Below are 52,940 nucleotides of genomic sequence, written 5' to 3'. Positions count from 1 at the left end.
TATCGTTTTTGCTATTTTTTTTGGCGGATTTTCATTGTCCGAATCATCCCGCTTGCGCTTGTGATTTGCTGGTTCTTTGCATTGTTCAGATTCAAGCGCTGCTCTATGGTTTATTACTTTGGCTTTTGCCCTTTGCCTTAACGCCAACATGTCGTCATAATCAAAACCTAAATACCTGGTAATTTTTGCCCTAATCTCACTTGGCATACCATCCCAATTAGGTGTAATTTGCTCAGATTGTTTTGTTGCAAGCGCTAAAGTATAATCAATTATTATTCTTATATAATTTGGTAGGTGGTTTTCAGATAGAATCCAATCATTAGAATATGCTATTTTTAATGTATTTGAAAAATTAGAGATAAATTTAATTATATCTTCCTTAAAGTATATACCATTAACAGTAACAATTGGTGGCAAAAGATTTGAATTTACACTAGATATTACATTATATTTTTCATATAAAAATACTTTAGACAATATTAATTTAGTATCATGATTCAAATTTGCATATATAATATTAGCTCTATTCAATATGATGGAACCTTGAATAGTTTCTAAAATTATATTAATTTTATCAAGATCATATTGACCGCTTTCCTTTAATTTTAAAATTTCATCTTTTAATAATGTAATAATAAAATATGCGCTCCCATTATTATATATATGGTAAATATGTTTTTGAAGCTTATTAACCTTTAAATTTATATTATAATCCAAATTAGTTGTTTCTAAAAAAAGATCTAAGATAAGATTTTTATCTTGTATTTGGCTAACTAATATGTGGAATGATTTTTTTAAATTATCATTAGTGTGTGGATAATCTAAAATTTCTTTAAGCAATGTTTGCAAAGCTTTTTGTCTATCTTCATCGTTTAAACGACTTAATATAGAATCATTAAAATCTTGATAATTTAAATAATTATTTAAACGTGACTTATAAATAAATACACAATTAAAGAAGTCAGCGCATTTCTCACTATTTACAAATTCTTCAATTATATTGGTTGGTAAATGTTTAAGTACTAATAGTTTCTGTGGATCTGAAAATGATAAAAAAATCCTTTCATTAAGACTCTTATTAATTGGGTTTTCAATATTTAAATAGTTTTTTATATGAATATCAAAAAAATTAAAAATATTTCTATTAGTTAAAATCACAAATTTTAAATTAGAACTTAATTTTTTTGTATCTTTTATAACTGAGCAAAAATTTTCTAGAAATACAACTTTTTGTTTATCATCGAACATATTAAATACATATTCTAGAATCTCCAGATTATTTAATAAAATTAAAGATAGTGCTAATTCATTTTGTATATAACACTCTTTTACAAAATTTTGGGGATTATATGCAATAAAATTCTTTACTTGAGAACAATTTAAACCCTTTAGTTCCTTAGCATTTTTTAAAAGCAACTCAAGATATGCATATGGACGATGATTAGGATAATATATTTTAAATGTTAATTCATTATCAAAATATAGTTTACTTAAAATATTATCAAAAGCAATTTTGTTGCGTAAATTTAGATCTGGATTTGAAAATATTTGAAAATATACTAAGCAATTATCATCACTAATTTCTTTCATTAAAATATTCATCAAAGAATAATAAAAACCATTATAATACTCTTTTGATTTTATCATAAGAGTATTTCTTTTCTCATAAAGGTCTAGTACATATTCGGCTGCAACCCAATCACCACATTTCAAATAATGTCGGTAATTTATTTTAAATATTTCTTCGCTAAAATTATAATTAATCTCATTAGCCGGAAGGTTTAAATATAGTAATTTGATCATTGAAGCATAACTATTAAATCTTGGTTGAGCACTTTGCACACCATTCATTAACGCATCCCAAAGAGAGGTATCATTAGTCAGTTTTGGAATTAAATAATTAGCAGTATTATCTGAACCATAAAAATCTATTAACAACTCCATTAATTGAACATCATTTTGCTTAACTAAATATTTTAATTTTTCCAAATTTTTAGTAACAAAGAAATTATATATGTTATTTTTATAGCCATATTCTAAATATAATCTTGTTACATAAGTTTTTATGTTACTAAATTTATTAAATCGAATAATTATATCATAGCTCTTTATTGCTTTATCTTTCGATTTTTCATCATTTAAATTGGCATTGGATTTAATATATAATAAATATTTATCTTGAAACGCTTCACATAATTCTGAGGAAATATTTAGATTTCCAACCCATGAAATATTATTAAATCTTTGTGTATATATTTCTATAGCCTTATTAATATCAAATATCTCAAACAACTTATTAAAATTCTTTACATCAGATTTAATTATGAACCTTTTTAGTATTGTATCTATAATGGAATTTTTCTCTAAATTGATACTGTTTGAATTTATACGATTTAATTTATCTGTAGCATTGATTTTAGAAGGAAGTAATGCATATAAAGCTTGGCATGTTTCTAAATCCTGATCTTTAAAAATGCGATAAAACGCAAACATTATATCCGAAAACTCTTTGCCATCAACCAAGTTAAATAATTGCTTTTGAAAAGCACGGACACCTTTGTTTTTGCCATTTTCACTTCTTTTGATTGCAAATTCTTTAACTAACTTTAAAATTTCACTGTACATTTTAAGCCTTTATATTTTGTAAATGATTCTATTAAACTAAATAATTGAAAATTAACAAATAATCTACTTTATGCGCATTATTAATTTATATTAAATACTTTTAGCGCTATATTAACTATTTTTTAATAATTGTCAATTTAATTTACATTTAAAAGTTCAATACAAGTAGTTTCTCTTCAAATTTATTCATTTATGTGCTATAATTAATATAAAATTAACCATGAGTGGCATTATGAGTAAAACTGGAATATTTAAGCATTTATCACAAGATCATACTGTTCAATACGATTTTAAAACTGCTAAAACATTACAAAGAGCTATAGTAGATTTTTTAAAACACTCTGGTGCGGGTAGTAAAAAGCAGGGAATTTTATCGCTGCAGAAAAAAAGACCTCCATTAGGTCCTCAGGCTCCTAATCAGGTAAATCCTGACAATGTAACCAATGTCGGCTTTATAATAGATGCCATTAAGTATATAGAAGAAGGACAGGAATATTATAAATCAAGCTTTACTAATTTAAACAATGGGCAGGACTTAGGGAATGAAACCCAACAAATTGATCAGTTTGCAAATGGCGTCAAACAGCATTATTTTGATAAAATTCTTAACCCTGCTCAGAATCCTAATTTTGATATTAATCATACAATATTTAGCGTAAGCCCTGAGCTTGTGGGCGTAATTTGCGATTATTTGATAAATAAAAATCAGCTCACTGCCGACCAAAAAACTACAATTACAAATGCATATAACGCTATTCCGCCTTTAAGACAACATCGTTTAAATTTAGCAAGATTTTATCTTGATAATATTAATAGACCTGAAGGTATGCCTGCAAATCAGAGAGACCCACAGGCTGATGATTATCTTTATAATCAGCAACTTGATGTTATTGCAAACGCGTTTGATCATGTTGTAAATAATCGCCCACTTAACGATACTAACTTACCAATACTAGATTATCCTTACTTTTTCTGCCTGGATCGCTATACAGTTGAATATTTGTTTGATGCGATTCATCCAAATCATCCTGACAGAGATAAAGCAATAAAGACCATGATGGATAAAGTTAATGAAATTAATCCACACATGAGAGATAACCGCAGGACACAAAAAACAGCAGACATAGCAAATAATTCTCATTATGATTATACTTTTACAGACAAACATAATAAAAAACGTACGGTAAATGTAGATATTTCACCAGAATATAATCTTTATAAGAAAAATTTGGCACAAATGCCCGCCCATAAAAAGGAGTGGTCAAAATTAAGCAGAACAGACAAAGCCAACGCCATTAAAGCATTAAAGGAAGTTGTTTTAGTATTTCTGCAAAGTAGAGATGACAGCCTACAAAATAATAAAGTTTTACTTAAAAGATTTGCCGAATACTCTCATCTTTTTGGCGCAAAAAACCTTAACAAAATATTACCTGAAGCACTCCTTGCTATAAAGAAAGATGAGGATAAAAAAGATCCTAAACCTAATGAAGATATTACAAAGCTTTCTGAGCGCCAAATGCTGGTTTTACAGGAAAAAATCCTTACATTAAAGTATGCTGTATCAAAATATAACCATGATATAAACAAGGTGACTGAAAAAGGGGCTTTAAAATCAGCAATAAAAGATGTTAGAAAGTTCTTTAAAGGGTCATTCTTTACTAAAAAATCAAATCCTTACGAGTTTTATGTTAGGAAAAACCCTTATTTTGATAATGGTACTGGCTATGAAAAACAAGATTTCACAACCATTGAAAACAATAGATTCAATCCTAAATATCAGAGAAATATGGAGTATGTTAAAAATCATGCTTATGGACCTCTTTTTTATGTTCGCAATCTATTATACTACTTAATAAAAGCTCCTGATTTTGCAGTAAGCGCCGTTACAGGACTTCTTGGTAAAATTTGCAGATATTTTAAGTTTGATCATTTGGCTGATACTATTGAAAAAGTTGGAAGTATTGTAGGCATGCCTTTCGATGTTATCGCAACAATGTGCCATAATACAGTTGCTATGATTGAATATATGGCTGTAATTGATGGAGCAGTTCACGTGGATAATCCGATCTCGGGGATGATCGATATTGCTACAGTTTATTGGGAATTTATTCAACTTTCATCCAGCGAAGAGTATAAAAATGTTAAAAACTCTACGCATGATGATAGTCTTGATAAAAAGACCACTACAATTGAATTTGACTCAAAATCTTCACCACCTAAAAAAACGAAAGCCGAAAGCTCAAGTTGGCGTGATGACCTTCGCAGAAGGAAGGCAAACCCGATCCCCGAGCAAAATATACCGAAACCTTAATAGTATTATAAAAAAGGAAATGGTTATGTGATAATAGCCATTTCCTTATTATTTACTTAGATATTCCTCTGAAACACCTTGTGCCGCAGGCAAAATCTACAAATTTCTTTTTAAAATTATAATCTTCAATGTCACGGCTTCCGTAACCACCAACTATATAGTTCAAAGAATCCAAAGATTTATCTTTAAACCTAATATTATGGCTCTCCAGAAAATACCCCCCCATCATGCCGATAACAGCAGCAGAGCCATAGCGAGCCATATTACCTGAGAAAACGTTACCAACAAATGGTGATAGCAGGTTTAAACCTAAATTGGCAAGAACTGTAAAACCGCCTCTTCTAACAATACTTATACCGAATTCTGCAAATCTATCAAGCATCAAAAATTCTATAATCTTTTTCTTAATATCACCCTTAACCTGATCTTTTACTTTATTAGCCTCGGCTATAGCCTCATTTAACAATTGCTTACCAATTTTTTCAGCTTCATCTTTTAGAGTTTGAGATATGTTACCTAAAATATCGGTATTAACTTTGTCTACTTCTGTTTTAATTTTACCAAAAACGTCATTTACAATTTTATTTCCAGTTGCTTCGGTAGCGTGCAAAATTTCATCAAAGGTTTGAGCAATATTACTTATAGATTTAGTAAAATCACCTGTTACCTTCTCGACAACATTTTCGATATCTTTTGTTACAGCGCCAAAGACATTTGATATATTCCCAACATTAGATTCTATTTGGTTTTCTATACCTTTTGTAGCTTCTGGATTTACATGACTCATTAGAGTTTCAACGCCCTTGCCTAACCCACTTACCAATCTGAAAGTACTTGTGAATGGATCATTTTTAAAGTTTTTCTCAGCATTTTTAAATAGATCTATGAGGTCGCTATTACCAATTGATTCCGCAAGTTGTATCGGCGTTTGATTCCTATCATTAGCAATATTAAAATCTGCACCTTGCTTTAAAAGCTTTTTAGCACCACTAGTGTTTCCTGATTTAACAGCAGCATGTAGCGGCGTTTCTCCATTATTGCCACGAATATTAACATTTGCCCCTTTAGAAACCAAAGGCTTTATAAGATGATTAGCATTACCAGAAACAGCTTCATGTAATATACTACTACCATCATGAATTTTATTTAAGTCAGCAGGTTGTATTTCCGAAATATCCTTATTTATCTTTTTTTGGGCTTCGATAGCTTTCGGTACATGCTTCAATAATCCATCCAGTGGGTTTTTACTTCTCATCTTTTCCTCCATTAGTTAATATTTTAATTATTACACAAAATTTAACATATTAGCAAGAACCATGAATTGATTTGACTCGTTATTACACAACCATGACTATAAAGTTAAAACAATATTTAAGGTTGAAATTATTTTATATTTTTAGTAAAAATAATAAAAAATGGTAATTTATGTTCTATGAACCATCTAAGCAGAACCACAATCTTAAATACTCTCCGCTAAAAGCTTGTATTGCACCACGCCCTATAGCATGGATTACAACCATATCTGATAATCATGAGATAAATTTAGCGCCTTTTAGCTTTTTTAACTTAATTAGCGAAGATCCAGCAATGATAATGGTCTCTATTTCCCGTAAAAATGGAACTCATGAAAAAGATACCCTGCACAATATTATGGTTAATAAAGAGTTTACGGTTAATTTAGTACCTGTTCATCTCAAGGAACAAATGTTGGAAACCTCAGCTGTTTTAGACTATGGCTTAAGTGAGGTAACAGCTGCGAATCTAATGATTGATGCAAGTAATATTGTAGAGCCGCCACGTATAACTGGATCACCTGTTAGCCTTGAATGTGTTTTATATAGTACAAGCGAATTACCGCCAAATAAAGACGGTGATTTTTGCACAATGATAATTGGATCTATTGTTGGAGTTCATATTGACGATAAGTTTATTAAAGATGGAAAAGTAATAACAAAAGATATGCAACTTGTTGCACGCCTTGGCTATAACGAATATTTAACAGCGGATAATTTGTATAATTTGGCAAGACCAAAGTAATGTTTGATAAATTTTGTTGATGGATTTCCCACGAGACTTTGCATATCTATAAGAACTGAAGAAGTACAAAGTTACTGTTATGAATTTGCCGTATGTCATTGCGAGAGGGCTAACTCGAAGCAATCCACATGATTCTTAAATTTAAAATGGATTCCCACGAGGCTATGAAAGCCTCTCGGAATGACAACAACAATTTGCTATGAAAACCTTCAATTAATTACTGCGAGATGTTTAGCATCTCGTCAAAACTATTATATATTCTTACCTTTATTTTTAGCTGCATCATTATTGATTACAGCTTCTCTCCATAATTCAGGTAATAAGTTATGCTTATAGAAGGCAGCTTGCTTAAATCTTGATTTATTAGCAGCGTATTTAACATCACTTTTAATAATTGTGTTATTCGCAAACAAGTTAAATATCGCACCACCTAACGCAGAAAGAGCAGCTTTAGCAGCTTTTGAATAAGTTGTATTACCAAATACAGCAGCTGTAATTACTACATATGCTACAGTATATAAAATAACTCTACCAAATGACAGCTTGTGGCTTTTTGGAGCTTTATGAGGCTGCTGTGGCGAGTTTGGTTTTTCAGGCTCGGCAGGTTTATCCTTGTTAGTTTTTGAAGGATCAGCTTTTTCCTTTGCCTTTTGGGATGTATTGTTATCTATAGCCCCTTGCCATGGATTTTTTGCTGCCTTAACAGTAGGTGATGTTGGAGCTGAAGCAGGAACTGTAGAAACAGTAGTACTTTCCTGAGACTTTTTAGATAAATCCCCCAAATCAATACTCATTGTTTCTTTAACTTTCATTGTCTTAGTATCAAGGCTACTAGCTGTGCTTGGAGCAGCAGAAGCATTCAGACTTGCTGTAGCAGAAGGAACCGGAGATGGCTTAGGTACAAATGTATTAAATTCTGAAGGAGCTTGAGATGGATTTATTACAACTGAACCAGTATCAACTTCATCATTTGTTTCATTATTCACAAAAGTATTGTTGCTGGTACTAGAATTACCACTGTTTTTTGAAGAGTCAGATTCTTGAGAAAGAACTCCCTTCTTAGCTTTTCTACCTGCTTTAATTGCACTTTGCCTTGGGGAAAGTGGCGTTTCTTTTCTTGATTCTTTTTCTTCTATAATTTTTTTAGCTTGCTCTAATCTTTCTTTCTCTAATTTTTCTAAATTTTCTCTTATTTGCTTAGAAGATTTGTATTTTTTAGGATCTACTTTTAACTCTTCAATTTTAGCATCTAATTTACCAAGGAAATCTAAATCAGCTGTATTTCTATAATCAACAGGTCTAATCTTTTTAACAAAACCAAACTCACTTAATTTCTTAGTGATTTCCGCTAAATTTTGTATTTTTTCTTCATTCCCTACTGAATTATCAGTCATATAAGAATTAAAATATAAATTAACAGTAAATTTTGTGAACTTGTCAGCTTGATTTTTGATTTCATTTAAATCATTTATAAAATTGTTTGCTGCATCAATACTATCAAGTTGTATAATTTTTGGTTTTTTATTTAATTCACTATTATCCCATTTTCCAATGATATTCTTACACCTACCTGAAGTAATTAAATTTATATTTTTCTTAGATTTAGACACAGAATATATAAACATTAATGATCTTAAATTTAAATTTTGAGTCATTACTAATGTTAACTTGCTTTTATTAGCACATTGTGTAGAAGTTTGATGCAAATAATGACAAAAATTGATTAGTAACTGGGAATTATTATTCAATTCCCTCACAAAATTATCATATACTTCTTTATAAGGTTCTATTTTTCCTTCTGAAGTTCTATCACAAAAATTAACGAGTACATTATTTTCATATACTAGACTAATATCTTGATCATTTATTATATTACCATTTTCATCTCGCTCAAGATCAGGCTCTAAATTAAGTCCTACAATGTGGTATAAAAGGGCAAGTTTAGAATTATTTTTAATAACATCAAGCAAGTTAATTTTATTAACTTTTGTAACAAATCTCGAAAACATTTCATAGTTATTTCTAATATTAGCTGCATGATCTAATAGATCTTTATTAGAAACATCATCTTTAATTATAATATCTGGCATATACTTTCTAACTTCTAAATATGACTCAAGCAATTCCACAAATGCATCTCGCAATACATTTGGCTTAGAGGCTTTTTTCAGAAGCGATGCTAAACTGATAGAATAATGGTCATTTTCCTTAGTAATAAGTTCTACTAATTTTGCCATGTAATTAATTTTATTATGTATACCTATGGGAACCATTCTGGTAACACCTTTAACCAAAGGCTTTTCAATCATAATAGAATCGTATAAAGGAACAATTGTATTACCATTTCTGATCAATATATCATCTGCCCATGACGCATTTGCCATTATTTTTTTTGGCTCAGCAAAACCTTTTAATATATTTTCAATTTCAGAAATACTGCTATAAGCTGCCAAAAGATCATCTAACTTTATAACAAGATTCTTTTTATTATCAAATTCTATAATATCAAAATATTTAACATGCTCTTCCTTTAAATTACGGAATGATCTGTATATTGTATCAAGAACTTGTTGTGCCGTCATTTCCTGAACATCAGCAATCTTAATCGTTAAGTTATTATGTTCTTTATGCCACTTGCTAATTTCATATAGCTCAACTAATGTTGGCTGCATAAATTTAATATTAGAAATATTTGGATTATTACTAACTATATTTTCAATATCTTTTTTATTTAAAGCAGTTCCGCCTAATACTAATGTCTTGATATTCTTATGCTTACTTAATAAATCCTCAAGCCCAACTATATTACCTTTATCATCACGAGCGACTTTAACATGGATTTCTTCAATATTTGCAGCATTAGCAATAATATCTTTTAAAGCTTCAATCTCAATCCCTGAATCAATCACTTTTAAAATTTTTAATTCTTTATATTTAGCAAATTTTTCTTTTAATAGATCAATATCGGATTTTTCAGCTGCTGAGTCCTTGCTCCTTAAAGAAATCTCTAAAGATGTAGTATTTTTACCTACTTTAACCCTATCCAAGCGTAAATTTCTTAATTTAGGCTTTTCTTGCTGATTAGTATTGTTGACTGTAGTATCTTGACTTAACATATTTAAACCATTGTTATCATTTTGCTGGATATTAACTATTTTTTTACTTTTAGTCAACATTTCCTTTTCTTCTCTGGGTTCAAAAGTTGTAATATCATAAATATCAGCTAGTTCTTTCTGTTGCTCAGATGTTGAATTTCTAATTTCGTTAATATTAATTTTTATGCCTTTTTTCTTATACATTTCAAGACGTTGCTGCATAACTTTATGATCATAATCACCAACAAAACTTATATTAAAAACAGGCTGCGGCAAATGTGTTTTAATATTTTCAATAATTTCAATCTCTTGCTCAATAGCCTTAGCGTAATTTTTTGTATTATTTTTAGCATTTAAAACTCTATTACGTACTAACCTTGGATCTTGATCTTTATCAGATTTTACTACATTTTCCTTCGACTTTTCTTCAATAAAATTTATTGATTGCAATGTTAAATTAGCAATGCTACTGGATGGAAGTTCGTATTCGTTTTCTTTAATAAATCTAAAGCTATCAATGATTTCCTTCAATCTATTATCAGATATTACTGAATTAATACTAATCTGTTCATTTTCAAACTTAATATCCAACTCTTGTAATTTTTTGAAAAAATCAGGAATTTTATCTCTATGTTTCCATAATTTTAGGTTAAAGGATGCACCAGTTATTAGCTCTTTAATATTTTCATTATTATCAAGAAATGTAATTAGCTCCTTAATTGTATTATCGTCATTTTTATTTAAAGGGTCAAATTCTAAAAAGAACCGCGCATGACTGTTTTTCAGTGAAATATCTTTATAAGTTTCATCAAAATTCAAATCAGTTAAAGACAAAATGACTGGCGACAAACTTGTACGAGATTTAGTAATAATCAACAACAATGAAGCAATAATTTTTCCAACTACATGGTCTGAATAGTCAGGATAAACATGTATTGCATCAAGCCGATCAAGTTCAAAAGCAATATTTACAAGCTTTAAAACATGAGCAAAATTAACTACTTCAACATTTGGATTTTTGGAATTGCTGTATGTAGGCCAGTTGAAAATGATTTTTTTAACGCCTTTTATTTCAAATAGTTGTTTTATAAAACGTTCATTACCATTTTCAAATAGTTTTGTGCAATTTAAACCTGAAAGATTTAGAAGCCCATTATTATCATCTGGCAATTCATTTTGCTTTAATATATTGAAAAGCTCTTGTGATTCATTATAATGCAAAGTAACTGTATCATATTTTTCAGATAGCATAATTACTTCACTGACCGTTTTTGTAGGATTAATGTTTTTAAAATCTATAACATTCTCACCATAATGACTTGTAAAATATCCACAAAAATCTACTTTATTAATTTCATGTAAAGTGGTATGAATTTGAGCTATTTTAATACCTTTTTCTTTATATATTTTGGCTCTTAGCTCTTGATGCTCATAAGCAAATTGATATAAAAATTTTATAGATAATTTTAAATGTGGAACTAGTTCCTGAATTTTCAGAATTTTATCAGCTTCAATGTTTAAAACATCTTCTGCTGTTACTATCTCTGCATCTTTTTCAATTTTCTTTTTAGGCTGGTTTTTAAGATAAGTTTTTGGTGAACCTGTTTTTATGCCTTCAATTTTATATGGAATTTGAATTACAAAATTTTCTGCAAAATCAATAGGTATATTATGCTCATTCATATAACTTAAAAGCCTTATGAATCTATCGTAACTTCTATCTAATACTACATGTCCTCCAAATTTATTATCCTCATATTTAAAGCTAAAACTATTAACAGTATCAGCAGATATTTTTTCTGCAAATTCCTCAAGTATAATTTGCGCTTCTATTGGTACAGCATAAAATTTAACACTTTTTATCCAGGTAGCCTGGCTTAAATATTGGCGCAGTAATATTGAACTTTTAATAGCATTTAAATTAAAAATATCATAGCTACTAAAAAGACCCAACTCTTTATTTGAAGGATTTTCAACCACATTAAAGCCAATAAAACTAAGGCTTTTTTTTTGAGTACAAAGTCTATTAACTAGCTTAGCGTTTGTAGAAACATTATCACCCTTGAATATAGCTTTATCAACTATATTCAGCTCTAGCGCAAGGTTTACGAAAGTTAAAACATTAAAAATGTCAATATTTTCACCCCATTTAACATCAATTTCTTTAATGTCTTTATCTGCTAATAAACTTTTAAGGTCTTCTAAGTATTGTTGCGATGCTTCATAAAATTTAGGATTTTGTATTACAAGCTTATTTTTCTTCTGACTATAACCTAATAGCTCCTTCATAATTCCCTACCATAATATGAATTTTAATTAGGTTACTAAAGGAAAGTTTACCATTAGTCAATCTATTTGTAGTATACCTTGACGCAGAATAACCTTCTGATTTTTCGACATATCCACTACAGTTGAAGGAATGCCCATTTTTGACTCACCACCATCGATAATTAGCGCAAGTTTATCGCTAAATTGATCAGATATATCTTTAGCATTTGTTAAAGATACCTCACCTGAAAAATTTACGCTGGTTGCAACTAAAGGTCTCCTCAACTTTTTGAGTAATTTAAGGCAAAATTCATGATCGGGAATTCTAAACCCAATAGTTCCTGCACCATTATTGATGTTTTTTGCAAGCAACGAATCTGCCTTAACTTTCGCAACTATAGTAAGCGCACCTGGCATGTATTTAGAAGCCATTTCTTCAATTTCAGGAGTGATATCAAGTATATCACGTAAAAAATCAAGGCTATCTACTATTATAGATAAAGGCTTTGAGGGGTCACGCCCTTTTATTTTATATATCTCTTCAACAGCACTTTCCTGATATGCATCACAAGCTAAAGCGTAAACAGTTTCAGTAGGAAATGATACTGCTTTTCCACTATCTAATGCTGCTATAAGCTTTTCTATTGCAAGTTCGCTTTTTTCTGCAATAATTTCAACCATGGGTTATTCTCAATAATTATGGGGTTTAGGTATGAATAGCAAAGTTATAACTATTGCGCAACAAAAAGGTGGGTCAGGTAAAACAACACTTGCTATACACTTAGCCGTAGGGCTTTATCAACAAGGTAACAAAGTCGCGGTAATCGATATTGATCCGCAAGGATCATTTACCAGATGGTATGAACGAAGGGCAGAAAAATTCGGTAATGATTTTACAGGCATTAAACTAATTAAAACAGTTGGCTGGCGTGCAGGTGGTGAAATTTCCATGCTTAAACGTAAGCATGATTTTATTATCATTGACAGCCCTCCTCACGCAGAAGCAGACAGCAAGGCAACAATAAAGGCTGCGGACTTGGTAATTCTTCCGACTCAGCCAAGCCAGATGGATCTATGGGCATTGGAAGCTACTGTAAACTTGTGCGTAAAAGAGGAAATACCTTATTTAATAGTACCAAACAGAGTTTCGGCTAATTCCCGCACAGCTAAAGAACTATTTGCAGAAATAAACAATATTACTAGCACTACAATTGGTAATCGCGTGGCATTTACTAACTTTATTAAAGATGGTAAGACTGTTACAGAAGTTGAGCCAAACTCTCAGGCAGCGAGCGAAATTAAAAGTTTGGTTAATGAAGTTACAAAAGTATTTGAGGATGCATAAGGTTTAGGGGGTAATTAACCCCCTGGCTTTTTTGCAATCACATGAAATTAGGTGTGCTCCAAAAAGATTTATCATCTACTCTTTCTGATAATTTTTCACAAAAACTTTCGATTGCGCTCCAGCTTTCAATACCCATATTTTCATCTAAATCTGTATCCAGTTGCATGCGTTTTTCATCAAAATTTAAGAAAAACCAGTTTATATGGGGGTTTTGCTCTTTAATATCTGCTAAATGCAAATTATTATCATGATATAGACTGAAGTTACTCATATAATTTGGTAAAATAAGAGAATTGCCTAAAATACAGTCTATAATTTTTACAGTAGTAAACTTAGTATCTTTTAAATTTAATCCATTAGATAGATCACAACCAGTTAGCTCTAAAGTATCTACATCAGCGGGTAAGCTCAAAAGCTGTAAATTATTAAAATTACTCACTCTTTCAAACCTTAAAGTTTTTAAATTAGGGAAAGTATATTTAAATGAATTAGTATCAACAGGACGCTTTAATATATACGCAGTATCTACGCCCAGAGCGAGAATTTCTATACTAAAAATTGATCTTTTAACTAAAAACTTTTGTTCATTTTCAATAATATAGAGTTGCGCCCCAAATGAATGACTTGCTGCGATCAATTCATTATATTTAATTTCATTAACGGGCGGATAATACACGTTCTTTACAGTTTCGGGGATTTCAGGATATAAAGCCATATCTTTGCAGTTTGAAAAATCAAGATTTTTGACACTTACATTTTGTAAAAAATCCAAGTTTATTATATTCATATATCTATGATTATCATCGAAAGTAATGCGCTCTATACCTTCTGCAAATACATTAGCAAAATATATTGGAATTAGGCTTGATGCAAAGGGATTATATAAATGCGAGCCTATCCTAATAGAATCAACCTGATTGCTCTTTTTAAAATCAATTACAATACTAAGTTTCTGTTTAATTTCTGGGGCAAAATCAGGAATAGTAAATACCCTTTCTATAGCTTGGCTATGATTAAACATAAATTTTGCAATGATTTTATTAACATTAGGGATATTAAGGTTTGTTACGGAGCTGGCTAAATTTTTAATTATCCAAATAAATTGATCAACTTCAATATTTTTTGTTATTATATTGTAGTCCAAGCATGCATCGTAAGGAACGCTAAAATTTTTTACCTTAGACTTAGTGGGCAAAGCATTTTTTATCAAACCGTTATAATCTAAAATCAACGCATTAACCTCATCAGGCAAAAATAATACTTCAGGATTAAACGGTGCCAATACACTTCTATAACTTATACTGATATTAGAAAGATGAGAAACATCAATGCAAAAACTAACGTTACTATTATTAAATATGCATATATTTTGAACTGTATTTGGCAAATTTTTAAAAATAGCATGTATATTTTCCATATACCTGTAAATATTTGAATTATTCTCCATATTTCCATTCAAATTAATTACAAAACTTTCTAAATTGGGAAATAAGTTTTTAATTTCCGGAATGGATTCTACATATATAGAAGAATCAACTTCAATTTTTTTAATATTTGGTAAGGGCGCCTTAAATTTTGATAATAGAACAGCAGGCAACTGAAGCAGCTCTAGATTAGGGAAATTTTCTAATATTTCTATCTTAAAATTTCTGGTAGGAGATATAATGCGCATACATCTTAATTTGGAATGTATAGCGGTATCATTTCCCGATACTAATTGAGTACTAACCATTTCAATAGCTTCAATATTTGGGGCTAAATCTTTTAAGTCGACATATACTTTATTTAAACTTAATACATTTATGTTAGGTAAACAGTTAATATTACTAACCGCTTGTAAAGCTTGTCTTTTTGAAAAATCAAGTTTCAGCGCAATAGTTTTTTCTAATGTTACAGGAAAGTTATTATTTGCTATTAAATAATTGCTAAAATTCTCATATTCATCAAAACCTAAAGTTTTTGGACCATCATTATAATTAATATTGAAAAAATTTTTCATTTTACAACCTACGTGATTTAATAAATTTTATTAATAAATGGTAAGTAGCTTATATAAAGTGATTTTGCAATAAATAAATATTTATTGCAATAAAGAGGATAAGTATTTTTCAGCATCTTTAAGGTTTTGTGGAGTACCAATATGTAGCCACTTATTGGGCAGTACTGTAGCTTGTGTAGTAAAATTAGTATAGTATAGCTCTCTTAATGAGAATATGGATTCATTAATGCGATTTAAGGCATCTAGCTTAATAATTTGAATTCCCGGAAAAATATATGGTTTAGAATTAGGATTAGTTTTATGTGCAAACCGCACTATTTTGCCATCTTCTAAAACAAAATCACCTTTGCCATCATAACCAATAGCATTTTCAGGAAGCTGCGCTGCCATTAAACAATCTTCGTTGTTATACGCCTCATTCATTAAGCTTAAAGTTTCTGCTTTATCATTCAAAAAAATAATATCACCATTTATTACAAAAATACTACTGCCTAGAAAATGTTTAGATGCGTTCTTAACACCCCCACCACTGTCTAAAAGCTCAGGCTCAAATATTGTAATAAAATTTGTATTGGGATATTTATTTTTGTATATATTTACTCTTTCCTCAATTTGCTCTGGAAAATAGTGTTTATTGATAACTATTTTAGTTACGCCATAATTAGTTAAAGACTCAATTAAATAATCTAGGATAGGTTTATTAAGAACTGGAATTAAAGGCTTCGGAAGATTGTCGGTTAGCGGGCGCATACGAGTTCCAAGACCCGCACATAAAATCATCGCTTCACTAATCTTTTGCATAACAATACCTTTAATTTATGCTGCCTTTGCCTGCCAATTCCCTTTAGGATCCTGACACCAGTATTTAAGGTCAAGCCCTTCAGCTTTATATTTTTTCCATCTTTCTCTTGCCAGAGCAATACTTGTATCTAAATTACCATCAAAAATATCAATGACTCTGCTATAGTTTTTAGGATTAAAATCGCTTCTATCATTAACTGATATTATTGCGTCAAATTTTAAATTTTGTGGGATTTCATGACCAATTAAAATAGGATGCATCTCAAGCTCAGGATCAGAAATGGTTGCATGTGGCACGAAACTAATTCTACCGATCGACCATAGAAAAGCATCTATTTCGCTGGTGACTTTTGGGTCATTTGTCAAAATAAATGCTTTCATATTATTTTCTAACACCTTACCTACTATCCCAAATAAAGCTTTATCAAATGGGCTAGTAGTAAGGTGGTAAAAGCTAACTTGTGTAGTCTGATTATTCATAGTAATCTTCTACAAGCTGGTTTAAAAGTCTAACACCAAAAGCTGTAGCGCCCTTTGGTGATAAATCAAGATCTTTACGTGTCCATGTTACACCCGCAATATCAAGGTGCGCCCATGGAGTATCGTTTACGAACCTTTTAAGGAATTGTGCTGCCGTAATACTTCCCGCACCTTTTTCATTACTAATATTTTGCATATCAGCAACTTCTGAGTTTATCATGCGGTCGTACTCATCACCAAGTGGGAATCTCCAGAGTTTTTCTGAAGTTTTCATACCTGTATCATATAGCTTTTCAGCAAGTTCATCATCGTTTGAGAACAGACCAGCATAAATTGATCCAAGAGCAATTGTGATAGCACCTGTAAGCGTGGCTAAGTTAATCATAAACTCAGGCTTAAATCTGTCTTGTGTGTACCATAAAATATCAGCAAGAACTAACCTGCCTTCTGCATCAGTATTTAGAACCTCAATAGTTTGACCAGACATTGAATGAACTACGTCACTTGGTCTTTGAGCATTACCGTCTGGCATGTTTTCAACCAGCCCTATTACACCTACTACGTTGACTTTAGCTTTCCTGCTTGCAAGTGTATGCATGAGACCTGTTACAACACCAGCACCTCCCATATCATACTTCATGTCTTCCATTCCGCCAGATGGCTTTAGAGAAATACCGCCTGTATCAAATGTCACGCCTTTACCTAAGAATGCGAGAGGAGCTGAGTTTTTAGAACCACCCCAGTATTGCATAATAACAACTCTGGATTCTCTAACGCTACCCTGACCTACACCTAAAAGCGCACCCATACCAAGTGCATGCATTTTTTCTTCATCAAGAACTTCAATTTCAACGCCGAGCTTTTCTAACTCCCAGCATTTTTTCTCAAAGCTTTCTGGATATATAACATTTGGCGGCTCAGATACTAAATTACGAGTAACCGTTACACCATCTGCAATTGCCTCAAGCTTTTTCCACTCTTTCTGAGCTTCTTTAGAATGCTCAAGCACAATATGGATTTCATTAAGCTTTGGCTTATCTTCAGGTTTTTGCTGCGTTTTATATTTATCGAATCTATATGAACGAAGCTTCATACCTAAAGCAAAATTAGCGGCAATATCATAGTTTTCCGAGCTATTAATACCAAGTGTATCAATAAGAATTGCAGTTTTATGAACCTTATACGCATTTAAAGTTGCTAAAGTTTTTCCACCAAGCATAGGTACGTGATTTATATTAAGATCAGAACGCTTGCCAATACCAATAAAAATGCAGAAAGTCTTACCGATAATATAAGTAAAGCTTTCACCCTTTTTACCATGGAAGCTAAAATGCTTCGCAACTTGAGGCAAACTAAAGCCATTTGAAGTTGCAGATTTTGCCAAATCACTTGGAAAATCAAGCTTTTCGCTAACAAAAACTACATTTGTTAGTTCGTCATTGTTAATAGATGACTCAAATAATATTTTCATAACTCCCCTATATTTAAGTATGAATTCAGTTTTACCCTATTAAGCTCGATATGTCTACTAAACTTAGGAAATTTCTTGACTATTACAATCACTTTCCTAATGCCATTTCTAGTTTACCTGAATGACTACGCCAGGAAAATTTATCAACATTTAACATAGATTCAAATGCTTCTAAAGCCACTTTTTCAATCTTTGGAAACTCTTTATTAGATAGCATAATCAGAATTTTTCTACTTTCGGGCTCAATCATTAGCATTGTACTAAACCCAGGTATACCACCTTCATGATATATTACTTTCGTACCATCAATTTCTTTGATAGTACACCCAAGACCATAATTATTACCCCTGTCTTTAAACATATATTCCAATGAATCTTTCGGCATTAACCTTTGATCCATTAAACTTTTTGCAAAGCTTGCCAAGTCTGATAGGGATGAATACATACCAGCACCAGCACCAAGCCAAGAGTAATGAGTAGAACTTGCTTTTTGACCTTTTACATCATAGCCAGTAACCCAATATTCAGATTCGTGCTGTGTATATTCAACTATACCTGTATTATTAAGCCTACAGGGATTTATAACCATTTCTTGCAGCAAATCTTGATATTTAAATTTCTTATTTGTAATAGCCTCTAAAACATCCTCCAAGACTATGTAATTTGCATTATTATATTCAAATTTTTTCTCTTTTGGATCACGCGGAATTATCTTTTCATAAAACTCTTGTTTTGGAAGATTTCTTAATCTTAAACTATTATCTTCATGTTTAGTAAAATCAGTATATAAGTTCAGCCCACTTGTATGAAGTAATAAATCCTTGATGGTAATATTATCAGGAAAATCCTGCCTATTTAAAAAAACGTTTGCTTGAGTTTTCAGCGGCACTTTATATTTACCTGTAACTTTATAAGCAACTACCGCTGCAAACATTTTAGAAACTGATGCAATTGGATAGGCAATATCAGCATCAAACCACGATCTTTCCTCAAAATTATCAGACATCAAAACCGCACCATCGAACCCATATCTATTAAGAATTTTTTTTACTGAGTCGCGCACACCCTACCCCCATAAAGTTTCAATAACATGCTGAATATACATAAAATTTGTTAAAATTGCAATATACCCGCAATTTTCTATAAATTTATTTATTTTTTCACATCTATAGCTTGGATATTCGCGAAACCTATTGTACTATCAACTTAGAGAGGTTTTTAAAAACCTAAAAATAATCTTTTTTGCAATTAGTCTATTTAAAGGCTAATTACCAAAGAGATTTATGACTGTTTACCAATTCTTTAACTGGAGGAGGCATAAGTGCAAACTTTATATAAAAATCCAAGTGAGATAAAAAATTACAACCCGCGCGAAGATAATAAGTATATGTCTGACAGAATGCTTACTTATTTTAAAAACAAATTATTATCCTGGCGCAGCGGATTAATTGAGAATCAACAGCACATAACCCAGGACTTTGAGTCACTTTCTACAAAAGAAGCAGACTACACTGACGAGGGTATATCACAGGAATTACGCATAGAGGAATCATCTTTATTTGATCATGATAATAATATTATCAATTTAATAGACGAAGCACTAGATCGTATTAAAAGCGGCGAATACGGATATTGTGAAAAAACAGGAGAAGAAATTGGTGTAGCTCGTTTAGAGGCATGGCCAATTGCAAAATTTACAGTAGAAGCACAAGAAGAGGAAGAGCGCCGATAATCGCGCTCCTCCTTAAAAGATTGATTCGGCATCTATAACATACTCTACTATGTTCAATTCTAAATAAAAAATTACATAACAAAAAATAAAAATGCCTATTATTTTAACTAATAGGCATTTTTATTTTAAGTTCAAAATTAACGAGATTGGCTAATTTTTGTCACTTCGGCTTTAATTGCATTTAACTGATCATCACTTACACTTACATGTTTTGTTCTATACATCAAGCTTTTAGGGCTTAATAAATCTGCCAAGTTAGATTCTGTAATATCAGCAACCACATAATCCTTCATACCAGTATATTTGCTAGCTGCACAGTCTTTGTAAATTTCATTTTCAATTCTTCCTTGTGACTTTGGATCTAATACTGCTTTATTATCAGTGATAACATCTTTTGCAGGCATTATAAAGAATGATGCAATAGATCTTAAGAAATCACTTGGAATATAGCTTATAACTGATTTAGCCGTATCTTTTATAGGTTTAATTCCAAAGAAATGGTCACCTTTAGCATAAACACTACCTGCTATATATGCTGTAGACCATTTAGCTATTTGTGCAAAGTGGTCAAATAAAAAGTTATAAACTTGTTTAATAACTGGTGCATTGATAACTCTTGAAGTATACGGACTAACATACCCAACCAGTGAATTAACCCTTAATGTTGTATATGCCCAGTATGACGCTCTGGTTAATGTTGGAAGTAGCGCAGGAACTGCATATGAAAATACAGCAAGTCCAGCTGCAACACCCATTCCAAATCTTACTCAAATGTTTTTACGTCGTTAAAATTATTAGAAGTAACATCACGGGATCTTACAACTGTACTGTTGCTTCTAATAACTTTTACGAACTCTTCATCAAGAACATTATGTTTCATTTTAGATTCTCCTTTAAAAGTTCATTATAATCTTCTAGAACTACTACTTTTAAGGTTAATCTTTTAAATTAAAAACTTCTCTCAAATATCAAGTAGCTCTATAAAAGACTGAATATATCGTAACACCCTAATTTATTGCTTGTCAAACCTTTAAGGCATAAAAAATGAAAAAATCGTTAAATTTATTTTCTAAGTTTTTGATTATTAAAGAAAAATCATATCCTAAAATTGATTAAATTAAATAATCTTCTTCAAAAACCTGGTTAAACACCCTACCGTTATCAAGTATGGCACAATAAGGTTGATCCCATTGTCCGTTTACCACAGGAACTTTTGCATTTAAATATTTATGATCTATAAAATCTTGGATACACTGTTTGTAATACATTTCCTGATCAATACTTCCAATTCCATGACCTATTTTATTTAATAATTTTGTAAGCTCTCTACCTGAATACTCTTTATCAAAATCTTCAAGCGCAAAATCAAAGTTACCAAAAATTGCTTTAATTAATGCTCCCGCACCTAAGTACGTTAAAACCCCTGGTACAACGCAAGCAGGATTAAATCCGCCAATAAGTATAGCAAGTAGCTACACCTGCCGTATTCAAAACTTTTTCAAAAATAAAACCCCATGGCGTCAATTTTGATGAATAACCAAGTCCATTTTGGAGCTTTGAGTGACTTGACTGAAAAAAGTTTGTATATCCATATCTGTTTAAGACAGAAGTATTTGCTATGATGTCATATACTTCATCACGAGTATAGTTAGCATTATGAACATAATATGTGAAAAAGTTTACGTACATATATCCCTTACACTCATAACAACCCTTAAATTTATCATGGGCTTTTATACAAAATTAACCATTTTGTCAAGTAATACAATTTTATTCATTAAAAACTATTGTTTTATAGCATTTACAATATATTATTTATCTGATATACCTTGGTTTGCCGATAGATGGAAGGCATAATACGTGTAACCTGGTCAGGTCTGAAAAGAAGCAGCCACATCATGTCCCTTGTGGGTTTTCGTCTATCGGTTTGTAATTTGTGGAATAGGTTTTATATGCTACATCTTTCTTCGAGAATTGTAAAAACGCTTTTGCTTTGCACATGTCTTACTTCTGTTGCAATGGCAAGTAACCATTCAAAGCCTGATATGGAAATACATTTTTCAGCATTATCAGTTCTTAGAAAAGAAACTGTAGAAATGAAACGACTGGAAGCAAAAAAACTCATTGAACAGCAGAAACAACGCAAGGTTTTTGAAGAGGTTCGCAAAGAAGAGGAGCTTAAAGCGCAGGAAGCTATTGATAACAATGATAATGATATCAAAATCATTGAAAAGCCTATTGTAACACAAGAAATTTTACAAAATAAAACCGAAGAAACTCAAGAAAACAAAGAAGAAATTCAAGTTGAAGATGCAGAAGAAATTCAATCATCAATATGGAATATGTTTGGCATTTTTAAATCTAAGCCACTAGACGATGACGACATAAAATATAATTATCCTTCTTCTTCAAAAAATACTACCGAATCAAAACGCCCATTACTTGCTGATGTGCAAAATAAATTTGAAGAATCTTCTGATATTATTAAAGAAAAACAAGAATATTTAAAGCACAGACCTTTAGAACAGATTAAACCAGATAAAGCAACTTTTGAAGGCGAAGTTAAGATTGAAAAGCTACCGCATGCCGCTCCAAAACATGCCGCAAAACCTTCAAAACCAGTTGTAAAACAAGCTAAACCAATAGCTACTATACCTAAAGAAAAAGATGTCATCAATCTTCCTCCTGTATTAGTTCAAAAAGATGAGCATAAAGCTACAGTTGTAAAGGAAGAATTTAAGAAAGATAATATAATTATTGAGCCTAAACCAGCTGTAACTGATCTTAACCAGACTAAAGTGGAAAAAACAGTAAAAACAGTAGAGCAAAATAACATTCCCACACCAGCGCCAGCAGAAGAAGTACCTGTTATGACTTCACAAGGTATCGAGCTTGAGCCAAGAGAAAAAGTTCAAATTATTGAACTTAAAGAAAAAAATATAACTACTGACTTAGGTATGGTTCCTGCGGTAAAAATGCCTGAACCAAAATTAGAACAAACTCCTATTCCAAAAGCTTCAGAAGTTCCTGATTTAAAAAGTACAACTCCAATTCCTCAGGAAAATACTAAATCACCAGATAAACCTGCCGAAATAGCAAAAGAAGAGCCGAAACAGGCTATGCTTGAGATGCCAAAAGTTGTTGAAGTTGAAAAAGTTAAAGAACCTGAAGTAAAACAGGAAGAACCTAAACTAGATGTTACACCATCTGCAAATGCAACAATTTTAACATATAAAGCTGGTGTCTTTGAATTAACAACAGCACAAAATAACGAAATTGCAAAAATGCTTAAAAAATATGATTCTAAGCAAAGGATTAAAGTTATAGGATACGCATCTGATACAGTTACTGGCGATGATAAAAAATCTAATGCCCGCAGGATTGCATTGCAACGCGTTATTGAAGTAAGAAAAGCTTTACTTCAAAACGGTATAGACCAAATGTCTATTGTTGTGCAGGCGATGGGGCAAGAATCAAATACACAAAGTCTTTCTAAAGACCGAGTAGAAATTTCAATCGAGTAAAATAAGTTAATAAATATGTCTAATAAATTCATTTACGTTATGAAGGGCGTTTCAAAAGTTGTAGGCCCTCAAAAATATATACTTAAAGATATCTGGTTATCATTTTATCCAGGTGCTAAAATCGGCGTTTTAGGCCCCAACGGTTCGGGTAAATCTACCCTCTTAAAGATTATGGCTGGTCTTGATAAAGAATACATTGGTGAAGCATGGCCAATGGAAGGCATCAAAATTGGTTACCTTGAACAAGAACCAAAACTTGATGATTCAAAAAACGTTTTTGATAATATTTTAGATGCCCTAAAAGACAAAAAAGCTTTGCTTGATGAATTCTATGCAATTAGCAATAAATTTGCAGAACCCATGAGCGATGATGAAATGAATGATCTCATTGTAAAACAGGGCGAGTTACAAGAAAAAATTGATGCTGTAGATGGCTGGAATATTGAGCGTGAAGTAGAAATTGCTATGGATGCGCTTAACTGCCCACCAAAAGATGCTGATGTAACAAAAATTTCTGGTGGTGAAAGAAGACGTGTTGCTATTTGTAAGCTTTTACTTGAAAAACCAGACATGTTATTGCTTGATGAGCCAACCAACCACTTAGATGCAGAATCAGTAGCTTGGCTTGAGCAATATTTACGTGAATACAAAGGAACAGTGATTATTATTACGCACGATCGTTACTTCCTTGATAATGTTACAGGCTGGATTTTAGAGCTTGATCGCGGCGAAGGCATACCATGGGAAGGCAACTATTCTTCATGGCTAGATCAAAAAGAAAAGCGTTTGGCACAGGAAGAAAAATCGGAAAGTGATAAAAGGAAAGCACTTCAGAAAGAACTTGAGTGGGTACGCCAATCTCCAAAAGCACGTCAGGCTAAAAGTAAAGCAAGGCTTGCTGCATACGAAAAAATGGCTGGTGAAGAAAGTGAAAAACGTAACGTTACATCACAAATTATTATCCCAGATGGCCCTCGCCTGGGTCAAAACGTTATTGATGCTAAACACCTTACAAAAAAATTTGGTGAACGTACTGTTGTAAAAGATCTTAATTTTAATATTCCTCCCGCTGCGATTGTTGGAATTATTGGCCCTAACGGCGCAGGTAAAACCACCCTTTTCCGCATGATTACAGGACAAGACAAAGACTGCGAAGGCGAATTTAAAGTTGGTGATAGCGTTAAACTTGGATATGTTGACCAGTCACGTGATGCATTAGATAGCGAAAAAACAGTATGGGAAGAAATATCAGCTGGTTTAGAAGAGCTAGTACTTGGCAAAACTACTATGAAAAGCCGTGCGTTCTGTTCAGCCTTTAACTTCAAAGGTGCAGACCAGCAAAAGAAAATTGATATGTTATCTGGTGGTGAACGTAACCGTGTACATTTAGCGAAAATGTTACAAGGTGGATATAACGTTATTTTACTCGACGAGCCAACAAATGACCTTGACGTTGAGACTTTAAGAGCGCTTGAGGAAGCCATTCTTGAATTTAACGGATGCGTACTGGTTATTTCGCACGACCGTTGGTTCCTTGACCGTATTGCTACGCATATTCTTGCTTTTGAAGGTGATGGGCATGTTGAATGGTTCCAGGGCAATTTTGAGGACTATGAAGCTGATAAAGTTCGCAGACTTGGAGAGGACTCTCTCAAAAAAGTAAGATTTAAAAGGTTAAGCGCCTAATATTTAAAAGTGATTTTCCAAGTATTTTAAATAAATATTTGGAAAATCATTTATGGGCATAATTTAATTAAAGTGACAAATTAAAGTTGTTATTATAGTTAAAGTATTTGAATTATGGTACAGGAATGACGAGCGAAGCCTAGTAAACCTAGGTGAGCTAGGAAATGACGCATGAAAACCTCGACTTAAAAAACTATGCATAATCTTGCATATCAATTTAACGATACATAACTATTCCACATTTAAAATTTATTTAGACATTCTAGAAAATATAAGCATTTGACTATCTGAATGGCTTTCGTTGAATTTATATCTATTGAGATCGAATTTTTTAAGGTCTTGTATTTGATTTATTCTGTTTTTAATTATCCAGTTGGTCATTGCGCCTCTTGCCCTTTTTGCATGAATACCTACCGCTTTTAACTTACCATCTTTTTCTTCTTTAAATTCAACTCTGATGCATTTTGCATTAACCGCTTTAAAATCTATCGCACCTGAATATTCATGCGAAGCAAGGTCAATAATATAGTCTGCATTTTGTTTATTTAAATAGTTTACCAGATTTTCACCCCAATACTCATACAATGACTTTCCTAATATGGCTTTTGTATTTGTACCCATTTCAAGCCTGTACGGATACAAACTGTCTAACGGTCTTAAAATTCCATACAATCCCGAAAGAATTGCAACATGCTTATTTATATAATTAAAATCATCCAGGGTATAATTATCCACCTCAATATCTGTATACACATCACCCTTAAAACAACATATAGAAGCTCCATAACTGCCATAGTCGTTAGGAAATTCCTGATATCTTGCATGATTTAGCTCAGCCAGTTTATCGCTTAGATCCATGAGTTTTGCAATATCAGATATAGCTAATTTTTTTATATTATTTACTATATGCATAGCTTCATTTAAAAAAGCTGGTTTAGATTGTTTAACAGTTGGGTAAGACTTTGAATAGTTTAAAGTTTTAGCTGGTGATAACAAAATTAGCATACAATAACCTTTTTCTTATAGATATATAAAATCCCTTTATCAACATCAATCTAAATTTTATTATTAAATTGACAAATTAGTTAATTTTTAGTAAAAAGAAACAAACTTAACAGGCAATACAATGGCAAATATTAACAATCCAGACATACATCTTGATCAGTTGTTATTAAGGAATCTTATCTCAACAAAGAACTTACTTAAAATCCAAAGAAGATTTGAGGGATTATGCGATATTACCAGCAATTACATTGCGGATAATGATTTACTGTCTTCAGAGGCTGGATTTGCAGAAATTATAGAACTTCATAAACCAAAAAGAAATGATGCAACATCTCAAAAATATTATGTTACTGATTTTGATGATAGTAAACTTCAAATACTTGAAACATATGCTAAATCACATATATTGAAAATCACTAATATTTTTGAGAAAATTGCTTATAGTTTAACAGGCTATATTCGCTTTGGCGTATTAAATATATTTGATAAAATAAAAATAGCATTTTCAGGATCTGAAATAATCGATACTACAGCATCAATTCTTGAGAAAAAATTTAAACCAGGAAAATATATAAAATTTTCAATAAGCCGAAATTTAGCTAAACTTTTACCTTATCATGGTCACTCTATGCTTTTATATTGTAAGCCAGCTGCAAATGGAGAAAAAAGATTTACATTCTATGATCCTGACAGAGGCATTTTAAAAGATTTAAGCAGTAGAGACCTTGCCCAGAATATGCACAACATATATGCTGGCTATTCAAGTTACTATTCCAGAAGCAGCTTTATAAACAAACTAAACGGTACAAGCTTTTGTTTAATTGATCAGGAAAAATTTCTGAAAAGCTTTTCTAATGTTGATTATGAACTAAGTTATTTAAGGCTTGCTATTTCATTGACAGTTTCATGCTTAATTGTAGCAACTTCTCTCTATTGTGGTATGGGTGCATTACTATCATTACTTGCGGCAGGGACAATTAACCCAATAGGAAACGTTTATAATAATTTTTTCGGAGATAAAAAAATTACTCCAAATCATAATCCTCCAAAAAACATAATACATAATGTTCATAACCAAATTTGGAATGTCTTGCCAATGCCTTTCACACCAAAATGGGCTTGGAAAGTTGATGAATCTCATTTCCAAAACGCTAAAAAAAGCAAATAAGTTGAATTGCACTTTTAAAAATCAATCTTAAGCAAAAAACATTTTGCGGTTTTTAAATAAAATATTAATATAAGCCTAAATTAATTAAAATTTGGGCTTATTTATGAAAGTAAAGTTAAAGGATTTTGTTGAAAAAGAAGGTTATAAGGAGTTAAAAAAGGAATTTTCACCTCTTTCAGGAAAATTTGCTGAGGAGTATAAAGACGGTCTCGAACAACTTAACGAGGCTCTTAACCTAGCAGCATTTTATGGTAACTTAGAGGCTGTTAAGTTACTTTTAGAACACGGAGCAGATCCTTCATCCGCTATATACTCTGCTACAAAAGCAAATAACCCTGACTGCGTCAAATATCTTTTAGATAAAGGCGCAAACCCAAATGCTTTAGATGATAAATCTAATAATTCTTCATATACTATTTTACATCATGCTATAATATGGAGTTATCAACAATGTGCAGCTTACATTATTGCAGCAGGTGCAAACCTTGAAACTTTAAATAAAGATAATTTAACACCATTATCATTTGCAATAAAACATAACAATTTTGACATTGCTTGTATTTTAATACTATTTGGTGCTAACATACAACAAACAGAAAATTTACCTAAAATTTTTGATAAGCTAATAAACTCTCATGATCCTGTAAAAGCTGCTAGACACCATATTATTAATCTTGCGATTCATAGCAATAATGTACATACAAGAAATACTATGTCTTATATTATTGGACACTACGTTAAACTGCATAAAAGCCCAAAATTCATTAAAGCCATTGAAGCTGAAAACTATGAAGTTATTTTAGATCTGATTGAAGATGCTAGTCAGGAAATAAAAAATAAAGCATTGAAAAAAGCTTTGCATCAAAACAAGCCAATGCTTGAGAATATTTTGATTTGTTATGGCGCTGTAGATCCTCGTAATCAGTCTGATGCAAAACCTATAAATATCGCTAAAAGAGAAATTATTGAAGAAGCTTTATACAATAAACAAGGTCTTCAAAAAGAGATGAAACTTGTTATTAAAAAAATGAAGGAAAAGTCAGATCTTATGGAGTCAGCACTAAAATCTGTTAATTTGCAAAAAGAGTGGCGCGATATATCAGTTTATAGTGCTGGTAGCAAAACCGCAGAGGCTGCATTACTACTCTAAAGCTTGCAGCCTTTAACAGTTTAATATATTTAGTTTCTAACGGTTTTTAAGAACTCTTCCGCACCATCTTTAAGAGTAATGATTTTATCATTAATCTCCTGAGATATCTGGGTTAGCATTGAAATTGAACCTGATGTTTCCTCGGCTCCATTTTTCACATGGCTTATGTTTGTAGTAATATCGTTAGTACTCATAGCTGTTTTTTGTACGTTTGATGAAATCTCGTTTGTAGCTGCCGACTGCTCTTCAACAGATGTTGCAATTGACGAAGATATTTCATTAATTTCATTGACTACTTTAGCAACTGAAGCAATAGAGTCCACCACCTTTTTTGTAGAATCCTGAACGCCTTTAATTTGAAGAGCGATCTCTTCCGAAGCTTTTGTAGTTTGGTTTGCAAGTGCCTTCACTTCATTTGCAACAACCGCAAATCCCTTACCTGCCTCACCTGCCCTAGCGGACTCAATGGTTGCATTAAGAGCAAGTAAGTTAATTTGCTCGGCAATTGCCATAATAATATCAATAACCTCACCAATTCTTTCAGCTTTTTCAGAAAGCTCTGCTATTGTCTCATTCGTAGATTTAGCTTCTTGTACTGCCCTGCCAGAAATTTGGTTAGAATGATTTAATCTTTCGCTAATTTCACGAACAGATGCAGATAATTCTTCTGTTGCAGAAGCTACACTATTCATATTTTGCGATGCTTTTGTAGAAGATTCTGTAACAGTAATAGATTTTTTAGTAGTCTGAGCAGCAATTTCTGACACTGTTGTAGCATTATGCTTAAGGTTTTCAATAGCATTGTATAAATCCTGAACTACACCACTGACGCTGCTTTCAAATTTATTTGCCAAGTTTTCGATTTTAGTAACTACGACAATTGTTACCATTAAACTTAAAATTGTTCCAGTACTATCAAAAAGCGGAGAAATTTGAATATCAAACATTTCTTCTAAATATTTAGCTCTTATTTTAAATGGCAGTTTAGTATGATCACGGAAATTAGTATTGCTATCTATTTTAGAACCTAAAAAGTCATAAATAGTACTACCCACAAGTTTATCAGCTGGCACTTTAAGAGCTGACTCAACTTTTTTTAGTATATCAGCGGTAAATTTATTGATATATGTAATATTGAGTTTTTCACTAGCATCAACAAGCATTACCCCAACAGGTAAGTCTAAAAGCACAGCAGTAAGCTTTTGAATTTGTTTAAGATTATTTCTTAATTTCACAGATGATCTAGCAAGCTCACCTGTTTCATCTGGAACTTCAAGACCATCAATCTCAATATTAGCATTACCATCTGATAACTGACCAATATTATAAACAGATTTTCTAAGACCTTTAATAATATTTGAGAATAAATAATAATAAATTGGAACCATTACAAGTAAAGTTGTAAGAAGCACTACAATTTGAGTATACTTTGTTTTTTCAATTGCAGCTTCTACATTATCATCTAATGCTCCTAAAGCATTTTTAACCTCAGAATCGAAGTCACTTAGCATAGCTTTAAGTTTTTCAATAATATCTTCTACACGATCACTAGCCTTATAAACTATATGAATTTCACGTTGCTTTAAAGCTGGTATTATCTCATCTCTTACATTTTTAATGTATTCCTGAAAATGAATATAAAGTTGCTTAATTTTCTGTTTTTCTTTCTCATCGCTTTGACTATTTAAAATTTCATTAAATAAACCTCTGATGGCGTCAGCTTGCTTAAGGGCATGCATCATTGTATTGGTTGAATCATCAAATTCATTTTTAGATGCTTTTACTAAAGCCGATTCGTATGTCATAGACATATTTGAAAGCGCAATATTAATATCTTTTAAATTTACAACGTCATGGAATCCGTTAATAAGCTTACCTGTTTCATGACTTATTTTATTTTGTAATATATAGGAATATACGTTTGCCGCCGTATAAACAACTAATGAAAATACACCTGCAATGACTAGTTTACGCGCTAAATTCATAATAACTAAATCCGTTAATATATTGTTGTATGTATTTTAAATTATTAAATATATTAACCAATACGTCAAATAAAACTTTACTAATTTATAGTTAATTTAGCCATAATCGACTTTATTTCAAACAACGCAGGCTCTGGCAACAACTCCTCTAAAGCCGACAGTTGATTGTCAAGAAGCGCCCTTCTAATATTGGTTGCGCTGATCTTATTATAATTTTCTACTTCTACCAAGTCCCATTCAGGGAAAATATTTAGATAATAAGAACTTTCGTCTTTAAAGTAGCCAACAATCGCTATTTTAGGCATTTCATCTGAATTTAGCTTAATATTGGATGTTATAGTATAGACAACTGATAAAGCTATTTCTCGCCATTCTTCATCTGTTTTAGTATCTGCAATAGGTTCTATGAAAAGTTTTTGATAAGGCTTAAGCTTAACGCATTCTCTTATCATTGCCTCTCTTTCATTAAAATTCATAGGATTTTTGATAGTTCTTGATTCCTGAGCTGACCCACATAACATAACCAAATTATTTGAAAGCCTGAAAGCATGCTCAATTAAATGTATATGTCCGTAATGAAGGGGCTGAAATCTACCGAAAAAAACGACTAAATCATATTTTTTGTTCATTATACTTCCTATAAATGGTGAAGCTATGCTAATAATGATAAAGCTAAATTAAACATATAAATAGAGAATTTACTAATTTTTTAACCAAATACATGACTTATGCGTAATACTGCGACATAAATACAACAAAACTAGGTGGCACAATGCTTAAAATTACAAGCTGGAATATAAATTCAATTAAACAAAGAACTCAAAACCTTATAGACTTTATTAACCTACATGAACCTGATATATTGTTACTTCAAGAGACAAAATGTGAGGATCATAACTTTCCGCATCCTGAGCTTGATCATCTCGGCTATCAAATAGTTACTAAAGGTCAGAAGTCTTATAATGGGGTAGCCATTTTATCAAAACATAAAATTGATGAAGTAATTTATGAATTTGAAGATAACCCAGATCCATTGCAAGCCAGATATATTGAAGCTGTGATCAATTATCATTCTAAGGTTATAAGATGCGCAAGTATTTATGTTCCGAATGGAGGTGAAGTAGGAAGCGACAAATTTGCTTATAAACTTGCATTTTTAGACAGCTATTATAATTATCTAGCTCAAATCAGACAATGGGATGAAGATTTTATATTAGGGGGAGATTTTAATGTTGCTCCAACTGATATAGATGTACATAATCCGAAAATATTAAGTAACACCACATGTTTTACTAAAGTCGAAAAAAACAAGTATTTTAGTCTTCTTTCTCATAATTTGGCTGATAATTACCGATCTATAAATCCTTATGGAGAAGAATTTACATGGTGGGACTACAGAGCTGGAGCGTGGCAAAATAACAACGGCATGAGGATTGATCATATACTTACATCTTGTGGGTTGACTAATTGTCTTAAACAAGTAATTATTCACAAAGACGAGCGCTCTAAGGAAAAACCCTCGGATCATGCGCCGATAACATCATTTTTTAGTATAAAATAAGGAATCATATGACAGAAGTATTAGACACATACACCGTATCAGCAGAACAATTAAAACAATACGTAGCAAGAATTCAGCGCTTAGAAGAAGAAAAAAGTAATATTGCCGAAGACTTAAAAGAATTATATGCAGAAGCAAAAGGCAATGGCTACGATATTAAAACTCTTAAAAAAATTATTCAAATGCTGAAGAAAGACCGTCATAAAATCGAAGAAGAAAAAATGTTACTTGAAACATATATGGATGCTTTGGGGCTATAATCTAAAGTAAAGGGTTAGGAGTTTTAAAATATGTTAAGTTCGACTGATAACACAACCACAATGAGAGACAGCGCAAGACAATTTAACAACAGTAATGAATTAATTGAATCATGGGCAAAGCTTTTTGGATTAGAGTTTTCATATTTTACCAACAATAAACTCCTACCTGTGTGGAAATTTAGACCAGAGGAAATCGCAAGAAAAGTTGAATCTTTAGGCGCAAGCTTAATTAACAGAGATGTTCAATTTGAAATAAAATTTAACCAGAATATTGCATTTGCATTTTTTAAATCTAAATTACATCAATACAATATTACTTCATTAAATAACGCCACTATATTTGTTGATTACAATAGCATGCTTTCAAATATATCAAATGTTTTAGGCATAGGTAGATTATTCAATTTTAAAAACTTTACAAATTCAAGTGTATTCAACGAGCAGCAAAGGCAAAGCTACATGCAAATGCATAGCGAAATTGCTATAAACCATTATGCTTTTAATGTTATTGCACTATATTTGGCAACCCATAAGCCAACTATGACACTTAATGAAATTTACGGCAAAGTAGACAGTTATGGTGATAATTTACTTACTTTTTTAGCAAGAAATTTCCCATTAGCATTTTCCTATTCTCTTTCATTACTAGATAAACATAAAAGCTATCAGTTTATAGACGGCTCAAGTTTTACTGCACAAGAAGACTTTGCTGAATGGCAGAACACACCACTTCTTGAATGCGCAGAAAGGCTAGAAAACGAAGGGGATAACGAAGCTATATTTCTTGAACTTTTAAGATTCAAACCTTCATTGCAAACAATTATAGTAAGGGGTTCAACGCAGGAAAAAAGTTTGAATACAATCCAGCTTCTATTTGAAAATAAAAAGCTTTTCAACTATTTTACATATGAGAGGTTACAAAATAATCCTTATATATTAAGTGCAATAGCCAATGAAGTTTTAGGATCAACGAATCCTAAATATCTGGAGTTTTTACTATCATCTGCGTGCATGGATGATAATATAAATTGTCTATCAATGTTAGTACTTAACGAATGTATAGGTTTATTTTGCTATATTCATTCTGCTCAAAATATTCTTGAAGGTGTAAAAAACATATTGCGTAATGGAAGTGGGTGTCTGTTTAATACAAATATAGAACCTACCTCTAAGAGCTTAATAACGTTAGGGAATATTTTTACATTCAATGACGAATTGATTAAAGCTGTACAAAAAAGTGAGTTACAAAATATCAAGCTTTACCTTACCCATAAGGCATGCCCAAGTATTTTTATAAATTCTGGTTCATATTCCGAGCCAATATATACTACGCCATTAATTGAGCTACTTAAAAAACCTGATTACATGAATATTAGCGTTCTACAAGATCTGCTTAATAACAACAAATGCCTTTTGTTTAAAGCACCAAACGGTGACAATATATTACATATACTTATAAAACATTTTGAGGGTGATGATAAATTTCAGATACCCTTTAAAGCATTAATTACTCTAAAAGCAGCTCAAATAATTTCATTATTAAATATGAAAAATAGCAATGGTGAAACCCCTCTTCATTTACTTGCTAGTTATAATTATTCTTTTAAAATTTTTGCAGAAATATTGCATCCTGATATCAAATCTAAAGTTAAATTTAAATCAACCAATGATCAGGGATTAACACCCTTTATGATTTTGGCGCAACAGGAACAGCCCGATTCAACTATTTTATATGAATTATTTACCTTATCTAAGCCTACATTGCTTGATAATCAAAACAATACAGTTCTGCATTTAGCTGCTTATGCAAATAATGCCAAAACCTTTATAGAACTGGCTACATATTTTAAAAATTTAAATATGTTAGATGAAATGCTTGATAAGTTAAATATTCACAACCAAACAGCATTTGATATAGCGCAATATTCTAAAAACTATAAAATTATCGATTTTTTAAACAATAAAAATCTACAAAATTTATATCAGGTCTCTTATAGAGATTTATCATTTGGACAAAGTGCTGATCAATCAGCTACGTTACCCCTGACAAAATCAACGTATAATATTGACTTTTAATACGTTTTTTATGGTTTATATACTTAAATAAACCAGGAATTTATTTAAGTATATAAATGCATTAGATATTAAAACTCATAAACTTTTTCTACTTTACCTAACTTTCTTAAAAACGTTACAAGCGAATCTCCTGTGGCTACAGAGTACTCATTTTTCTTTTTCTCTTCATTAGGGTGGTCAGAAAAAACTATATGTGCTTTAAACATAGCCCCAACCTTTTCTGAAGCGCGAATTTTAACTCGCTGCGGAATATAACCCATGCTTTTAAGCATTTGCTGCGCCTCATACCTATTAGTAACATTGGCATTAAGAGCCATTACAGTAGTCTCTAAAACCCATTGATTACTATTTTGATATTGAGTAGCATATGGATACGCAATCATACTATAATGAGGATTATGTAATTTTAAAGCTTCCTTTGTTGTTAAAATTTGCTTAAGTCTTACTTGCAAATCAGCTGTTGGAGCAATAACTACTGTATTCATATTATGCAGGCTGTCTAAATAAAAATTCATCAGTCCCTGAGAGTAGATACTGGAATCTCCAGTATCACACTCGTTTAATAAATGAATAACGTCATAACTATCACCGTTTCTAACGACAAAAGCTGAATGAGTGTATTTAACACCATGTTTCATGGCATTGATACCAACTCTTGCAATAAAAAATACATCGTCTTCCTGATTTTGATCCAGAAAAGCCTTAAGCTTAATTGCCGTATTAGAAGCTTCTTGCATTATATTACTATTCGCTACAAACTCTGCATTACAGGTACTTCCTGCATTAGCAGTATTTGCAAGCAAAATGGCAAGGGAAGCCGAAAGTACATTTTTCATGACAAACCTCTTAAGTAAGACTTATTTTAATTTATCAGATTTTAAAATGCTTCTGCCATTTTCATTAGGAATGAATGCAACTGCTTCATCACCAATCTCAAGGATATCACCACCATCTGTAGAAATTACACGAGCGTTCTTCCCCGATGATTTAAGTAAGTATTCCATTTTATGGCTTGCAACTCTAAGACTCACTTTTGCAGAATCTGCCGCACTCACTAAAACAATATTAGCATGCTCACCTGCACGCTCAATTGAATCTACTGTCCATCTGGCACCAGAACGTAATTTTTCAACACTACCTTCAACGATATCTTCTGCTGTTAAACCTTTCATTTTTGCAGCAGCATCAACTGATTTTTCTTTTATATCATGACCAACTTCCATTGTTTTATCTTTGGCTTTATGACCCATTTCTGATGCTTTATCGCCCCACTCTTCTAACTTTTCTTTGGTTGCATCTTTAACTTCAATAGCCTTTTCTTTGGTAGCATGACCTGCTTCTACAGCTTTTTCTTTAACGTCATGACCAACTTCTATTGTTTTGTCTTTAGCTTTATGACCCATTTCTGATGCTTTATCGCCCCACTCTTCTAACTTTTCTTTAGTAGCATCCTTAACTTCAATAGCTTTCTCTTTAGTAGCATGACCAGCTTCTTTTGCTTTTTCTTTAGTTTTATGACCTAATTCTACAGCTTTATCTTCTGTTTTTTCGATAATACCTTTTTCGTCTTTTTTATCTTTTGAAAACCAGCTTGCCTGTGTTAATGCTGAATAACTAATTGTTGAAATAAGCAATGCAATTGTAGTTGTAGTAAGTTTCATAATAATACCTTTAATAAAATTATCTTAAAGACTTCCTACGAAAGCTTATTGCAATAGATTTATATCATGACTCTGTGAGTCTATCCTAAATGGAGGGCAATTTTAGTATTTTTTAAGCCATTTTAACTGTTTTATCAAAGTAGCTAAAAAAATTCTAGGAATAATCTCCCATTTATTCTTGCTATAATCTATTTATCAAAGCAGATTCCGCAAGATCTTCTAAGTTGATATTAATACTATAAAAATGTTTGGCAATAGAAAATTTTAGAAAATCTTTTTGCAGTTAGCTAGGCAACCAAAATATTTACTTATAATTTACACTTATTTAACACAAGATTATTTTACCAAGTGAACCAATAAACCTGGAATAATTTCGCCTTTTTCTTTACGAAGATTAGTATGTATAATACTATCAATTTTAAAACCAAAATTATTTGCTAAAAGTCTAATATATTGCTCAGAATGACTATACCTGGCACTTTCTTTAATAAGCTTAAAATTACTTTCATTGTCTAGTCTTTCAATTGAAAATATAAAAGAACCTGAATCTTTTAGTACATTGTGTGTTGATTTAAAAATATCCTCTAAATCACCAATATACACAAATACATCTGCTGCTATAACACAGTTAAATTGTTTTTTATTGGTTTTGAAAAAATCTTCAATTGAGCTAAGCCTTAATTTTGAATATATTTTACGACTTTTAGCTATCTCAAGCATTCTTTCTGATAAATCAATACCATAAAACTGAATTGGCAATTGATTGTTAGCGATTTTATTGACAATCTTTTCTGCTACCATTCCTGTGCCACAACCTAAATCCAGTACCTTTATTTCTAAAAGATTTTTGGGAAAATTTAAGGTATTGAAAATATCAGCTATACTATCAGGTGTTTTGTATTCCAGAACATCTGTTAAGTGCTTATCAAATGTTGCTGAGTAAGAATCGAAAAGTCTTTCAATATATTCTTTTGGGGCGATATCAACCTGCTCACCTTTTAAAAGCTTCATAAAATAATCGGCAACAGTATTATTTACATCTATTTTTGCTGCATTCCCAAAGAAATTTTCAGCCTCTTTATATTTTTGCATATTAAAATATAAAGAACCAAGACTATTTAAAGCTCTTACATTGTAAGTATCATATTCAATGGCTTTTTTATAAGCTATTTCAGCATGAGCATATTGCTTCATTTCCTGAAGATATATTCCTAAATTGCACCAGTATTTAGAGTTCTGCAAATCTTCCTTTATGGCCTTCTCAATAAGCATTTGTGCTGCAACCAGCTCATTTCTTTGAAACTTAATGACAGATAAAATATAAAGCATTTCATGGTCAAAAGGATTAAAGCTAAGTAGTTCCATTACTAAATTCTCAGCAGCTTGATAGTCACCTTTTTCCATATAAATATGGATATTTGATTTAGTATTATCTACTAACTGGTTTACGCTATTTGCATTTTGCAACATATATCACTTACAAGACCGTAAATTCGGCTGTCCTCATTCCAATTATAACTATCTATTAATTTCATTATTAAAACATCGTCTGCTAAATGATCCATAAACTTAGAGATAGACTGCACTACTGTAATAGTGTCTTCTTCCAAATCAGATGAGTTTTCAAGATAAACATTTAAAAGCATTTTATTCAGGCAATACTTAACGAGTAAAATTTGAGTTTTTTGTAAAATTGCCTTACCAGTACCAGAAAACGGATATAAAAAGCTTTTCATTTCAGCTAGAATCCATCTGGACATAATATGGTTAATAAACTCTGATTTATATGGGTTTTTCACAGTTTCCATTTGTGAATAAATTTCGTAAACGTCTGCCTTTTCATCATTTACAATAATATCTGTAGATTCCCAGTCAATTTTACAACCAAATTTTTTCTCAAAAGATTCCATTACTTTTGCAAGCCTATGGTTTACTTTTTTCCGACATGACTTAACCGTAATAACAAATGTCTGAACCAAATAAAAAATATCATTTTTATCATTTTTACGCTCTGGCAATAAATTTAAAGCCACTTTATCAATATGCTCAAGAGATGAATACCACTTGTTTTTTGGAAGATGAGACAAAGATCTTGCCATCATAAGCATCTTTAATAAGCTTTTACTAACTTCCAAATTTGTGATCTGGGATATAAAATAATCATGAATTTTTCTTATATATTCAATTGTTATAGATTCTCTTGAATAATCCTTAAGTACATAAGGAATTCTTTTATAAGCCGTAACAACTTTAGGAAACGGGTCATCCATAAAAAGTATCAGCCTTGCTGTCTCAGGACATGAGAAACCTGCTGAGGCAAAATATTCATCGCCCATTTTATACATTATACGCGGAAAAAAATAGCATGCATCAGCTAGCAATGAAGGGCCATAGTTTTTATGAATTTTACAAAGACCATTAGTAAGCATCATGCAGTTATCTTCTTCATCTCGTTTTAAAACATAGTTAAGCTCAGTTGAAGCTATAGCAACTTCAAGCTCTTTATGAGAGTTTTCATAAATAGTTTTAGTAATTCTATCAAGCTGCATATCCCAGCCTTTACAGCAGGTATCTGGGCATTTATCCCCAAGGCACTTAAACTTGTCTAAAAAGGCATCCTGAATAATGCTGTATTCTTCTACATCCCTAACTGCCATTTTTTACTCTAATTTAGTTCATTTTGAATGCTATAATTGTCATATTTAAATACATATTGATATGCTATCATGTTAGCGGTATCAATAATTATTGGCGCTCTGACATTTACTGTAAGCTTAGACTTTTCGTTAGCTAAACCTTTATGAATTGAAGCTATTAGCACTACAACCGCATTATCATCTCTTATTTGCAAATCTGAGAAACACTCATCTAAATGTTCTTTTTTATATGTTTCGGCTACATTCGTTACTGGTAATACTAAAAATGCAACATTTAAATTATCTACAGCTTGAAGTACTTTAAATAAAGGTAGTTTGTTTTCAGGATAATCAGCCAGGCAGTATTTATGTATTCCTTCTATCCCTAAAATCCCCTCAGGAAAATTGAGTGCTTTTTCTTTGTTGATATGAATTTTGCCAAATCTTGTCATAATAATCTCCGATGTTGCAATTTCCTCATTAAGAATTTTTTCTAAAGCCATTTTTTCCTCCTATCTTAAGTAATCTGTTAGGTTAAGTTTAGATACCATTGAAAAACTTTGGAATGCACCCATTAAAACCGCCATATCATTTGATAGTTTAATAGATGCCTCTTCAATTTTAGTAGCAGTAAGATCTGATAAAGTTGTTGTAAAATAAGTTTGAACTGTTTCCTGAATATCCATAGTTTGTGTAACCTGAGTCATCGCGTTACCAACATTGTTTCTAATATTAATTACCGCAGAAATTGCTTCAGACATCATATCAAAAGCTTCTTCAACCTGCTCTTCTGTTTCAGCTGCCATTACAATATGAATAGCTGCAATTGCTTTTTGAAATCCAAGATCATCTGCTTTAATACCATAAGATACAACAAGTGAATCACTTGCCCTTACCGTTCTGGTTACAGCATCACCTAAATAATAGTTTGCCGTAACCTCATTATGAAGATAGTTTGTGTTATTTACAATATCACCTACAGCTTCCTGATCTATCCTTGCACCTGAAAACAAAAACTGTCCTTCATACCGTGTATTTAAATTGTCTCTTATGATACCTAAAAGCGATTTACCTACTTCTCTGACCGTAATTTTCATTTCATCCTGATTACCCACGGCACTTCTTCTTTTAACCATTACTGCCCTGTAATCCATAAGATTATCGATAATTGAACTCATAGCAATATCGGTAGCTCTGAGCCTGCCAGTTACGATGTTATTGTTGGTTATATAAGAATCAAGATCGTTTATTTTACTTTCAAGGTTAATTACCCCTTCTACTCTTCCTGTTTCTGTAAGATCCAAATATGTGTCTACGGCTCTGCCGCTTGAAATTTGTTTTTGCAGAGTCGCAACACTTTTTTTAGTGTCATTAATATCTTTTATTAGTGATTTTTGTAATGCTAAATTACTAATGGAATCTACCATAACTTAACCCCCTATGATCTCATTGAATCTAACAAGACATCAAATAAACGTTTCGTAGTACTAAATATCGTAGCTGAAGCAACATAAGTATTTTGATATGCCACCGTTCTTGCCATTTCTTCATCTATATTTACACCACTTCCTTCTCTAAGTTTTTGATCAAATGCATCGGTTAAAACCTGTTGTTTTTCATAAGTTTCCCTGGCATCTTTAGCCGCAACCGCAGCAAAGCTTATTATCGCACCAGCATAACCTGCAAGTGTTGTCGATAAAATTGGTAAAGATCCCGCTGCTTCAAAAGTATAAGTCGCAATACTTGCCCCAATAATATCAAGCGCTACCTGCGATGAACCAGTACTAATTTCATAACTATTAGGATTTACAGTATAATTAATACCCTTATCTGTACCGCCAATAAGATTGCCATTATTTGTCGCAAGGAACGCACCGCTATTTATACTAACCTGCGCACCACCTATTAAACTGTGAGAGAAAGTAAAATAGTTACCACTTGTTCCTGGTGATCTGTGAGTTATTGTAAGTGTATCAAAGCCGTTATCGGCGTAGGTTGATTTATCGACCGTACCACTTGTAAATGCGTTTGCGCCACTAAGTGCAGCAGTTATATTACCCATTGTAGCAGCAAGTGAAGCTCCAAGCTGTATGTGGTTGGGCAAGGTTGCAGCAGCAACAAAAGTAAATGTCTGACCATTCATTGTTAGGGTTGAGCCTGCTAGCGGATTTGCATTAAATACAAGATTTGATATGGATGTTTCATCACCGACAATTTTACTTGTCACGTAACTTGCTGATCTCGCTAGTCTTCCTATACTAAATAAGTTAGGGTTGGTTGAAATTCTTTCTTCGACTTCAAATCTTGCAGCGACGCTTTTATTTGTACCGTCATCCACAAACAGATTATTCAAGCCAAAAAAGTGAGAGAAACGTCTGTTAGTTGCAGGAACTTTTAAACCGTTACTGTATGTAAACCCAAACTCCTGACTATCAAGCTCTGCAATTGATATACCTGTTGTTGGCCTTAGACCTTTAATTCTTAAAAAGCCCGGGCTACCTGTTGGAACCGCTAAACCATCTTCATCAACAATTTCTGCAAGCGCATAGTTAACTGTACTCGATGGAGGATTTAATGTTATTTCACTACCAGCAACAGATGTTGCCACGTATCTGTCATTCATTATATTAGGTCCACCTGTTGGTGTGTCATCAATTGTAAAGTTTGCTATACCTGTGGATACATTTCCGTCAATATCAGTTACTTTGAAAGTTGCTGTAAGTGTATAAGGACCACCAGCACCAGCACCAAAATTGGCAGATATTCCGTTAGTTCTTATTCTATCGCCATTCTCAACGGTCATACTCATTGGCAATGTCGTTGTAACAGCACCAGGAACTAAAGTAGCTGTATTGTCATAGACATCTATTGTAGTAACTTCAAAGATAGATGAAACAGTTGAATTATTTACAACTTCAAAGTCAAAATCGAATATACCATTTGCCACCATGTTTGTAGTGCGGGAAGCAATTCTAATATCCTCTAAGTTTCCTAAGCTTACAGTAGATAATAACGGATCATAATAAAAATACTGATTAATTTCATCTACTATCGTTTGCATCTGCAGGCTTCCTGAACCTATACCAGAATCAAGTTTGGTCAGGTCAAGTGTAAGCGCATTAAGTGCTGAACCGTCAGATCTGGTTAAAGGTCTTCCATTATTATCAGTAAGACCAATTCTTGCCTGACCAAAAAATTGCCTATATTCATTACTTGTTATAGATGTAGTACCAGTTAATTTATTTGCTGGGGGCATACCACTGCCATCATTATGAATGGCATTAATCTTATCCCTAAGCATTATCGCAAAATTATCAAGCTGATCGATCATTTTTGGAAAATCAACGTCTCTTAGTCTTAAGAGACCCGCAATTTTACCATCTTTAATTTTACTGACCACTTCACCCTGTTTGCCACCCTTTACCAGAGTCATAGCAGCATTGTTACTACCCTCAGGTGCATCCATTGGAACCACGTTAATATCATTTAAAGCAAGATTTTCAAGGAAAACACTTACCTCAGATACCTGGGTATAATCAATTCTGTATTGCAATGTATCAAATAATGGAACACCACCAGAAGCACTAATAAAGTTTTGACCATTCTCATTTGTATAAACCTTAATATCTATTAAATCAGCGATGTTATTAAGCGTTGCATCTCTTTGATCTAATAAACTTGTAATGTCAGCCGCAGATCCTGAAATAATTGAAATTGACTGCTGTATCGAAGCAAGCTGCGTAATATTTTGGTTAACAAAATCTATACTTTCCGCTAGGTCTCTGTCAGCATCATAACGAAGCTTTTGCAGACCATATGCAACATCTGATATTTTTTGCGCTAAAGCCTCAGCTTTTTGTACAACTTGAAGTCTGATTTCTGGAGTAGTTGTTGATATCTTAACAGTATTAAAAAATTCGTCGATTGCTTCACTTATTGTCCCAGGAAGTCCAGGTCTACCAAGCAAAATTTGCACTTGTTCATTATAATTATCAACCGCAGCCTTACTACCTGACGATGAATAATTAACGCGTAGTTCTGCCTGAATAAATTCATCTAATTTTCTGACTATAGGTCCTAATTCAACACCAACACCAATGTTATCAACTATATTGGATTTAAAATTTAGTTGTTTAACGCTGTAATCTTCGTTATTTGCATTGGCAACGTTAACCGACACAGTATCAAATGCCTTCTTATGCACCTTCATACTGGTTAGAGCTGCGTTCTCTGCTAAACCTAAACCCATAATCTCCTCCTAATAAAACATTAAACCGAGTGATTTAATGTAATTGCCAGACCACTATTATCATTAGATGCAAGAATTGTACCAATCTTTTCATTTCCTACTCTATTGTATCTTACATTCTGCTGAAGTACCTTGACTTCTCTGGCTACCAGCTTAACGATATATTCATTAACAGCTATAGCCTTCTCAAGCTTTTTATGATTTTCAGTAATTACAGCATCAAATTCTTTATATAGTTTACGTAATTTTTTCTTTTTATCTTCTGGCTGCTCACTAAACCATATTGTATTGATTTTTAAATATGACTCAAAAATCTGAAACCATTTACCAAGCTTAATTTTCTCAGGCTGTAGCTTCTCAACTTCTTCAAGCTGCATCAAATCTAGAAATGTATTTTCACATCTTACCAAATCATTTAATTTTCCAAGAAGCAATATAACCTTGTCTATATTATTCAGGTTTTCAATTCCCGACTGCTCTTCTTCATTACCAGTATTTATAGCTGCATTATTAATCACGCTTTACCTCCTGTAATTTAACTAATTCGGCATGAATCATTTCTGTAAGCCCAAAATTACCTGGCTCTGCCAATAATTTTGAATATTCATCAACCATCATGTCATGATAAACCTTTCCGCCATATCCCGTGGAAAAAAGCTCGTTTGTTTCATCTTGCTTTAGTGCTATATCGAGCATTTGCTTAATCATAACCTGAGCAAAATCTTCCGCTGTATCTTGCAACTTATCATTAACTTTGGATAATTTTCTATCATCCATTTTTATGTTCACAATTTGATTTACACCATCTATCATATGTTACCTCAGCTCGATTGAAGCTTGCAGAGCGCCTGCAGACTTGATTGTATTTAAAATTGTAATTAAATCTCTAGGACCTGTTCCAAGCGCATTAAGCGCATCAACAAGCTCGCCAATAGTAGTACCTTTTGGCAATACAATCATTTGATTGCCCTTTTCCTCTTTTGGCTTAAACGCACTATTATCTTTTTTATTGAGCAACTCTTCATCTTGTTGATAATCATGAAGATAAACATCTTTCTGACTTCTAATAACGACTGACAAATTACCTTGCGCAATAGCCACAGGGCTAATTGTAACATTATCCCCCATAACAACAGTACCAGACGCCTCATCTATTATAATTTTAGCGGCCTGATCTGTTTCTACAACCAACTGCTCTATATCTGATAGAAACTGCATTAGGTTTGGCTTATATTTAATTGGCACAAATAACTCTACTGTTCCCGGATCAGATGCCCTTGCGATATCCTGACGCATTGCAACATTAATAGTACCGGCTATTTGGTTAGCCGTAGTAATATCGGGGTTTTGTAACGCCAGTTTAATTCTATCTAAACTATCCATTTTAAATGGTATTTCTTTCTCAATAATAGCGCCATTAACTATTGTTGCATTTGTTACAACAACTCTTGCGAATTTAGTACCATCCGCATTTGTACCTTGAATTCCGCCAATTGAAATCTGCCCCTGTGCAACCGCATACACCTGACCGTCAGCACCTAAAAGCGGCGTTGCAAGTAAGGTACCGTCCTGTAGGCTTTTTGCATCACCCAAAGTACTCACCTGAACGTCAATTTTACTACCCTGTCTTGCAAATGGCGGAAGCGTTGCGCTTACTGTAACAGCTGCTATATTTTTGGTCTTCAGGTTGGCGCCCCTTGTGTTTACCCCTAATCTTTCTAGAAAGTCCACTAAACCCTTTTGAGTAAACGCCGAGTTATTTAAATTATCGCCCGTACCATTCAAACCAACTACTAAACCATAACCTACAAGAATGTTTTCTCTAATACCTTCAAAACTTACTATATCTTTAATTCTCGCCTCTCCTGCTTTTGCAAGATTGCTAAATAAAAGAACTAAAATAAATAGTGTTTTTCTCATAAATCCCTCTCCTTAAACCTTCATGCAACTTTTATGCCAAGTTAAATAAAAATGAAGATTTTCATATAATTCATATACTTACTTACAAAACTAAACTTTTAATCGAATAAGGCAATAAATTTCAGTTTGGTAACAACTATAAATTTTGTTATAATTAAATTAATATATTAACAATTATGTAACCAATCGGTTGTCAAGGTTAAGAAAATGAGTAAAGACTCTCAACATCAACAGGAGCTAAAAAGACTATTTTTGGATAGTCCTGCTATCCTAAATGCGGCTAAGTTGCTCATTAAGAAGAAAGATTTTATAGATACAATCTTAGGCACTATAACCACAGAAAATATAAACTTTAAGCTTTCAAACGAAGAAAAACAGGCATTTCGCGAAAAATTAGCCAACATTATAGAAGATTCCAAAATATATTTGAATGAAGACTATGTTATTCAAGACGTAATTGATAGTCGCCTTGAAGATATAGCCGAAGGCAAAATAGACTCAATGCTTAAAAAAATTGATACTGAAATAGATAATTTATATAAAAGCAAGAAATCAGTTTCATCTTTGATTGAAGAAGGCTTTATAACATTAAAAAATCCAAATGGGAATACCATAGCTGAAAAATACGAGCTTACTAAAAAAGGGCGCGATAAATATGAAGGATCAAGAAGCAGAGCTGGTTATTTTGTATCATTTTTATACAAAACACCAGATAGCGGCGCAATTGAATCATTAATAAATAACAGAACTCAGGAATTACGTGGCGAAGTTTTTAGCGCTAAAGAAATTCTAAATGAGTTACCTGCAACTAATTTATATAAAACCCTTGGAAACCGTGAGAAATTACAAGACTTAGATATATCTGGCTACCCAATTCTTGATAGAATGCTAGATGCAGCTAAAAAAGATGTAATCAAAAGAGATATATCAGACATTAACAGAGCAGTAACAAATGCATCTAAAAAACCAAATGTCGAACTTGACAAGCAAGCCCAGCTAAGATTTGCATTTAACAGTATGCAAATTAAAAATGTTCCTAATCAGATTTTATCCAGAGAACTTGGCATGCAAATAATACGCAGCTGGAGTAAAGATTTACAAAAAGCACTAAATGACCCAGAACTCAGACAACATTTATATATATCAACAAAAGTTAATGGCAGTCAAAGACTGGTAGCCAATCCAGAAACTATAGAATTTTTAACAAAAAAAATGCCATTTGCAAAGTCACTTCTTAAGAATTACCTTAATGACAATGCAGGAAGTTTTCAGCACCCTAATCTACCTATTACATTAAGCGATTCATTTCAACGTCAATTTGCAGAACTGGGAATCAACAGATTTGACGCGCACAAAGATGCTTATGCAATGTTTCATAATAACGAAAAAGCTGCCTCTTTTGTTGGGTCTTTATGCCAAACAATAGCGCAAAACCAATTTCAGGAAGTTAAAATAGATGGCGTAATGCAAACAGTAAGTACTGGCATTGCAGTCGCATTTAAATCATTATCATCTATCTCAGCCGCAAAAGCTACGATTAATAATGTTAAAAATATATATGATGCTTATAAAAAAGACTACTTAGGCGGTCTTTTCCTGCTTATGATTGATAACCCTGTATCATTTGAAATTTTATCTGAAATGGGTGAACCTGCAAAAACATTAATTTCTTTAAACAAAGAGCCTTTAAAACGTGCTGCTGTCACAGGAATTACCAAATATTACGAAACTGAAATTGCAGAGATAAATAATCTTAACCCAATTTTTAAAGAAGAACTAACTAAAAACATATCAAAAGTAATCGATGAAGCTTTTAGCGATAATCTTCAGAAAAAAACAAACCCGCTTCCTCTGCTTAAAGCTATAAATCATCTTTTAACTTCCCTAGAAAAAAACGAAACAAAATCTATAGGTGATAGTTTTAGCGAGTTTATAAGTTTTGCATACAATAACCCTGAATTAAAAGAGATTGTTGCAAAAAATCCAGAACTTATTGAACAGATGATTCAAATAGAATGTGTTAAAAGAAATTTAGGCAGTTCTAATGTCTCAAAATACATTAATGAAAATGGAAAATCATCACTTAACCCTGAATATTTTAAAAGAAATAGTGGTGTAGCTAAGCTTATAGCTGACGCAGGCTTGGGGATAATAAGTAATATTAATGACAAGAAAGAACTAATAGATGTTGTAGAAAAAGCAATGTCAGGTAATTCTGAGAAGTTTCAGGAGTCACTTGTTAATTTATTTGAAACCTTTAGTAAAGCTGGCGGACAGAAAGTTATTGCAGACAACAAGGATTTCATAAAAGATTTAATTACAAAGGTTATAGAAGATCAGCAAAAAACCGAAGGCTTTGCTAAAACAGCAATTGATGCACAAAAAATTTCCGAGCGCATATATAATATTATGTACTCAATGTTCTCAAATGTAAAAGATGGCAAACTTCCTGGAACAAGACAAAAGCTAATTAAAAATGTCGCTAAGCTTTTTAAAGTTTCGGCAAATCCTAGAATAGCCGAATCTAATACTGCCAATATTGAAACCTCTTTATTTGATGATAAAGTATTTTGGCAAAAAGTTGACTCTCTAAGACCACAAGAAACAAAAGCAGAACAACCAGTAGAAAAAGTTCTAGAAGCGCGAACATTTGAGAAAAAAGAAGTAAAACTTGATGTAGTAGTTACAAATGCAGATAAACCAAAACCTATAGCAAATGTAGAAACTCTGGGTCTAAAATTAAAAATAAAGCAAAAAACGCTTGATAATCATTTAGCAGTTATTGCAGCCTCTGGAATAGAATTAGCTGCATCAGATAAAAATATTACAAAACAAATAGTAGAGGCAGCAGCTGAAATCTTTAAAAAGCAATTTAGTAATGAAATTTCCTTATTTAAAGTATCGGATGAGAATGTTGAGCAAAACATTAGTAAAATTATTAAAAATGCTGTAACCAGTAAAGTTGCAAGTGAAGAAAATATTAAACAAATTTTAGAGCAGGTAAATAAAGTTCCTGGAATACTTCGCTCAAATAAAACTAAGGAATTTGCAAGCTCTGTATCTAATCTTGTAACCTTGATTAACTCAAATGATAATAATGCTGTTCTACTTCAATCATCTGATTTCATTGGTCAGGTTGTTGGTTTCCAACTTTCTAACATGAACCTGTTTAGTATACCCAAAGATGATCCTCAGCATACTGCTATTTATTCGACATTTGGGAAAGTTATCGCAGACTGCGCAACCAGATTTGTACTGACTCCGACAGTTGCTAAGCAAATTGATAGCTCCTTACAAAATATTTTATCAGGCGACAACGAAAGATTAGCAGATGGTATTTTCAACTTATTTGAAACTTTAAGACACAATGGCGCAGCAGATATCGCAAATAATGCTGAATATAATAATTTATTTAAGTTTTTGGTTACTAAACAAATTAAATCAATGCAAACTAACGATCCAAATAAAATTATTACCTATGTAGATGCGGAAGTAACAGCAGAGCGTATGATATCAATTGCACAGAAATTTTTATCTAATGATAATGCAAGTGCAGAAGTTTATAAAGTAAATGCTATCAAACTTCTTAGCAAAATGTTTAAAGTTAAAACAACACCAGAAATTAATGAAGATATTTTATCAGGTTCAAATTTACCTAACATGTTTAATACAAACGCTGAAAACCTTACAAATGAGCAAGCAGCACCAAGCAACAGCTTATTCAGCATACCTATATTTGGCGACCTTGAGATTCATGTGCCAGCAGATTCCAGAAAAGAATTAGCTGAAGTTGGAGAACAAGTTGCAAGAATGGTCATAAACTCTAAATCTCTAACTGATGAAGTTAAGTCATTTTCAAATTCACTCAAAAAAATGATAGCTAAAAGACATGAATTTGTGAATAACCAGGGTTATTACTATAAAAGCGCAGCTGAGATGGATTTACCGATTAAAATGCTGACAATAATATCACCTCAACAAGCTGAAAAACATTTAGTGCCGTTTTTGGAAGATATAGTAACTAAGCTTCATACAACAGCAACAGGTGAACTCAAACAAGACGTAGAAGACTTAATCAGCCTGTTCACAAAAGATAACATAGCACATGAACTCAACCAAGCAACCATTTCTAAACTTACAAAAGTTGCAATCGCACTTATTGAAAATACAAACAACTCACCAGAGCAAAATAGAATTCTTGAAAACATATCATTTATTACTACAAGAATGGTTCTTACAGATCCTAGAATATCTTACAAAGTTAAAGGATATAACTTATCTGAAGAAAACCCACAAACTGCGTTTATTAAGCCATTAATACTACCTATTCTTAAATCAATAAACTCTATATCAGAAAAATATAAGTTTAATGTAAACGAACCAGACTGGTATTTAAAGCTTACTGAAAACTTCTTAAAAGAGTTATCTCAAAATCATGAAACTGATAAAGATACAAAAACTAAAAAACTTAATCCAACACAAGAATTAATCAGACTTTGTGTAAATAATAAAAACGCCAGAAGCATAGTGTCAGGCTTTATGTCTGATATTAATTACTTAAATCAAAGAGGAATTAACTCTTATGATGTATTTAAAATACTCGATAATCCTTCTAATGCAGGAAAAATATTAGGCGTTTATCAAAGTATTTACGATAAATACAGCAAATCAATTGAAGTAAGCGACATTGACAAAGCAAAAGCTTTAAGCGCAGTATTACATATTTCAAGAACCCAGCATTTTTCTAGAATAGTCGCAAAAATGATTATGAATTTTATAGCAAAAATTATAGATTTCTTTGCTAAAATATTTACACCAAAAATCGCGTTTTCAATCATGATGAATAAAAAACTCGAAGATCTTAATAAAGATATACCAGAGGGTGCTAAAACAAAATTAGAAGGAGCTGACGTTTTCAAAAAGTACGCAAGAAAACTTATGAAAACCTCACCTCACAGAATCAGTACAATACAAAGGCTCAAAAACTGTGATTTTTCAGATCTGTCGATAAGCCAGCCTATGCAAAATATGAAGCTAGATGGTATTAATTTTGATCGAGCTACAATTGCTACAAATGTTTTCAATAATGTTTTAATTGGTGAAAAATCAACCTTTAAAGGTACTAAATACAGATTACAATCAGATGAATATAAAGATTTAAAAAATAAACTCCAGGCTGAATACCCTACTCTATCAGCTAAAGATATCAAAGTTTTAGCATCTCATACTTCCAAAACTGAAATTGCAAAGCAGTTTGAGGAGAAAATCCTAAACGGATCTATGAGGTTTACAAGTGTAAAAGCAGCCAATAACTTTGTAGAGTCACTTAAAATTCAGAATATCATCTTAAGTCCTGATGTTTTAAAAGTTCTTAATACTTCTAAGCTAAACAAAAAAGGAATAGAAGTAGTAGGAATAACAGGTGCAGAAATTAGAAGCCGCGGCTCATTTGTTTCAAGAACCATAAATAACTCAGGTAACGATAAAGGTAACTCTGGAATTGGTGGTTTATAACTCTAATAGCGTCCTTCTGGAAGAACATATATTACTGAAAGCAATTTCAAGGTTATCCATAATTTCATCTGAATATTTATTAATTATAATAAAACATTTTCTTAGATTTTCATCTGTATAAAAAACCGAATTTACAAAACTTGATGATCTTAACTCTGTTCCTCTCCAATCATTACTAATTGTTTGTTTCTTTTCATTTACATAACTTTTATTATAACCAAAATATCTATCGTAGTTATAGTAAATAATATCTGCATTATAATTTGCTATAAAATATTTGATCATTAGATAAGCTTCATGCTGCGGATGATCTGACTTAAGTATTTTTTTAATATTGTATTCATCAGTTAATTCTTCCAGATCTGAAGTGATATATGCTCCATATGCAATTAGCAGGGAAGATAAATACAAATTATTTGCTCTTATTGCAATATTAAGCGGACTTTGATTATGAATATCCAGAATCTGAAAGGAAGATCCACTATTGATTAGTATGTTTACAGTACTAATATCACCATTTTCACAAGCGTAATGAATTGGCAATCTACGAAAATTATCAGAAATAACAGCATCCGCACCGTTACTTATTAACTTTAAAATTATTGGGGCTTGAGATTGATTACAAGCAAGATGCAAAGGAGTTTGCCCCAGGTTATTTCTGGTGTTTAAATATGCACCACTTGTTATTAATTCACTAACTATATCAATATTTGAATTTAATACAGCAATATGAAGCAAAGTATTTCCTTCTTCATTTGTGATATTTGCACTACATTTTCTTTTCAATAATAATTTTACTATATCATTGTGGTTATATAAAACCGCTTGATATAGAGGAGACAATGTGCTGTCGGTATCAATATAAGCTTTGCGCTCTAAGAGCATTTCTACGTTAGCCAAATTACCTATGGAAGCTGCATATGCTATCGGAGACAACATATTCCTAGATATGTCAATATAAGCACCACTTTCGATCAAAAATTCTAATATTTTTCTATTATTTGTTTTGGAGGCAACATGCAGTGGCATTAATCCCAGGTTATCAACTTCATTTACACATGCTCTGCCAATATTCACCAATACTCTTACCACGTCTAAGTTTCCGCTTTCTATAGCGTCAAATAATGGTGTTCTTTCAAATATATCCTTACAATTTACATTATTATCATATTCAAGTATCAAACTAACTACATGGGCATTACCAGACTTAGCAGCTACATGTAAAAGAGACTTATTGTCTTCGAAAAACATTTCATGAGCATTTGGTAATAAAGTCTGCAAGGTTTCAATGTCTGAATTTAACACAGCTGTTTTAAAAAGATTTTTATAATAATTACTGTGCAGATTATGCCATTTATTACGCGAATAATCTTTAATTAAATCATTAATGTTATTAAATACTGTAAGAAACAAAGGTTTGTTAGTTGCCTTAGACTGACATTCCCAATCCAACAAAATTGTTGTTTCTTCAAAGCACTCAGCAAGAATTTCCAGCATTTTGTTGTTAAAAACCTCAATATGAGGTAAAGCATACTCAATACTACCATATATTATATCTTCTGACCCTAACATCTCTTTTAGCTTAAGACGTTTTGAATCTGAAAGAGGCTCAAATTGCGCCCCACGCACAATTAACAAAGCAGCGTTTGCAGTTTGCCTACCCTGAATTGCGTATTCCAGAGGAGTTTTACCTTCATTATCAATTAAATTTGGATTAGCTCCATACGCAAGACACAAAGCAATATCAAGCTCATGACCAGATACTTCTGCAAGAAATCCTAATAAACTACTTCCTTCCACCAATACATTTGGGTTAGCTTTATGTTGTAATAAAAGTTGCGCATGTTCAAATTTTGATCCATTTAACAATACAGTTAGGGGAGTAAAGCCAGATTTATCTTCAAGATTAGGATTAAACCCATTTTCCAGTAAATACTTTACTATATCACCACTTTTATCCATACCCGCAAAAAATAAAAGATTATGACCGTCTTTATCAGTGAAATTTAAATCTGCGCCGTTTCGATGCAAAAACCTGATCATATCAAGACTATTTACAGACATGGCATAATGTAGCGGTCTATAATTAGTTATAGGATCCTCACCATTGATATCAACGCCATGTTCTAATAACATTAAAATACTTTGATAATCTGATAAATGAATTGCATTTTGAAGATCTTTCATGAGATAGCCTTTTCAATAATTTTTCCATATTAACTAATTCTGCAAAGAATTTTTTATTTAGTCTATTTTTTTATTATAAGTTACATTAAATTGATTACATCAACTTTAAGATAACTTTTTGGATTAGGTTTTATGACAAAAGAGCAACATATTATTACTTATAAATGGACACGATTAGTTTCTACATTTGAGAG

Annotated in this window: 37 protein-coding genes, 1 other RNA gene and 1 pseudogene (1 of these 39 only partly in view); 14 read left to right on the top strand and 25 right to left on the bottom strand. The window is 32.1% G+C overall.

The genetic code is table 11. From position 1 onward, the window contains the following. A pseudogene (locus BGO27_06855) lies at positions 1-2,625 on the bottom strand (hypothetical protein). Between the two features lie 232 nt (positions 2,626-2,857). Here BGO27_06855 and BGO27_06850 point away from each other — a divergent pair. Beyond that, on the top strand, positions 2,858-4,936 hold the full coding sequence (locus tag BGO27_06850) for a hypothetical protein (protein OJV15138.1): 2,079 nt from the start codon (positions 2,858-2,860) through the stop codon (positions 4,934-4,936). 52 nt (positions 4,937-4,988) lie between these two features. Here the strand turns inward: BGO27_06850 and BGO27_06845 are convergent, their stop codons facing one another. Further along, positions 4,989-6,191: a hypothetical protein gene (locus BGO27_06845; protein ID OJV15137.1), complete on the bottom strand. Its 1,203-nt coding sequence runs from the start codon at positions 6,189-6,191 to the stop codon at positions 4,989-4,991. Between the two features lie 170 nt (positions 6,192-6,361). On the opposite strand from BGO27_06845, the gene BGO27_06840 reads away from it, so the two are divergent. Next, the gene (locus BGO27_06840) at positions 6,362-6,973 is read left to right on the top strand and encodes a hypothetical protein (protein ID OJV15136.1); all 612 of its coding nucleotides are present in this window, start codon (positions 6,362-6,364) and stop codon (positions 6,971-6,973) included. A 251-nt stretch (positions 6,974-7,224) separates the two neighbouring features. On the opposite strand, the gene BGO27_06835 is transcribed toward BGO27_06840, so the two are convergent. Together BGO27_06835 and BGO27_06830 are read right to left on the bottom strand one after the other, a co-directional pair. Then, positions 7,225-12,357, bottom strand: coding sequence for a hypothetical protein (locus BGO27_06835; protein ID OJV15135.1), 5,133 nt, complete (start codon positions 12,355-12,357; stop codon positions 7,225-7,227). A 57-nt stretch (positions 12,358-12,414) separates the two neighbouring features. After that, positions 12,415-13,017: a threonylcarbamoyl-AMP synthase gene (locus BGO27_06830; protein ID OJV15134.1), complete on the bottom strand. Its 603-nt coding sequence runs from the start codon at positions 13,015-13,017 to the stop codon at positions 12,415-12,417. Positions 13,018-13,048: 31 nt separating this feature from the next. On the opposite strand from BGO27_06830, the gene BGO27_06825 reads away from it, so the two are divergent. Beyond that, the gene (locus tag BGO27_06825) at positions 13,049-13,681 is read left to right on the top strand and encodes a hypothetical protein (protein ID OJV15133.1); all 633 of its coding nucleotides are present in this window, start codon (positions 13,049-13,051) and stop codon (positions 13,679-13,681) included. A 37-nt stretch (positions 13,682-13,718) separates the two neighbouring features. On the opposite strand, the gene BGO27_06820 is transcribed toward BGO27_06825, so the two are convergent. The 5 genes from BGO27_06820 to BGO27_06800 all read right to left on the bottom strand — a co-directional run bounded on the left by BGO27_06820 (position 13,719) and on the right by BGO27_06800 (position 19,495). Then, entirely contained in the window at positions 13,719-15,680 is a 1,962-nt protein-coding gene (locus tag BGO27_06820) for a hypothetical protein (protein ID OJV15132.1), read from the bottom strand. Positions 15,681-15,761: 81 nt separating this feature from the next. Then, positions 15,762-16,481, bottom strand: coding sequence for a hypothetical protein (locus BGO27_06815; GenBank protein ID OJV15131.1), 720 nt, complete (start codon positions 16,479-16,481; stop codon positions 15,762-15,764). Positions 16,482-16,496: 15 nt separating this feature from the next. Then, positions 16,497-16,961 (bottom strand): hypothetical protein, encoded by a 465-nt coding sequence (locus tag BGO27_06810; GenBank protein OJV15130.1) that lies wholly within the window; start codon positions 16,959-16,961, stop codon positions 16,497-16,499. Further along, positions 16,954-18,432 (bottom strand): leucyl aminopeptidase, encoded by a 1,479-nt coding sequence (locus tag BGO27_06805; protein ID OJV15129.1) that lies wholly within the window; start codon positions 18,430-18,432, stop codon positions 16,954-16,956. Before BGO27_06805 ends, BGO27_06810 begins: the two co-directional genes overlap by 8 nt. An 88-nt stretch (positions 18,433-18,520) precedes the next feature. Next, positions 18,521-19,495, bottom strand: coding sequence for a hypothetical protein (locus BGO27_06800; GenBank protein ID OJV15128.1), 975 nt, complete (start codon positions 19,493-19,495; stop codon positions 18,521-18,523). A gap of 324 nt (positions 19,496-19,819) precedes the next feature. Here BGO27_06800 and BGO27_06795 point away from each other — a divergent pair, with 324 nt between their 5' ends. Next, a complete protein-coding gene (locus BGO27_06795) occupies positions 19,820-20,164 on the top strand; it encodes a hypothetical protein (GenBank protein OJV15140.1) in 345 nt (114 codons plus the stop codon). Positions 20,165-20,301: 137 nt separating this feature from the next. Here the strand turns inward: BGO27_06795 and BGO27_06790 are convergent, their stop codons facing one another. Beyond that, on the bottom strand, positions 20,302-20,919 hold the full coding sequence (locus BGO27_06790; GenBank protein ID OJV15127.1) for a hypothetical protein: 618 nt from the start codon (positions 20,917-20,919) through the stop codon (positions 20,302-20,304). A 688-nt stretch (positions 20,920-21,607) separates the two neighbouring features. Further along, entirely contained in the window at positions 21,608-21,853 is a 246-nt protein-coding gene (locus tag BGO27_06785; protein ID OJV15126.1) for a hypothetical protein, read from the bottom strand. Between the two features lie 146 nt (positions 21,854-21,999). On the opposite strand from BGO27_06785, the gene ffs reads away from it, so the two are divergent. From ffs to BGO27_06770, 3 genes are all read left to right on the top strand, one after another. Next, positions 22,000-22,095: signal recognition particle sRNA small type (gene ffs, locus BGO27_06780), an RNA gene on the top strand. Positions 22,096-22,116: 21 nt separating this feature from the next. Then, on the top strand, positions 22,117-23,688 hold the full coding sequence (locus BGO27_06775; protein ID OJV15125.1) for a hypothetical protein: 1,572 nt from the start codon (positions 22,117-22,119) through the stop codon (positions 23,686-23,688). Positions 23,689-23,703: 15 nt separating this feature from the next. Continuing rightward, on the top strand, positions 23,704-25,374 hold the full coding sequence (locus tag BGO27_06770; GenBank protein OJV15124.1) for an energy-dependent translational throttle protein EttA: 1,671 nt from the start codon (positions 23,704-23,706) through the stop codon (positions 25,372-25,374). A gap of 249 nt (positions 25,375-25,623) precedes the next feature. Here the strand turns inward: BGO27_06770 and BGO27_06765 are convergent, their stop codons facing one another. Beyond that, positions 25,624-26,379, bottom strand: a complete 756-nt coding sequence (locus tag BGO27_06765; protein ID OJV15123.1) for a hypothetical protein — start codon at positions 26,377-26,379, stop codon at positions 25,624-25,626. A gap of 121 nt (positions 26,380-26,500) precedes the next feature. Between BGO27_06765 and BGO27_06760 the strand changes: the two genes are divergently transcribed. Then, a complete protein-coding gene (locus BGO27_06760) occupies positions 26,501-27,547 on the top strand; it encodes a hypothetical protein (protein OJV15122.1) in 1,047 nt (348 codons plus the stop codon). Positions 27,548-27,650: 103 nt separating this feature from the next. Next, entirely contained in the window at positions 27,651-28,697 is a 1,047-nt protein-coding gene (locus BGO27_06755; protein OJV15121.1) for a hypothetical protein, read from the top strand. A 29-nt stretch (positions 28,698-28,726) separates the two neighbouring features. Here the strand turns inward: BGO27_06755 and BGO27_06750 are convergent, their stop codons facing one another. Both BGO27_06750 and BGO27_06745 read right to left on the bottom strand, forming a co-directional pair. Beyond that, positions 28,727-30,682, bottom strand: coding sequence for a hypothetical protein (locus tag BGO27_06750; GenBank protein OJV15120.1), 1,956 nt, complete (start codon positions 30,680-30,682; stop codon positions 28,727-28,729). Between the two features lie 80 nt (positions 30,683-30,762). Next, on the bottom strand, positions 30,763-31,311 hold the full coding sequence (locus BGO27_06745) for a hypothetical protein (GenBank protein ID OJV15119.1): 549 nt from the start codon (positions 31,309-31,311) through the stop codon (positions 30,763-30,765). Between the two features lie 143 nt (positions 31,312-31,454). On the opposite strand from BGO27_06745, the gene BGO27_06740 reads away from it, so the two are divergent. From BGO27_06740 to BGO27_06730, 3 genes are read left to right on the top strand one after another with little or no spacing between them, the layout of a single operon-like run. Further along, positions 31,455-32,243 (top strand): exodeoxyribonuclease III, encoded by a 789-nt coding sequence (locus tag BGO27_06740; protein OJV15118.1) that lies wholly within the window; start codon positions 31,455-31,457, stop codon positions 32,241-32,243. 8 nt (positions 32,244-32,251) lie between these two features. Next, on the top strand, positions 32,252-32,503 hold the full coding sequence (locus BGO27_06735; protein OJV15117.1) for a DUF2312 domain-containing protein: 252 nt from the start codon (positions 32,252-32,254) through the stop codon (positions 32,501-32,503). A 30-nt stretch (positions 32,504-32,533) separates the two neighbouring features. Then, positions 32,534-34,579, top strand: a complete 2,046-nt coding sequence (locus tag BGO27_06730) for a hypothetical protein (protein ID OJV15116.1) — start codon at positions 32,534-32,536, stop codon at positions 34,577-34,579. Between the two features lie 68 nt (positions 34,580-34,647). Here BGO27_06730 and BGO27_06725 read toward each other — a convergent pair whose 3' ends face one another. From BGO27_06725 to flgI, 10 genes are all read right to left on the bottom strand, one after another. Next, on the bottom strand, positions 34,648-35,415 hold the full coding sequence (locus BGO27_06725; GenBank protein OJV15115.1) for a hypothetical protein: 768 nt from the start codon (positions 35,413-35,415) through the stop codon (positions 34,648-34,650). Positions 35,416-35,436: 21 nt separating this feature from the next. Next, on the bottom strand, positions 35,437-36,240 hold the full coding sequence (locus BGO27_06720) for a hypothetical protein (GenBank protein ID OJV15114.1): 804 nt from the start codon (positions 36,238-36,240) through the stop codon (positions 35,437-35,439). 336 nt (positions 36,241-36,576) lie between these two features. Then, positions 36,577-37,710: a hypothetical protein gene (locus BGO27_06715; GenBank protein OJV15113.1), complete on the bottom strand. Its 1,134-nt coding sequence runs from the start codon at positions 37,708-37,710 to the stop codon at positions 36,577-36,579. Continuing rightward, on the bottom strand, positions 37,686-38,897 hold the full coding sequence (locus BGO27_06710; protein ID OJV15112.1) for a hypothetical protein: 1,212 nt from the start codon (positions 38,895-38,897) through the stop codon (positions 37,686-37,688). The genes BGO27_06715 and BGO27_06710 overlap by 25 nt, the downstream gene beginning before the upstream one ends. An 8-nt stretch (positions 38,898-38,905) precedes the next feature. Next, positions 38,906-39,379 (bottom strand): hypothetical protein, encoded by a 474-nt coding sequence (locus tag BGO27_06705; GenBank protein OJV15111.1) that lies wholly within the window; start codon positions 39,377-39,379, stop codon positions 38,906-38,908. A gap of 9 nt (positions 39,380-39,388) precedes the next feature. Then, positions 39,389-40,303 carry a hypothetical protein gene (locus tag BGO27_06700; protein ID OJV15110.1) on the bottom strand — a complete coding sequence of 305 codons (915 nt, stop codon included), beginning with the start codon at positions 40,301-40,303 and terminating at the stop codon, positions 39,389-39,391. 11 nt (positions 40,304-40,314) lie between these two features. Next, positions 40,315-43,125 carry a flagellar hook-associated protein FlgK gene (locus BGO27_06695; protein OJV15109.1) on the bottom strand — a complete coding sequence of 937 codons (2,811 nt, stop codon included), beginning with the start codon at positions 43,123-43,125 and terminating at the stop codon, positions 40,315-40,317. 20 nt (positions 43,126-43,145) lie between these two features. Continuing rightward, positions 43,146-43,643, bottom strand: a complete 498-nt coding sequence (locus tag BGO27_06690; protein OJV15108.1) for a hypothetical protein — start codon at positions 43,641-43,643, stop codon at positions 43,146-43,148. Then, positions 43,636-43,938: a hypothetical protein gene (locus BGO27_06685; protein OJV15107.1), complete on the bottom strand. Its 303-nt coding sequence runs from the start codon at positions 43,936-43,938 to the stop codon at positions 43,636-43,638. Before BGO27_06685 ends, BGO27_06690 begins: the two co-directional genes overlap by 8 nt. 3 nt (positions 43,939-43,941) lie before the next feature. Further along, positions 43,942-45,045 (bottom strand): flagellar biosynthesis protein FlgA, encoded by a 1,104-nt coding sequence (gene flgI / locus BGO27_06680; protein OJV15106.1) that lies wholly within the window; start codon positions 45,043-45,045, stop codon positions 43,942-43,944. 207 nt (positions 45,046-45,252) lie between these two features. Here flgI and BGO27_06675 point away from each other — a divergent pair, with 207 nt between their 5' ends. Then, on the top strand, positions 45,253-50,559 hold the full coding sequence (locus tag BGO27_06675) for a hypothetical protein (GenBank protein ID OJV15105.1): 5,307 nt from the start codon (positions 45,253-45,255) through the stop codon (positions 50,557-50,559). Here the strand turns inward: BGO27_06675 and BGO27_06670 are convergent. Next, positions 50,554-52,746: a hypothetical protein gene (locus tag BGO27_06670; GenBank protein OJV15104.1), complete on the bottom strand. Its 2,193-nt coding sequence runs from the start codon at positions 52,744-52,746 to the stop codon at positions 50,554-50,556. The genes BGO27_06675 and BGO27_06670 overlap by 6 nt on opposite strands. A gap of 132 nt (positions 52,747-52,878) precedes the next feature. Here BGO27_06670 and BGO27_06665 point away from each other — a divergent pair, with 132 nt between their 5' ends. After that, a protein-coding gene (locus tag BGO27_06665) for a hypothetical protein (protein OJV15103.1) crosses the window boundary here: on the top strand, positions 52,879-52,940 show its 5' end (the start). It continues 1,054 nt past the right edge of the window; 62 of the gene's 1,116 nt are visible here — the first part of the coding sequence; the start codon lies at positions 52,879-52,881; the stop codon falls past the right edge of the window.

The organism is Alphaproteobacteria bacterium 33-17, from assembly GCA_001897445.1.
Taxonomy (GTDB): Bacteria; Pseudomonadota; Alphaproteobacteria; order Rickettsiales; family 33-17; genus 33-17.
The sequence above is the reverse complement of the archived record's forward strand: the minus strand, read 5'-3'. Positions and strand labels throughout refer to the sequence as shown.

Coding starts and splice junctions, on each gene's coding strand:
- BGO27_06730 (OJV15116.1), top strand. CDS start 32,534: ATGTTAAGTTCGACTGATAACACAACCACAATGAGAGACAGCGCAAGA.
- flgI (OJV15106.1), bottom strand. CDS start 45,045: ATGAGAAAAACACTATTTATTTTAGTTCTTTTATTTAGCAATCTTGCA.
- BGO27_06775 (OJV15125.1), top strand. CDS start 22,117: ATGCTACATCTTTCTTCGAGAATTGTAAAAACGCTTTTGCTTTGCACA.
- BGO27_06790 (OJV15127.1), bottom strand. CDS start 20,919: ATGGGTGTTGCAGCTGGACTTGCTGTATTTTCATATGCAGTTCCTGCG.
- BGO27_06820 (OJV15132.1), bottom strand. CDS start 15,680: ATGAAAAATTTTTTCAATATTAATTATAATGATGGTCCAAAAACTTTA.
- BGO27_06675 (OJV15105.1), top strand. CDS start 45,253: ATGAGTAAAGACTCTCAACATCAACAGGAGCTAAAAAGACTATTTTTG.
- BGO27_06835 (OJV15135.1), bottom strand. CDS start 12,357: ATGAAGGAGCTATTAGGTTATAGTCAGAAGAAAAATAAGCTTGTAATA.
- BGO27_06750 (OJV15120.1), bottom strand. CDS start 30,682: ATGAATTTAGCGCGTAAACTAGTCATTGCAGGTGTATTTTCATTAGTT.
- BGO27_06670 (OJV15104.1), bottom strand. CDS start 52,746: ATGAAAGATCTTCAAAATGCAATTCATTTATCAGATTATCAAAGTATT.
- BGO27_06830 (OJV15134.1), bottom strand. CDS start 13,017: ATGGTTGAAATTATTGCAGAAAAAAGCGAACTTGCAATAGAAAAGCTT.
- BGO27_06700 (OJV15110.1), bottom strand. CDS start 40,303: ATGGTAGATTCCATTAGTAATTTAGCATTACAAAAATCACTAATAAAA.
- BGO27_06850 (OJV15138.1), top strand. CDS start 2,858: ATGAGTAAAACTGGAATATTTAAGCATTTATCACAAGATCATACTGTT.
- BGO27_06740 (OJV15118.1), top strand. CDS start 31,455: ATGCTTAAAATTACAAGCTGGAATATAAATTCAATTAAACAAAGAACT.
- BGO27_06805 (OJV15129.1), bottom strand. CDS start 18,432: ATGAAAATATTATTTGAGTCATCTATTAACAATGACGAACTAACAAAT.
- BGO27_06735 (OJV15117.1), top strand. CDS start 32,252: ATGACAGAAGTATTAGACACATACACCGTATCAGCAGAACAATTAAAA.
- BGO27_06840 (OJV15136.1), top strand. CDS start 6,362: ATGTTCTATGAACCATCTAAGCAGAACCACAATCTTAAATACTCTCCG.
- BGO27_06770 (OJV15124.1), top strand. CDS start 23,704: ATGTCTAATAAATTCATTTACGTTATGAAGGGCGTTTCAAAAGTTGTA.
- BGO27_06795 (OJV15140.1), top strand. CDS start 19,820: ATGTCTGACAGAATGCTTACTTATTTTAAAAACAAATTATTATCCTGG.
- BGO27_06760 (OJV15122.1), top strand. CDS start 26,501: ATGGCAAATATTAACAATCCAGACATACATCTTGATCAGTTGTTATTA.
- BGO27_06710 (OJV15112.1), bottom strand. CDS start 38,897: ATGGCAGTTAGGGATGTAGAAGAATACAGCATTATTCAGGATGCCTTT.
- BGO27_06720 (OJV15114.1), bottom strand. CDS start 36,240: ATGAAACTTACTACAACTACAATTGCATTGCTTATTTCAACAATTAGT.
- BGO27_06785 (OJV15126.1), bottom strand. CDS start 21,853: ATGTACGTAAACTTTTTCACATATTATGTTCATAATGCTAACTATACT.
- BGO27_06810 (OJV15130.1), bottom strand. CDS start 16,961: ATGAATAATCAGACTACACAAGTTAGCTTTTACCACCTTACTACTAGC.
- BGO27_06715 (OJV15113.1), bottom strand. CDS start 37,710: ATGTTGCAAAATGCAAATAGCGTAAACCAGTTAGTAGATAATACTAAA.
- BGO27_06745 (OJV15119.1), bottom strand. CDS start 31,311: ATGAACAAAAAATATGATTTAGTCGTTTTTTTCGGTAGATTTCAGCCC.
- BGO27_06845 (OJV15137.1), bottom strand. CDS start 6,191: ATGAGAAGTAAAAACCCACTGGATGGATTATTGAAGCATGTACCGAAA.
- BGO27_06815 (OJV15131.1), bottom strand. CDS start 16,481: ATGCAAAAGATTAGTGAAGCGATGATTTTATGTGCGGGTCTTGGAACT.
- BGO27_06825 (OJV15133.1), top strand. CDS start 13,049: ATGAATAGCAAAGTTATAACTATTGCGCAACAAAAAGGTGGGTCAGGT.
- BGO27_06755 (OJV15121.1), top strand. CDS start 27,651: ATGAAAGTAAAGTTAAAGGATTTTGTTGAAAAAGAAGGTTATAAGGAG.
- BGO27_06695 (OJV15109.1), bottom strand. CDS start 43,125: ATGGGTTTAGGTTTAGCAGAGAACGCAGCTCTAACCAGTATGAAGGTG.
- BGO27_06685 (OJV15107.1), bottom strand. CDS start 43,938: ATGATAGATGGTGTAAATCAAATTGTGAACATAAAAATGGATGATAGA.
- BGO27_06705 (OJV15111.1), bottom strand. CDS start 39,379: ATGGCTTTAGAAAAAATTCTTAATGAGGAAATTGCAACATCGGAGATT.
- BGO27_06725 (OJV15115.1), bottom strand. CDS start 35,415: ATGAAAAATGTACTTTCGGCTTCCCTTGCCATTTTGCTTGCAAATACT.
- BGO27_06765 (OJV15123.1), bottom strand. CDS start 26,379: ATGCTAATTTTGTTATCACCAGCTAAAACTTTAAACTATTCAAAGTCT.